General features: G+C 34.1%; 48 protein-coding genes and 1 tRNA gene (1 of these 49 cut by a window edge). 27 read left to right on the top strand and 22 right to left on the bottom strand.

Annotated features, from left to right (window positions below):
* Positions 1–476 precede the first annotated feature (476 nt).
* Positions 477–2009, top strand: a complete 1533-nt coding sequence (locus IRZ99_RS14105; protein ID WP_194657877.1) for a hypothetical protein — start codon at positions 477–479, stop codon at positions 2007–2009.
* 186 nt (positions 2010–2195) lie between these two features.
* On the opposite strand, the gene IRZ99_RS14110 is transcribed toward IRZ99_RS14105, so the two are convergent.
* From IRZ99_RS14110 to IRZ99_RS14120, 3 genes are all read right to left on the bottom strand, one after another.
* The gene (locus tag IRZ99_RS14110) at positions 2196–2540 is read right to left on the bottom strand and encodes a cupin domain-containing protein (protein WP_194657878.1); all 345 of its coding nucleotides are present in this window, start codon (positions 2538–2540) and stop codon (positions 2196–2198) included.
* 6 nt (positions 2541–2546) lie between these two features.
* Positions 2547–2984 carry a DoxX family protein gene (locus IRZ99_RS14115; protein WP_194657879.1) on the bottom strand — a complete coding sequence of 146 codons (438 nt, stop codon included), beginning with the start codon at positions 2982–2984 and terminating at the stop codon, positions 2547–2549.
* Positions 2985–3070: 86 nt separating this feature from the next.
* Positions 3071–3865, bottom strand: coding sequence for an AraC family transcriptional regulator (locus IRZ99_RS14120; protein WP_194657880.1), 795 nt, complete (start codon positions 3863–3865; stop codon positions 3071–3073).
* Positions 3866–4336: 471 nt separating this feature from the next.
* Here IRZ99_RS14120 and IRZ99_RS14125 point away from each other — a divergent pair, with 471 nt between their 5' ends.
* Positions 4337–4885, top strand: coding sequence for a type 1 glutamine amidotransferase domain-containing protein (locus IRZ99_RS14125; protein ID WP_194657881.1), 549 nt, complete (start codon positions 4337–4339; stop codon positions 4883–4885).
* Between the two features lie 168 nt (positions 4886–5053).
* Here the strand turns inward: IRZ99_RS14125 and IRZ99_RS14130 are convergent, their stop codons facing one another.
* The 3 genes from IRZ99_RS14130 to IRZ99_RS14140 all read right to left on the bottom strand — a co-directional run bounded on the left by IRZ99_RS14130 (position 5054) and on the right by IRZ99_RS14140 (position 6548).
* The gene (locus IRZ99_RS14130) at positions 5054–5416 is read right to left on the bottom strand and encodes a hypothetical protein (RefSeq protein WP_194657882.1); all 363 of its coding nucleotides are present in this window, start codon (positions 5414–5416) and stop codon (positions 5054–5056) included.
* Positions 5417–5446: 30 nt separating this feature from the next.
* The gene (locus tag IRZ99_RS14135; protein WP_194657883.1) at positions 5447–5935 is read right to left on the bottom strand and encodes a hypothetical protein; all 489 of its coding nucleotides are present in this window, start codon (positions 5933–5935) and stop codon (positions 5447–5449) included.
* A gap of 190 nt (positions 5936–6125) precedes the next feature.
* The gene (locus IRZ99_RS14140) at positions 6126–6548 is read right to left on the bottom strand and encodes a hypothetical protein (protein ID WP_194657884.1); all 423 of its coding nucleotides are present in this window, start codon (positions 6546–6548) and stop codon (positions 6126–6128) included.
* Positions 6549–6972: 424 nt separating this feature from the next.
* Here IRZ99_RS14140 and IRZ99_RS14145 point away from each other — a divergent pair, with 424 nt between their 5' ends.
* Entirely contained in the window at positions 6973–7206 is a 234-nt protein-coding gene (locus IRZ99_RS14145; protein WP_194657885.1) for a hypothetical protein, read from the top strand.
* Positions 7207–7566: 360 nt separating this feature from the next.
* Here IRZ99_RS14145 and IRZ99_RS14150 read toward each other — a convergent pair.
* Together IRZ99_RS14150 and IRZ99_RS14155 are read right to left on the bottom strand one after the other, a co-directional pair.
* Positions 7567–7653 (bottom strand) — tRNA-Ile (locus IRZ99_RS14150).
* Positions 7654–7772: 119 nt separating this feature from the next.
* Positions 7773–8030: a hypothetical protein gene (locus IRZ99_RS14155; RefSeq protein ID WP_194657886.1), complete on the bottom strand. Its 258-nt coding sequence runs from the start codon at positions 8028–8030 to the stop codon at positions 7773–7775.
* 274 nt (positions 8031–8304) lie between these two features.
* On the opposite strand from IRZ99_RS14155, the gene IRZ99_RS14160 reads away from it, so the two are divergent.
* The 4 genes from IRZ99_RS14160 (at position 8305) to IRZ99_RS14175 (ending at position 11601) form a co-directional block, all read left to right on the top strand.
* Positions 8305–9225 (top strand): hypothetical protein, encoded by a 921-nt coding sequence (locus tag IRZ99_RS14160; protein WP_194657887.1) that lies wholly within the window; start codon positions 8305–8307, stop codon positions 9223–9225.
* Between the two features lie 11 nt (positions 9226–9236).
* Entirely contained in the window at positions 9237–9563 is a 327-nt protein-coding gene (locus tag IRZ99_RS14165) for a hypothetical protein (RefSeq protein ID WP_194657888.1), read from the top strand.
* Positions 9550–10434, top strand: coding sequence for a hypothetical protein (locus tag IRZ99_RS14170; protein WP_194657889.1), 885 nt, complete (start codon positions 9550–9552; stop codon positions 10432–10434). The genes IRZ99_RS14165 and IRZ99_RS14170 overlap by 14 nt, the downstream gene beginning before the upstream one ends.
* Positions 10435–11037: 603 nt before the next feature.
* Positions 11038–11601 (top strand): hypothetical protein, encoded by a 564-nt coding sequence (locus IRZ99_RS14175; RefSeq protein ID WP_194657890.1) that lies wholly within the window; start codon positions 11038–11040, stop codon positions 11599–11601.
* Between the two features lie 521 nt (positions 11602–12122).
* On the opposite strand, the gene IRZ99_RS14180 is transcribed toward IRZ99_RS14175, so the two are convergent.
* Genes IRZ99_RS14180 through IRZ99_RS14190 form a run of 3 tightly spaced genes read right to left on the bottom strand, consistent with a single transcriptional unit; the run spans position 12123 to position 17883 of the window.
* The gene (locus IRZ99_RS14180; RefSeq protein ID WP_194657891.1) at positions 12123–13211 is read right to left on the bottom strand and encodes an efflux RND transporter periplasmic adaptor subunit; all 1089 of its coding nucleotides are present in this window, start codon (positions 13209–13211) and stop codon (positions 12123–12125) included.
* Positions 13201–16485, bottom strand: a complete 3285-nt coding sequence (locus IRZ99_RS14185; RefSeq protein ID WP_194657892.1) for an efflux RND transporter permease subunit — start codon at positions 16483–16485, stop codon at positions 13201–13203. Before IRZ99_RS14185 ends, IRZ99_RS14180 begins: the two co-directional genes overlap by 11 nt.
* Positions 16486–16497: 12 nt before the next feature.
* Positions 16498–17883, bottom strand: a complete 1386-nt coding sequence (locus IRZ99_RS14190; RefSeq protein WP_194657893.1) for a TolC family protein — start codon at positions 17881–17883, stop codon at positions 16498–16500.
* Positions 17884–18046: 163 nt separating this feature from the next.
* Here IRZ99_RS14190 and IRZ99_RS14195 point away from each other — a divergent pair, with 163 nt between their 5' ends.
* The 3 genes from IRZ99_RS14195 (at position 18047) to IRZ99_RS14205 (ending at position 20621) form a co-directional block, all read left to right on the top strand.
* Complete coding sequence (locus IRZ99_RS14195; RefSeq protein WP_194657894.1) at positions 18047–19084, top strand: sensor histidine kinase; 1038 nt, start codon at positions 18047–18049, stop codon at positions 19082–19084.
* Positions 19084–19782, top strand: coding sequence for a LytTR family DNA-binding domain-containing protein (locus tag IRZ99_RS14200; protein WP_194657895.1), 699 nt, complete (start codon positions 19084–19086; stop codon positions 19780–19782). The genes IRZ99_RS14195 and IRZ99_RS14200 overlap by 1 nt, the downstream gene beginning before the upstream one ends.
* Before the next feature lie 365 nt (positions 19783–20147).
* Positions 20148–20621, top strand: a complete 474-nt coding sequence (locus tag IRZ99_RS14205) for a hypothetical protein (RefSeq protein ID WP_194657896.1) — start codon at positions 20148–20150, stop codon at positions 20619–20621.
* Positions 20622–20758: 137 nt separating this feature from the next.
* On the opposite strand, the gene IRZ99_RS14210 is transcribed toward IRZ99_RS14205, so the two are convergent.
* From IRZ99_RS14210 to IRZ99_RS14255, 10 genes are all read right to left on the bottom strand, one after another.
* Entirely contained in the window at positions 20759–21523 is a 765-nt protein-coding gene (locus tag IRZ99_RS14210; RefSeq protein WP_194657897.1) for an SDR family NAD(P)-dependent oxidoreductase, read from the bottom strand.
* Positions 21524–21737: 214 nt separating this feature from the next.
* The gene (locus IRZ99_RS14215; RefSeq protein WP_194657898.1) at positions 21738–22463 is read right to left on the bottom strand and encodes an SDR family oxidoreductase; all 726 of its coding nucleotides are present in this window, start codon (positions 22461–22463) and stop codon (positions 21738–21740) included.
* Positions 22464–22799: 336 nt separating this feature from the next.
* Positions 22800–23723 (bottom strand): AraC family transcriptional regulator, encoded by a 924-nt coding sequence (locus IRZ99_RS14220; protein WP_194657899.1) that lies wholly within the window; start codon positions 23721–23723, stop codon positions 22800–22802.
* A gap of 128 nt (positions 23724–23851) precedes the next feature.
* Positions 23852–24415 (bottom strand): 2'-5' RNA ligase family protein, encoded by a 564-nt coding sequence (locus tag IRZ99_RS14225; RefSeq protein ID WP_194657900.1) that lies wholly within the window; start codon positions 24413–24415, stop codon positions 23852–23854.
* A 16-nt stretch (positions 24416–24431) separates the two neighbouring features.
* Positions 24432–26579: a CocE/NonD family hydrolase gene (locus IRZ99_RS14230; RefSeq protein WP_194657901.1), complete on the bottom strand. Its 2148-nt coding sequence runs from the start codon at positions 26577–26579 to the stop codon at positions 24432–24434.
* Positions 26580–26998: 419 nt separating this feature from the next.
* Positions 26999–28366, bottom strand: coding sequence for an alginate export family protein (locus IRZ99_RS14235; protein ID WP_194657902.1), 1368 nt, complete (start codon positions 28364–28366; stop codon positions 26999–27001).
* A gap of 5 nt (positions 28367–28371) precedes the next feature.
* Entirely contained in the window at positions 28372–30156 is a 1785-nt protein-coding gene (locus tag IRZ99_RS14240; protein ID WP_194657903.1) for an amidohydrolase, read from the bottom strand.
* 90 nt (positions 30157–30246) lie between these two features.
* Complete coding sequence (locus tag IRZ99_RS14245) at positions 30247–30936, bottom strand: hydrolase (protein ID WP_194657904.1); 690 nt, start codon at positions 30934–30936, stop codon at positions 30247–30249.
* 219 nt (positions 30937–31155) lie between these two features.
* A complete protein-coding gene (locus tag IRZ99_RS14250; protein ID WP_072973695.1) occupies positions 31156–31470 on the bottom strand; it encodes a hypothetical protein in 315 nt (104 codons plus the stop codon).
* Positions 31471–32467: 997 nt separating this feature from the next.
* On the bottom strand, positions 32468–33406 hold the full coding sequence (locus tag IRZ99_RS14255; RefSeq protein WP_228519091.1) for an alpha/beta hydrolase: 939 nt from the start codon (positions 33404–33406) through the stop codon (positions 32468–32470).
* Positions 33407–33845: 439 nt separating this feature from the next.
* Here IRZ99_RS14255 and IRZ99_RS14260 point away from each other — a divergent pair, with 439 nt between their 5' ends.
* The 9 genes from IRZ99_RS14260 to IRZ99_RS14300 all read left to right on the top strand — a co-directional run bounded on the left by IRZ99_RS14260 (position 33846) and on the right by IRZ99_RS14300 (position 45187).
* Positions 33846–35441 carry an MFS transporter gene (locus IRZ99_RS14260; RefSeq protein WP_194657906.1) on the top strand — a complete coding sequence of 532 codons (1596 nt, stop codon included), beginning with the start codon at positions 33846–33848 and terminating at the stop codon, positions 35439–35441.
* Between the two features lie 45 nt (positions 35442–35486).
* On the top strand, positions 35487–36803 hold the full coding sequence (locus IRZ99_RS14265) for an MFS transporter (RefSeq protein WP_194657907.1): 1317 nt from the start codon (positions 35487–35489) through the stop codon (positions 36801–36803).
* Positions 36804–36891: 88 nt separating this feature from the next.
* Positions 36892–37728, top strand: a complete 837-nt coding sequence (gene kduI, locus IRZ99_RS14270) for a 5-dehydro-4-deoxy-D-glucuronate isomerase (RefSeq protein ID WP_194657908.1) — start codon at positions 36892–36894, stop codon at positions 37726–37728.
* A gap of 5 nt (positions 37729–37733) precedes the next feature.
* A complete protein-coding gene (locus IRZ99_RS14275; protein ID WP_194657909.1) occupies positions 37734–38525 on the top strand; it encodes a gluconate 5-dehydrogenase in 792 nt (263 codons plus the stop codon).
* Positions 38526–38543: 18 nt separating this feature from the next.
* On the top strand, positions 38544–39950 hold the full coding sequence (gene uxaC / locus IRZ99_RS14280; protein WP_194657910.1) for a glucuronate isomerase: 1407 nt from the start codon (positions 38544–38546) through the stop codon (positions 39948–39950).
* Between the two features lie 168 nt (positions 39951–40118).
* On the top strand, positions 40119–41141 hold the full coding sequence (locus tag IRZ99_RS14285) for a sugar kinase (protein ID WP_194657911.1): 1023 nt from the start codon (positions 40119–40121) through the stop codon (positions 41139–41141).
* Between the two features lie 11 nt (positions 41142–41152).
* Positions 41153–41821, top strand: coding sequence for a bifunctional 4-hydroxy-2-oxoglutarate aldolase/2-dehydro-3-deoxy-phosphogluconate aldolase (locus IRZ99_RS14290; RefSeq protein ID WP_194657912.1), 669 nt, complete (start codon positions 41153–41155; stop codon positions 41819–41821).
* 221 nt (positions 41822–42042) lie between these two features.
* A complete protein-coding gene (locus IRZ99_RS14295; RefSeq protein WP_194657913.1) occupies positions 42043–43485 on the top strand; it encodes a tagaturonate reductase in 1443 nt (480 codons plus the stop codon).
* Positions 43486–43573: 88 nt separating this feature from the next.
* On the top strand, positions 43574–45187 hold the full coding sequence (locus IRZ99_RS14300) for a UxaA family hydrolase (RefSeq protein ID WP_072973704.1): 1614 nt from the start codon (positions 43574–43576) through the stop codon (positions 45185–45187).
* A 201-nt stretch (positions 45188–45388) separates the two neighbouring features.
* Here the strand turns inward: IRZ99_RS14300 and IRZ99_RS14305 are convergent, their stop codons facing one another.
* Positions 45389–46417, bottom strand: coding sequence for a LacI family DNA-binding transcriptional regulator (locus tag IRZ99_RS14305; RefSeq protein WP_194657914.1), 1029 nt, complete (start codon positions 46415–46417; stop codon positions 45389–45391).
* 287 nt (positions 46418–46704) lie between these two features.
* Here IRZ99_RS14305 and IRZ99_RS14310 point away from each other — a divergent pair, with 287 nt between their 5' ends.
* The 8 genes from IRZ99_RS14310 to IRZ99_RS14345 form a co-directional block, all read left to right on the top strand.
* Positions 46705–48144, top strand: a complete 1440-nt coding sequence (locus IRZ99_RS14310; protein ID WP_194657915.1) for a glycoside hydrolase family 28 protein — start codon at positions 46705–46707, stop codon at positions 48142–48144.
* Positions 48145–48181: 37 nt separating this feature from the next.
* Positions 48182–51295, top strand: a complete 3114-nt coding sequence (locus IRZ99_RS14315) for a TonB-dependent receptor (protein ID WP_194657916.1) — start codon at positions 48182–48184, stop codon at positions 51293–51295.
* Between the two features lie 11 nt (positions 51296–51306).
* Positions 51307–52950: a RagB/SusD family nutrient uptake outer membrane protein gene (locus IRZ99_RS14320; RefSeq protein WP_194657917.1), complete on the top strand. Its 1644-nt coding sequence runs from the start codon at positions 51307–51309 to the stop codon at positions 52948–52950.
* Between the two features lie 95 nt (positions 52951–53045).
* A complete protein-coding gene (locus IRZ99_RS14325; protein ID WP_194657918.1) occupies positions 53046–53981 on the top strand; it encodes an alpha/beta hydrolase in 936 nt (311 codons plus the stop codon).
* 12 nt (positions 53982–53993) lie between these two features.
* Positions 53994–54959: a DUF4861 family protein gene (locus IRZ99_RS14330; RefSeq protein WP_194657919.1), complete on the top strand. Its 966-nt coding sequence runs from the start codon at positions 53994–53996 to the stop codon at positions 54957–54959.
* A 112-nt stretch (positions 54960–55071) separates the two neighbouring features.
* Positions 55072–56292, top strand: coding sequence for a glycoside hydrolase family 105 protein (locus IRZ99_RS14335; RefSeq protein ID WP_194657920.1), 1221 nt, complete (start codon positions 55072–55074; stop codon positions 56290–56292).
* 22 nt (positions 56293–56314) lie between these two features.
* Positions 56315–57538, top strand: a complete 1224-nt coding sequence (locus IRZ99_RS14340) for a glycoside hydrolase family 105 protein (protein WP_194657921.1) — start codon at positions 56315–56317, stop codon at positions 57536–57538.
* Between the two features lie 43 nt (positions 57539–57581).
* Positions 57582–57671, top strand: partial view of a glycoside hydrolase 43 family protein gene (locus tag IRZ99_RS14345; protein ID WP_194657922.1) — the start only. The gene runs 1509 nt beyond the window's last position; the window shows 90 of its 1599 coding nt (coding positions 1–90); its start codon is at positions 57582–57584; its stop codon lies off the right edge, out of view.

Raw genomic sequence — 57671 nt, forward strand, 5'->3', positions numbered from 1 at the left:
AGGCCATTTAAGTATTGGTGTGGAGGCTGGAACCATAGATCTTATAAGTTTTTTTTAGAGCGTAGTAAAGATTATTTCACAGAGTTGCGCGGAGTTGGTGCACAATCTTGTCATCCTAAGGAACGAAGGATCACACAAGGAACTCCACAAAGATTGGGGAATTTCTGTGCGGAGCTTCTAGTGTGATCCTTCGTTCCTTAGGATGACAAAAAAATGAGAAAAATACAAAGCTTATATTTCTAAAATTTTAATCTTACCCCAAAACTTAAATTTTCTTATATGACTTATATGGTAATTTAAGTTTTAAAGCGAAAGCCGGGCAAGGAGTATTTGTTGTAAAATACTCCTTTAGGTGTATTTTTTAAGCATGGGATTAAGGTTAGTTTTGTTTATTCAATAATATACTTGCAAGCATATTTGAGTAAATAAGTGGACAATTAAATGTTCATAATAAACTAAATCTAAAAATCTGAAAAATGAAAAAAAATCTACTTGTCAGCTTTATTGCCATATTGATACTGTTTTTAGGCTCCTGTTCTAACGATGGTGCGCCTGAAGAAGAGCCTATTCCTATTGAAGTAGTACCACCAAACGATAATAACCTAACTGAAATATTGGTTATTCCGAATGGAACTTTAGTCAAATCACCCGATATTCCTGCATCTTCACCAAGTGAGGAAGCACCTGTAATCAGTAATATAGATACAAATCTTTCTTATTCTTCCGGAAGTAAGATCATTTTAGCAGGAGATTTTTATTCGCCTTCAAAAGCAAATCTAAAAGGTGCATATGTACAGGTAAAAGATTCTAACAGTTATTATGATGTAAGTATTGATTCAGATGTTAATAATGGATTAATTTCCCTGCCTATTGGTTTGCCTTCTGTAGTTGAGGTAGACAATTTAATTTTAGTATTGAAGTTCTATGACAAAAGTGGAAAAATAAGCGCTATTACAGAAATTAACATAACAATTACGAAACCAGACAATTGCGATACAACAAAAGTGTCTGGGGGTCACGGAATAACAAGTAACATATTTACATTACCAGAAACATCCGGTCAGGTAAAAATAAGCTACGAAACGTATACCGTAAAAGATAAAATCGATGTTTTCCAAAATGGTATCTGGATAGGAGGAACAGGTTCTTATACGGAAAGAACTACATTAAGAAGAGCTTTAAATTGCTCGGCCGCTACGGAAGAATTGGGTTATGTAGGTGAAAAAGGTGAATTTCTTTTTGATTATAATCCAAGTTTAGGAAAAGAAATTGAAGTCGTTGTGTCAGGTTGTGAAATGGGTGGAACGAAATGGGAGTATGAATTTTCTTGTCCGGGAGATTTTACGCCTGAAGTTAAATTTCCAATAGTTACAACATCTGCTGCCAGTTTAATTACGCCTAATTCTGCCACAACAGGAGGTATTATAGATCTTAACGGAGGCTCGGCTATTACAGAGCGTGGCTTAGTTTGGGATGTATATTCAAATCCAACGACTAATTTAAGCACAAAAGTAATTGAGGCTAATGGTAATGATACTTTTTCTAGTAATTTAAGCAACTTACTGTCTAATACGACTTATTATGTAAGAGCTTATGCCGTGAACAGCGATGGTACGTTTTATGGAAATGAAATTTCATTTACGACAAGTCCTCCGGTAGTTGTAGGTTTCAGCCTTGATGGTAAATGGTTAAGTTCTGCAGGTGTCGGGATAATTATTTCCGGTAATAGCGCAACTTTATATGCGTTTAGTCCTAACTGGGAAATTGCGAAAAACAAAGGTTATGTCGATGTTGGAAGTGTAAAAATGAAAGACATAACAAAAGTAAATAATACTAAATGGAATTGCAGAGACTTGTATTTAACCTCTACCAATGGCCAAATTGATGGTGTAACCTGGTCTTTCGATGGTACAATTACCATGAGTTTAGATGGTAAATCTATCACGGCCACGTCCACCGGACCAGTTTCTGGCAATGTAGGATCTATTGTTTATGATCGGGTAGATTAATGATAAAATTTCCACCATATAAGTAATTAAGGCGATATTAAGCATTGTGATAAAACTCTCGCAGTCCCGATAGTGATCAGGAGTGAAGACGTAAAGGAATGAAAACAAACTTATATTTCTAAAATTTCAAACTTAACCCAAAGCTTAAATTTTCTTATATTACTTGTATGGTGGAAAATTTTTTTATCACTTCAGAATAACCACTTCCTCAGGAACTTTAAACAACAATACACAACCGTTTTTAGAAAATACCGAATGTGTACTTCCGGGTGGCAGGTACATATAATCTCCTTTTTTAAGTTCGTCTTTTCCAGACCGAACTTCACCTTCGACAACATAAATTTCTTCTCCGGCAGGGTGAATGTGATTTGGGTATGATGCGCCGGCTTCAAATTTTAATAAAAAGGCATTAGGTCTTTTTGAAGTTGTATCAAAAGATAAGGCTTTTGAATAAATTCCATCCGTATTTACACCTTCTTCAATAAGAGGTTTCCAGTCTATTTCACTGCTTCTTGTGATTTGTTTTTCCATTGTAATTCAGTTTTTATTGTTTTTATTTTTCATACTAATTTCATCTAAACTCCATTTGTAATTTTCCATAGTTGCCAAAAGAAAAGCGCCCATAGCAAATACAAATACCGAATAATCAAGCGGATCTTTTACACCAAAAGAATATGTCATAGCAAGCGCAAACAGCAAACTCAAAATTGCAGCGCCAATCGAAGCCAATTGGGTTTGATAACCAATGAGTAGGAGCAAACCAAAAACCGATTCGGCAATGGTGGCGGTGATGGCGATTGTGGGAATACAATTTTTTGGGGCAAAAGAATTTACTTTTTCAGCGTAAACCAAAAAACTTTCCCAGCCCGAAGAATAACTTCCCCAAAATCCTAACCGACTCGAAACGGCGGAAATAAATCCAGCTGCTAATGCGATGCGCAAAAGAAAAGCCGCATAATCCTGATATCTTTTCATACACTAATTTGTTAGTAATTATTGAGATACAAAGATGTCGCAAGTACAATTGCTAAAGAATAGAGAATTCCGGAAAAAGCATGTAATTACGAATTAACCGCTCTCTCTTTGAATAATTTTGGAGAAATCTCCGTGTGTTTTTTGAAGAAATTAGAAAAATAAAAAGGATCATTAAAACCCAAAGCATACGCGACTTCTTTCACCGAAAGTTTTTCATAAGTAAAAAGTCTTTTGGCTTCAGAAATAACCAATCCGAAGATGACATTTTGAGCCGTTTTGTTGGTGTGGAGTTTCGAAAGTTCGTTTAGTTTGGATTCGGTAGTACCAATTAAAGCTGCGATTTCGTTTACCGACAAATTTTTTTCGAAATTCTGCAAAGTGGTTTCCAGAAAATGCAGAAAAAGCGCATCCGGTTTGTAGATTTCGTCGCCGCGATTAATTTTGGTGCGATTAATTTCAATCAAAATCAATTCGATTCGGCTGTGAATGGAAATCAAATATTGATATGGCGTTTCGGCTACTTCTTTGCTGATTTCCTCTAATTCCCTAACAATAATTTCAGGATGATCCACCGTAATCATTTCGTTCATTGCAAAATGGCAAAACAAACCGTTGTGGAAAATCAATTCCATGTCATTATCATCTTTACAAAAGAAAGCGTAGGTAAATTCCAAAACAAATCCGGTGGCATTCTGGATGTTTTTGAAATAATGAATTTGTCCGGAAGTAACCGTAATAACGGAGTTTTCGGTCAATACAAATTCATTTTCATCGACAGAAATAGTCGTTGTACCCGAAGTACAAAAAACTAAAACGTATTTCAATACACGTCTCGGATTTTCTAAATCTGCCGCCTGATCAAATGTTTTTATTGAAACCATATTGAGAATAATTGTATATCAAAAATAAGAATTATTTCGCACAGTAGCCCCAATCTTGTCATCCTGATCCCGAGGCTTCGGGAGAAGGATCACACTAGAAGCTCGACAAAGATTGCGAATCAGGATGCTTTTAAGTATAGTATGTCATTCCGACGAAGGAGACTCGAGCGATAGCGACTGGCGAAGCAAATCCCCGCAAGTCTCTATAAAGATTTGCGATTTTGATTAGCATTTTTGGAAGCTGTTAGGTTATGAATTTTATACAATTATTTCCCCGGTTTTCATCCTATAAAATAGTGGACTAAATTCACACCAATCTTATATAATTCCAATTAAATTTTTAATAATGATCTGAATTACAATTAATTAACTTTTAATAAAGAAAGGTTTAACATCGTCTGTTTTCGCTGGCTGTCTGAAATAACTAATTTTAACTAAATCAAAATTAATAACGATTAAATATTTAAAATTATGAAAAAGAATATAGCCATATTAGCAACAAACGGTTTTGAAGAATCAGAATTATTATCGCCTAAAGCCTATCTGGAAGAGCAAGGCTGGAATGCAGATATCATTAGTTTGAAATCAGGAACAATCAAATCCTGGAAAGACGGAAATTGGAGCAAGGAATATAATGTTGATGTAGTATTAGATCAGGCCAATGAAGCAGATTATGATGCTTTGGTTCTTCCGGGAGGCGTTATAAACCCTGATTTATTGAGAAGAGAAGAAGCTGCAGTAAATTTTGTACGTTCCTTTTTTGAAAGTAAAAAACCAGTAGCGGCTATTTGTCATGGCCCTCAAATTCTGGTAGATGCTGATGTTTTAGAAGGTCGAAAAGTAACTTCGTTCTTCTCTATTAAAAACGATTTGATAAATGCCGGAGCACAATGGGAAGACTCAGAAGTAGTCGTAGACAATGGATTGGTGACCAGCCGAAACCCGAATGATTTGCCCGCTTTTAATAAAAAAATGGTGGAAGAAATTAAAGAAGGAAAACACGAGCGTCAGACAGTGTAAAAAGATGTTTTATGTTACAAAAAATGCAGGATCAATTTTGGTCTTGCATTTTTTTTCTTTGGTAGTTGAATTAATAATCAATCGTTAATTCTACATATAAGTTTTTATTTATCGTATAAGATATTAGAAATTGTAGATCTGGTTATCTATATTACTTTACTATCTAAATTACCCTTGCCACACGCTTACCTCAGAAACAATTCCATTATTGAACATTAAAATTAGTGAGCCCGTATTTATTCCAGTATGAGTGTAACCCAGATAATATCTAAAAGTATTTTTTGTTGAAAAACTTTCATCCGGTTTTCCTAACAAAATAATGATTTCACTTTTAGACATTCCAATTAAGTTATTATTGTTTCGCAAACTATTCATCATATCCCAGCGTAATGACCAATTATCTTCTAATTCTAAATCAGCAGTTTTCCATTTTTCAGAATCGAATTTTTCACCAGATATTTTTCCGCGTAGCCCAAAACCGCAAACAATTATTATAATTACAATTAGAATGATTTGATTTATTTTCTTCATGTTTTTTGTTTGTTTTTTCCGTTAGCTGTTTTATCTCAATAACGAATTAGTTCTGTTATTAAAAACACTAATAAAATCATCTAATTTTCTTGAATCTGTACAAGTAAAACAAAAGTTTAATATGGTTACGTTGTTATCTTTGATTTTCTCCGTATAAATGTTTTTATCCGGACAACCATCATAACCTCCAACTTTTCTAATTAAAATAGGTTTTCCCTCCAAATAGAAGGCTAAAGCAATTTGATCAATTTGCTCGTTCAGCCATTTTATCTCTATCGCATTCAACTTTATTTGTTCTTTAAAACCGTAGATAATTTCTAATCCACCAATTGAATTTAGATTTATGGTGGAGTTGAAGTAGTTATTTTTGGGTTTAGTAGCTTCATTAATTGCAAAGCCTTTTGGTGTTCTATTGAGTAGATTGTTATAAACAGTGTCAATCTTAATACCTGTTGTATCTTCCTGAGCACTGATGTGCAAACATGTTAAGAGAAATATTAGTATAAGATAGGTCTTCATAAAGTGTCGTATAACGTTATCCTGTTGGTATGAGTTTCTCACTGGTCTATTTCAAAGAAAACACTATTTCAGTAAACTTTGATTAGATTTTTTAATTAGAGCTATTTCCTGCTGTCCTTCCAATCTTTTGTGTCCGCCGTGGCGGACACAAAAGGATTCCGACACTTCGGGGAGCGGGGGCGGGATATTACTAATTTTCTAACAATAAAAAGCCTAACAAAATTCCTTTTGGCTCCTTTTCGTCAAAATATTTAATTGCTAAATCTATTTCGCTTTTTGAGAACAATTTTTGAATGTCACTTTTTGGTATTATTAATTCTTCGTTATTTTCAATGTTATATTCTGAGATTAAATTTTTTCCATTAAAGAATTGTATTTTTTGCTTTCCATACGATTGAGTATCTCGAAAAAAAATAATTCTCAAATCTTTAAAATTATCCATTTTCTTTATAATGCCAGTTGGTTTATAACAATCAAATTGATTGCTACGAAACAATAATTCAGAACCGTTATAAATCTGCCAGTTCGTAATGGTATCAGTTTTGGTTTCTGCAAAACAAATTTTGGAAGAAATAAAAAAACAGAATAGTATTAAAATTTTTATACATTTCATTTGTACAGGATTTTTATTTAAAGTCAGCTAGTGTTTCACTGTCTCACACAATCAAAGAAAACACTTTTTCAGTAAACTTTGATTAGATTTTTTGTAATTTCAATTTTAATTAGGAGCTAATCCCGCTATACGCTACAATCTTTTGTGTCCGCCGCGGCGGACACAAAAGGATTTCCACTTCTATCGGGGCTAGGGGAGTTGGTTTCATAAGAGGATTTATTCTATTAGGGTAAATAATATTGTAAGAAAAAGAATATATTTTAATGGTTTTTCTTATATTTGCTGCTCTTAAATCTTCACATTAAGAACTAAATGAAATTACCTTTGTATTATGTGTGCGGTATCGGAAACGACCGTAAACGCTGTCGTAGGTGTTAGGAACACTAACATGCAAGGGTTTTATTATTCCTAATTTAAAGATATTATGAGTACAAACACACTTTCGAAAGAAGCCGAAACCAGGCTGATGAATTTTTTCAACAAAACAATAGAGCCAGAAACTATGGCTAAGACATTACGACAAGTAAATTACATACTCGCTTTAGGCATTATGAGAGAACATGAAACGCTTCAAAACGAAATTGGCAATTTAGAAAACGGCTATTATTGGCTCAATGAATTAGCCGAAATTTTAAATCCTTATTTGGATAAGGAATAGAATTTTCTTTAGAATTTGAATAAAATAAAAAACCTCGATTTTAAAATCGAGGTCTTTTTGTTTTAGGTTTTGTTTGTTGTGTTCACGATAGGAATGCTCGCGCTAGCGCGAACTGGATCTTTCATTCACTGCATTTTGGAAAATGTATTCTCCCTAGTCCACTATCAAAGAAAAGTTCGCTATGGAAAGATTTAATAGATTAGAAGAAATAGATCGTATTAAGATCTTTTTGAAACTCCGGAATTTATAAAGAAACGAATAAACAAAACTGGCCTTTTCCTTATGCAGAAGTTTATATAAATCGTGAGATCAGTAGTTAATATCCCGAAATGGAAGCGGCTCATATACGAGCCGCTTTTGCGGAGAGTACAGGATTCGAACCTGCGGAAGATATAAAACCCCCTCCTGATTATCAATCAGGTGCCTTAAGCCACTCGAGCCAACTCCAAAAAAACAACAAGTTCCTTTCTTGGAAGTGGTATGGTACAAAGGTACGCTAATGTTAAAATTAAATCAATATATCATTATAGAAAGAATTTATATTGATATAATCTTAGTAAATAATTTTAAATTTCATAAGCATTATGCCAAGCTATAAATTCATCGAGGCTAGTAATGTTTCCAAGATTTGGTTTTCTTTTTGAGGAGCCTTGTCCCTTTTTTATTCCATAATCTACACTAAGAACACCATCGTCAGTTAAATTAACAAGATACTCTCTCTCTCCTGCCTCACCGAATCGAAAATCTTCTGAAATAGATCTACCTAGGTTTCGGTCTTGTTTCTTATTATATCCCAGCTTTATTAAATCTTGTTTAGTTATCATATTTTTTTTTAATGTTATTGTGTAACAAAAATATAGAAAAATAAATGTATGGAAATCCGTAAACGAAAATAAAAACAACTATATACCTTTATCGTTGAAAATAATGATCATTAAATATCAAAATAAGTTAGTAAGTACGATCTTGAAATGGATTTAAAACACAGAGAAATTGATCGAAAATATAAAAGTAAAATTTATGTTTTGCACTTAGCATTGGTTATTTTTAGCAGTATTTACTTATTTTTATTATGTTTGTTTCAACTAAAACTAACCAATGACTATAACAGAATTAATACAAAGTACAATTGATTCATCCAAAGAACGCTTAAAGACGCCTATTGTTGGATCTTTCATCTGTTCTTTTATCATTTTTAATTGGAGACCAATAGTAATACTAATATTTTCGGATGAAAAAATTGAAAATAGATTAAAAGGTGTTGATTTTTACTTTAACACATGGTACTGGACAGTACTAGCAATAACAGTTCCTATTCTAATGGTTGGTGTATACACTTTTTTAATTCCAATGCTGATGGTGTGGGTTGACGAAAAGCTTGAACCGACAAAAGAAAAAAGAATTAAGCGGGTATATAAATCAAAGCAATTTGTTATAAAAGAAAAAATCACTCTCGCAATAGTTGAACTAGATTTAAAAAACGCGGAGTCTGGTAATAGAGAAAAACAAGACTTCATCGATAGGATAAAATTTTTGGAAGATTCAAAAGAACAACTAGAGGAATCGAAAAGACAAATGGAAATTGCTAATAAAAATTCAATTGATCAACTAAACGCAAAATTAAAAGAAGCAAATATAAATAATGAAAATCTAGTGTCTAATATTCAGGAATATAAATATATTGATCCTGAAAAAATTCGAGAAAGCTTAGGAATTGGAAAAGAATTTCATAAATATTCAAATGAAACAATCCTAAAAGCAATGTCAGAAGGAATCTTCGCAAATTGGCAGTTAGATCAACTTTTCTCAATATCTGATTTAAACAAGACTGAAAATAATATAATCGACTCAACTTGGATTGATGACGCATTCTTAAAAGATTTAATAGAGCTACAAATTCTTAGCAAAAACGATAAAGGGATTTATCAAATTTCAGACCACGGAGAAGATTTTATCGAGTATGTAAAAAAGAAAAATTCAAAATATTATCAGAATTTTAGATTTAAACACAACCTCTAAAAATAATAACTATGCAAATTGAAATAATTACTCCAAATGCAACGCAACTAAGAGAACAAATTTTTAAAGCTGTTAAAAATGGTAGTTTAGAAACTTGGAAGATTGCACAATCAGAAGATGATAAATATTTATTGACACCAGTTGGCGCACAATTTTATAATAACATTCTTCTCAGATTTGAGGTATTACCTTTTAGTAAAAATCTAACAATACATCCAACACACTGGAGAACACAAGAACAATCTTCGGATGCATTGATCGCTATTGTACTAGGAATGATTACTGCCGCTCTATTAACGCATTTTAGCACAGACTTTACAAGACTTGAAACAAAATGAAAATAATAAGAAACAACAATTTATAAATGATGAAAACAAATACATGACTGTAGCAGATCTAATAAAAAGCATAATTGATACTTCAAAGGAGCGAATCAAAACGCCGATTACAGGTGCCTTCGTTTTCTCTTTTATCATTTATAATTGGCGACCAATATCTATTTTGTTTTCAGACTTAAAGATTCAAGAAAGAATTGAACTTATAGATGGTTATCTTGATGTATGGTCACTAGTATATCCAATATTGATGGCTCTTGTAATTACAATTATAGTTCCTTTTTTCATGTGGGGTATTGATTCGATTCTAATTTATGCAAAGAAAAAAAGGCTTGAAAAGAATTATGAAAATAGAACTAATGTTCTTGCGGAAAAAATTAAAATTGCTACCAAAGTTTTAGAGTTAAAAAATGCCGAATCGGGTAATAAGGAGAAACAAGATCTTTTAGATCAGATAAATTATTTGGAGTCCTCACAAAATCAATTGAAAACATTACACAAAAATGAAATTGATCAAATCAATTTGTCTTTACAACAAGCGAATGATTCATTGCATATGTCAGTACGAGAGAATGAACAAAATTTAAAAGTGCTCAATGATTTAAGAGCAACAGTTGTTATAGCAAATGGTAGAAAGAAAGAACTAGAGGATAAAGGTCGCCAGTTGTATAAAGAGATGGCTCCAAGACAACGTCAAAATTTTGAAGCTGTCATCAATCAAAAAGGTGAAGTGGATACGTTAGTTTTGGATGCCGAAGACACAAAAGAATTAGCTGATCTACTTTTAATTGAAGGTGATATTACTAAAACTAAGTGGATCCTTACCGATTTAGGACAAGAAGTATACATTTATATGCTCTTTAAGAAATATTAAATATTGAAATATTCTCCTGCTGGGCCGAACTTGTGGCTCGTGTCATTTAATATCAATTAATTCGATACCAACTTGATGTCAATATTTCAATCTAAAATATCCATTTATAAATCTAAACAATCACTTTACTTATACCTGATTTCATTCTTATAAAAACTAATCCCTAGCCCCGATGGGAGGGAAAATCCTTTTGTGCCGGGGTTCGGCACAAAAGATTGGAAGGAACAGCGGGAAATAGCTTCTAATTAAAATTCCAAGCTTTAAAATTCCAAATTCCAACTTTTTATTGGAAACTGCCAATCTTTGTCGAGCTACTTGCGGGGATTTGCTTCGCCAGTCGCTATCGCTCGAGTCTCCTTCGTCGAAATGACAAAAATGAGAAAACTTTGCACGCTTAATTCCAAAGCTTGGAACAAAATACTTTGCGACTTTGCGACTCTGAGAGATTAATTCACAACCTTAAAATGAAAATTTCTTTTGAATCGACCCAATCCTACATTACAGAATTTAGTTTTTATAAGAATATTGTTTTTTATTAAATATTTTCTTTCTTTGCGAGCACGAACGAGACAATAGTTTTTAATCTAATAAATACCTAATTCTATGAGACATTTTTGTATACTATTTTTCATTTTTCTTTCAGCATTTAAATCAATTGCTCAAAAAGTTAATATTCAAATTATTACGAAGAATAATGATACAATAAAAGACTATAAAATTGATGCTAATTATTCATTTGAAAATACGATGGTTCTCGACTTAGAAAATAAATTGAAAGTTTACGATACGAATGATAAAAAGAAGGAATTTCTCCCAAACGAGCTTAAATCGTTTAATTTTATGAATGCCGATAAACATGTTGAATTTATTAGTATTGAAGATAAAGTATTTGGATTATTGATGTACTCAAATAAGCTTAAATTGCTGAAAGTAATAAAACCAGGTTATACCAAAGTGAATTTTTATGTAGTTATAAGACCCAACAATGGTAAAATATCATACATGGAAGCAATGGGGTTGAGTAGACTTATTTCGAAAAAAGTTATTACTCGTGAGATTTCCGATTGTCCAGTCATACTTGAAAAAGTAGAAAATAAGACTTTAAAAATTAATGGTGAAGAAGGAGTAATTGAATTAGTAAAAACTTACGAATCGGATTGTTTTTGAATGTAATCGAATTTTCTTTTTATTTAAAACAGCCAATCTTTGTAGAGCTTCTAGTGTGATTTCGCATGACTCGAAATGACATAAAATGAGAAAAATTTGCACGCTTAATTCACAGTTTGAAGTGAAAAACTTTGCGACTTTGCTCCCGATAGCTATCGGGATTGCGCGAATATTTCTGCGGCATTAAATAAAAAACTTAGCCAATCTTTGTAGAGCTACTTGCAGGGATTTTTCCTTCGCCGAAATGACAAACTGTACGTGTACATTCAGAATACTAGGTATCGAAAGACAAAAAAATAAAAACCTTTGCGAACCTCCGCGCTATCTTAGCGAATCTCTGTGAAACTTCCAAAACCTTCCAAAACCTCCCAACCTTACGAAAACAAAAAGAGGGCGGTACCGATAGCACCGCCCTCTTAGGCAAATTTTAATTTACATTTTAAAACCAAATCTAATTTTAAAATGCCGCAATGAATTGCGTACAGTTTTTGGTAATCACTAAACAGAAAGCAAAACGCAGGTTATTCGTTTATGATATCGCCTTCCTTAGTTTCTTCGCTGGCAATTTTTACCAGTTTGTCTTTGCGATTTAAGTCGCCAAATATTTCGATTTTATCGTCTATTTCTCTTCCTCTTTTTACATTGACTCTTGTGGCTTTGTGATCGATTACTTTTATTACAAAAGTACCTTCAGCAGAACTCACCAAAGCCGTTTTCGGAATTACGAACGTGCTGTCTTTCGCGTTAAGCGGTAACAAAACTTCGGCTACCATTCCGGGTAATAAATCTTTTTTAGTGTTGTGAACATCCATTTCTACACGTTCTGAACGCAGTTTTAAATCTAAAGCACCAGACATTCTGGTGATTTTTGCTGTAAAAGGTTCAGGTAATGATTTTACGTTAAAAGTCATTTCGTCGCCGGTGTGTAAATATCCGGTGTACAATTCCGGAACAGAAACCGCCAAACGCAATTTATCCTGTTGCTGAATCGTCAGTAAAGGCAAGTCTGAACCTTTTCCTGCCGGACCAACAAATGTTCCTAAATTCACGTTTCTTGCTGCTACAACACCATCAAACGGAGCACGAATCTCCAAATAACCTCTCATAATCGAAACTTCTTTGTGTCCTGCAACCGCAGCCTGATATTGTGCGTAATCAGAATTTTTCTTTCCGCTGGCCATTTCTAAATCATTTTTAGAAATTGTTCCTTCTACTTTGCTGGTTTCGTACAAACGGTTGTAGGTACTTTTGCTGGTCGCGTAAATAGCTTCCATCGATTTCAGTCTTGATTCGGCTGCAGCCAGTTGCGAACTGATTTCAGGTGCTTCTAAAACGATCAAAAGTTGTCCTTTTTTTACTTTTGTACCAATATCAACTTTAAGTAATTTCACGAAACTGCTCACTTTAGCATACAAATCTACTTGTTGAAAACCGGTTAATTCGGCTGGTAAACGCAATTCGGTTGTTAGTTTTTCTTTTTCTAACAGAAACGTTTCTGTTTTAGGTTCCAATTCTGCAACAGGCGCTTCTTCTTTCTTAGAATTACAGCTAGTTAGAAGAAATACGGCTACAAAAAATAATGCGGTCGATTGTATAATTTTATTTTTCATTTTTTTGATTTAATGATGAGATATAATGGATGCTTTCTTCGTCTTCAGGATCTAAAGAAACCGATTGTGTCGTTGTATGTTCTTGTGCCCACGCAAAAATTAACGGTAAAATTAATAAAACTGCAAACGTTGAGAACATTAATCCGCCAATAACCGCTCTTCCTAACGGAGAAACTTGATCGCCACCTTCGCCGTGACCAATTGCCATTGGCAACATTCCGGCAATCATCGCTACCGAAGTCATGATAATCGGACGAAGACGCAACGCCGCAGCTTCACGAGCCGACTCTAAAGCGTTTCCGTTTATTTTGCGCAATTGCTCGGCATTGGTAACCAATAAAACGGCATTCGCGATCGAAACTCCAACCGACATAATGATTCCCATATACGATTGTAAGTTTAGGGTTGAACCTGTAATGGTCAGCATTAATAACGCTCCTAAAACCACCGCCGGAACGGTTGTTAAAATAACCAGCGAAACCTTGAACGACTGGAAATTAGCGGCTAACATTAAGAAGATTACAAAAATGGCAACCAATAATCCTACTTGTAAACTACTTAATGTTTCTTCCAATACTTTACTTAAACCGATAGGAGAAATGAACAAACCACGTGGCAGTTCTCCTAATGAGCTTATTGTTGCAGCTACATCCTTACTAGCCGTCCCCAAATCGGTCTGGTAGATGTTTGCTGTAACGGTAATGTATGGCATAGCCCCTAAATTGTCATTTTCACCGCTTACAAAGCCGGGTGTAATTTTGGCAACGTCACTTAAAACAGGACGAAGCGAGTTTTTCAATACCGGAATTTCTCCAATATCTGTTTTACTTTTCATTTGGTTTAACGGAACCTGAACCTGAACGTTGTACGACAATCCGGCTCTTTCGTCGACCCATGTATTTTTCTCTGTATATCTGGAAGATGAGGTCGAAGCCACAAGCGATCTCGAAATATCATTCATATCAACTCCTAATTCGGCAGCACGGGTTCTGTCAATATCAATATTCATCGCTGGATAATGAATTGGCTGACCAATTTGCACGTCTCTGAAATAGGCTATTTTCTGAAGTTTTTCTACAATTTTGTTGGCGTACAACTCATTTCGTTTTTTGTCTTTTCCGGCAATACGAACTTCAATTGGAGTAGGAGAGCCCTGGCTCAAAACTTTGTCCGTTAATTCGATTGGCTCAAATGATAGTTTCACATCTGGTAATACTTTTTTGATTCGGGCTCTGAAATCGTCTTTGAACTCATCCATATCCGTGTGATATTCTTTCAAACTCACCTGAAATACCGCTTCGTGCGAACCGGCCATGAACAAATAAATTGGGTTAATCGAGAACAACGACGGGTGCTGACCTACGTATACAGAAGATATTCCGATATGTTCTTTACCAACCATTTTTTGCAATTCTTTCAAAACGATAACTGCTTTTTCTTCGGTACGTTCTAAACGGGTTCCGTCGGGAGCACGCATTCTTAGCTGAAACTGACTTGAATTTACTTTAGGGAAAACATCTTTTCCGATAAATGTAATAAAGGTAACAGCTAAAATTGTTGCAGAAACAAGATAGATCAAAGCAGCTGCTTTTTTGAATGGAAACAAGCGATCTAAAGTTCTCATGAATCGGATTCTGAAGCGCTCGAAAGCGCCTATTTTTCCGTTTCCATCTGTATCAGTTCTTTCAACGTAATCTTTTTTCTGAGTGATCAATTGTTTCTCAGATTCAGGAGTTAATCCACATTTATTAAATTCCGCTTCATCATCTGTAATATTCGGATCGTGTTCGTGTTTGGCATGGTCTTTCATCAACCAGTTCGCCATTACGGGAACAAAGGTTTGTGAAAGTAAAAATGAAATTACCATTGAGAATCCAATTGCCAATGCCAACGGCAGGAACAACGCTCCGGGAATACCAACCATCGTAAATGCTGGCGCAAATACGGCCAAAATACAAAGTAAGATCAATAATTTAGGCAACGCAATTTCCTGACAGGCGTCCCAGATAGCGAGTGCCTTGGGTTTTCCCATGTCGAGATGCTGGTGAATATTTTCAATGGTTACGGTACTTTCATCCACCAAAATTCCAATTGCCAAAGCCAATCCGCTTAAAGACATTAAATTGATGGTTTGCCCGAATAATTTCAGGAATAAAACTCCGGAAATAATCGAAATTGGAATGGTTAAGATTACGATCAAAGCCGCACGTCTGTCTCCAAGGAAAAGTAAAACCATTAATCCGGTTAAAACCGCACCAATAATTCCTTCTGTAATTAAACTTTTAACCGAGTTGATTACATAAACCGACTGGTCAAATTCGTATGATAATTTTACATCTTCCGGAAGTGTACTTTGGATTTTAGGCAATTCAGACTTTAATTTCTGAACCACATCCCAGGTCGAAGCGTCTCCGGCTTTTGCAATACTGATGTAAACCGAACGTTTTCCGTTTACCAATGCATAACCTGCTGTAATATCGGCACCATCTTTTACAGTTGCCACATCGCCTAACTTTAAGTTTTGAACGCTTCCTTTAAACAACGGAATGTTTTCAAAATCTTTAACTTCTTTAATTGTATTATTTGTTGGTGTAATATAATTGATATCGCCCATTCTAACGTTTCCGGATGGAGCCGTCTGGTTGTTGATACGAATTGCTTCAACAATTTGATCCGGCGTCATATTGTGCGAACGCAACAAATCCGGATCTACGTTAACCTCGATTGTTCTTGGGCTTCCGCCGAAAGGTGCCGGCGATAATAAACCGGGAATTGAAGTAAACGAAGCACGAACATAAACGTTGGCTAAATCCTGTAATTCATTGTTTGATCTGATTTTACTGCTCAAAACCAATTGCCCAATTGGCAACGAAGAAGCATCAAAACGAATAATAAACGGAGGCTGTGTGCCCGGAGGAAAAGCCGCCTGGATTCTGTTGGAAAGTGAACTCAGCTCGGCAGCTGCCTGAGCCATATTCGTGTTTTCATAATAGGTTAATTTCATAATCATTAACCCCTGAATATTTTTGGTTTCAACCGATTTTACACCGTTTGCAAAGGGTAAAATGTTGACATAAGTCTTAGCGAAATAAGCCTCCATTTGGTCTGGTGTGTAACCTCCAAAAGGGTGCGCAATATAAATTACCGGCAAATTCATTTTTGGTAAAATATCTACCTTAATGTCCTTGATGGCACCAATTCCGAAGAAAAATAAACCAGCCACCATAACTAATATGGAGATGGGTTTGCGGAGTGCAAAACGTATTAAATTCATTAGGATCTATAATTAAAATTCATTTATAAATAAGTCAAAATTGCCTGATGCGGCTACTTTTAGCAAATACGATTGCCACACATTGTTGTTGACGATATCACGGTCAATTTCGGCACGGTTTAACGTAAACATCGTTTGTGTCAAATCCGTTAAATCGGTTAAGCCGTTTTTGTATAAAGTCGATTTTTGCAGATACGCTTTTTGAGCTGCGTTGACCTGAATAGGAGCTTCGGCAAAATTCTCGAGCGTGATTTTTATTTTATCTTCTGCAAAACTCATTTGCGATTTTAATTCTCTGTCCGCCTGATTGTATTCTTCTTTCAAAGCCTGAGAAACGAATTTTTGAGCGCTTACTTGTCTGCTCATTCTGAATGGAGTAGTCAAGTTCCAGCTAATCCCAACTCCAACCAAATAATTAGAACGATCCGGATTTACACCATCCCAGTAATTTCTGGTGAAAGCCGTCTGGTCCTGAACATAATTCGTATCAAAACCAGAAGCACGGGTTTGTAAAACGCCAAATGCACTCATCGTGGGATAATAAAAACGCTTGTATAGTTTCGTTTGCTGATCGCTGTAATCGATTCTTGTTTTGTAATATTGAAGTAACGGATGAAGACTATCAGTTGTTTTTTCGGCTGTCAAAATCGCTTTCGGAATCTGATTCACAAACAAAGTATCTGTTTTGAAATCCTGTGGCGCAACGCCCATTAAATCAACCAGTTTATTGTTTTGTTCCTTAACGAAATTACGAGCCAGATTCAAAGCAATTTTAGCTTTTGAAACTTCGGCTGTAGCCAATGTAGAATCGACTCCCGCCAATAATCCGTTTTTAACACGCGCAACAGCTGTCTTCTTGAAAACTTCTGCGCGGCTTAAATTCTTTTGCTGAGAGATCAGTAATCTTTGGCTTGCCAGTAAATTCAAATAAGCAGCAGAAATTTTGATTTCCTGTTGAAACATTTCCTGTTGCAAATCGCGTTCTTTGGCCTGAACATCGACTTTAGCCAAATTGATTTTTTCTTTTGCTTTTCCGAAAGTGAAAAAGTCCCAGTTCATATTGACTAAGTAAAGAGCTCCAAAAGCAGAGTTCCAATTTTGATTAGGTAAAGCGGGACCTGAAGAAGCGGCGGCCAAACCATTTAATCCGTAAAGAGCACCATTTTGCCCATTGATGGTTCCGTAATCTTGTTGAGCAGATAAGTTCAGATTCGGTAAGTAATCGCGTTTGGATTGTTTCAGCGTCTCGCGCGAGGCATTGGTGTAATTGCTTTTTGCCCGGATAGAACCGTAGTTTTCAAGACCTGTTTTTACTGCTTCTTTTAAAGACAAGGTTTGTGAATAACCAATTGAGGCAAAAATCAAGAAAAATAATAAAGTAATTTTTTTGAAATACATAAAACTCAAAGTGTGAAATTATGTCCCAAAATTATTTCTCTTATGCGGATATAAGCGTTCTTAAATGATGTAATGCGATTAAAAATGACCAATTGAATTTGTCATTTATTGGGAATAATAATTAAATATTTGTGGTTAATTTGTAAACTATTTGAAAATTAAAATGAATAAAAAGTTTGATAACATCTTGGATAACAAATGGTGGCAGGAAATTGCCGTCGTCGCGTTTTCCTTTACCATATATACTTTAAAAAACGACTGGATGTTATTTAGTTCACTTACATCAGTCTTAATGGGCATATTTTTCTATTGCATATTATACATGCACGCCCAGTTCAATCGTTTTTTTTTGCTGCCGATATTATTCAAAACCCGTCGTCCTTTAACTTATATTTTTTTAACGCTTTTTGGAGTGTTCGTGTTTTCGGTCATTTTGTATGAGATCACAATGCTTGATATGTTCAGCAATTGCCGCTTGTATCAGAACTCGCATCAAAGAAGTTATGTGTACCAATTGGCGAGTGTTTTAGGGACTTTGGTTTGTATTTTGAGTCCGATTATTGTTTTTAAATTCTACAGAATTCACAGAAAACAAACCGATGAAACGTTGTTGTTCAACCAAATGCAATTGAATTCTTTAAAAGGACAATTGAACCCGCATTTTTTATTCAATACTTTCAATACACTTTACGGAATCAGTTTAGAATTTCCGGAAAGAACACCGGATTTGATTATGAAAGTGTCGCAATTAATGCGTTATCAGCTGGAAAGCAATAACAAACAATGCGTATCTTTAGAAGAGGAACTGCAATTTATAAACAGTTACGTACAGCTTGAAAAAGAAAGAGTAGGGTACCGTTGCGAGATTACATACGATTGTAAAATTGACAATGAAAATGCTTATAAAGTGTCGCCAATGTTGTTGATTGCTTTTATAGAAAATGCCTTTAAACACGGAACCTGCGCTATTGAAAAATGTTTTGTGAGAATCATTGTTACAGTAGAAAACGGTTTGTTGCATTTGCATGTGGTGAACTCCATTCCGACGAAAAAGACCGATGTAGTTTCGACTAAAATTGGTTTAAAAAATACGATTGAACGTTTGAATTTAATTTATGGGAAAGACTATAAATTAGATATTCAGGATGATAAAAATACCTATATCGTTGATTTGAAATTGCAACTCAAAAAGTTTCTTTAATGAAAGACCCAAAGAAATGTATAATTGTGGATGATGAGCGGGCAGCGCATTATGTGCTGGCGAACTACATCAAACAAAACCCGCAATTAGAATTGGTTTTTCAGGGCTATAATGGAATTGAGGCGATGGATTATTTGCGTGAAAATCACGTTGATTTAATGTTTTTGGATATTAATATGCCGGAGATTTCAGGTATGGAATTATTGAAGATTATTCCAACGCATCCTAAAACTATTTTAACCACAGCCTATTCTGAATTTGCTTTGGAAAGTTATGATTACGGTGTAATTGATTATTTGCTGAAACCCATTTATTTTCCGAGATTCCTGAAAGCAGTTGACCGATTTTTTTCAACAGAAAATGCAAAAGCCAAGGAAGAGGAAGTAGCTGTAAATTCGATCAGCGTAAAAGTGGATGGTTATTTTATGAATATAGAATTGGACCAGCTTTTATTCGCACAGAGTTTTGGAAATTATGTGAAACTGCACACGATCAAAAGAACGTATCTGGCCTCCATAACCACAAGCGAATTAGAAAAATGCCTTCCGGAAAAAAGCTTTATGCGCATTCATAAATCGTATATCGTGGCTTTGGATAAAATTGATGCAACGGAAAAAGATTTTGTAATTATTAAAAACGAAAAACTCCCAATTGGGATTACATATAAAAGGGAATTGTCTGATCGAATTAAAAAGTAGTGAAATGCCAGCTGTTAGATGCAAGAAGCAAGAGACAAGATTTTAGATGCAAGAAGCAAGATGCAAGATGGATGACGTAAAATGTAAGATTTAAAATTCACAACTCATAATTCACAATTCACAATTCAAAAAAAGATTGCTTACTAATTCAGTTATTTAAGAAAAAGCCTGTAGAAGATTAATTTCTTTGCAGGCTTTTTTGATTGATGTGATGGCCATTTTTTAATGTTTATTTAAAGGTGTATTTATGCTTTTTTAAAATAAAGTTTTGTCTGAAAAATATCTTTAAAATCTATTTTTTCTTGCCTAAAAAGTAGTACTTTTAATACGCTAAATTGAGCGTGATTAATTTAAAAGTTGAAATCATGAAAAATGTACTTATTGCTGTTTTCTTTTTATGCAGCGGTTTTTTGATGGCGCAGGAAGGAACTAATATGAAAGAGAAAATAACGCCACCGGAGAAAGTTTTATTTACTTTTCAGAAAGAATATCCGAATAAAGTACCTGTTTGGGCAATGGAATATGTTGGAGATGATAATGATGAAGTTCGTTACGAAGCGAAATTCAAAACCGATACCAATCAGGAAGCGCTTGCCGTTTACGACAATTTAGGTGTTTTAAAAGCATATGAATTGCAAATTCCTTTAAGTCAATTGCCGCCAAAAGCACAAGCTTACTTAAAGAAAAATTATGCACCAAATGCTATTCGCGAAATTGCCGTTGTGGTAGATTATAAAAGCAAAACGACTTATGAAGTAGGAGTCGAGAAAACTGGAAAATTTTATGATGTTGTTTTCGATAAAAATGGAGGTTTTGATGTTACCATCGAGAAGAATTAAAATACGTTTGCTTACTAATTCAATTATATTTTAAAAGACAAACCTGATAGAGATTAAAAAATCTATCGGGTTTTGTTTTTTATAACTATAACGAAACCTAACAGGTTTTTAAAACCTGTTAGGTTTGCCACTGAAAATTACAACATCATTCCCCCAGAAACCTCAATACGCTGTGCGTTTACCCAACGTGCCTCTTCGGTACATAAAAAAGCGACAACACCGCCAATATCGTCTGGTAAACCAACTCTTCCTAATGCGGTTACTGAAGCAATTTGTTGGTTCATTTGCTCATTGTCACGAACAACTCCTCCGCCAAAATCAGTTTCGATGGCACCTGGAGCTACAACATTGGCTCTGATTTTTCTTTCACCTAATTCTTTTGCCTGATATTTGGTTAAAGTTTCGATAGCGCCTTTCATTGAAGCATAAGCCGCATAACCCGGGAAAGAGAATCTTGCCAATCCTGTAGAAATATTTACGATTCCACCTCCGTCATTCATTACGTTCAATGCTTTCTGCGTTAAGAAAAATGGACCTTTAAACTGAATATTTGTCAATTGATCAAATTCGGCTTCTGTTGTTCCAATAAATGAATTATGAATTCCGATTCCGGCGTTGTTTACTAGAAAATCGAATTTATCAGTTTTAAAAGTGCTTTTCAATACTTCAGAAACACTTCCGAAGAAAGAATCAAAAGTACCTGAATCTGCAACATTTAATTGAAGCGAAGCTGCCTTTTGACCTAAGTTTTCGATTTCTTTTACCACTGAATCAGCTTCTTCTTTTTTGCTGTTGTAGGTAATGATGACATCAATTCCTTTTTTTGCAATTGCAATTGCCATGTTTTTTCCTAAACCTCTGCTGCCGCCTGTTACTAAAGCGATTTTTGTATTTATTGCCATTTTGTTTTAGATTTTAGATTGTTGATTTTAGAATATAGAATATAGAATATAGAATATAGATTGTTGATGATTTAAAATATTGCCACAGATTAAAGGATTAAATGGATTTAAAAAATCTGGTCAATCTGTCTGATCTGCGGGAGGTAATTATCTATGTTTCTATGTGTTTAAAAATATAGCCATAGATTTTTAATTTTTAATTCTCAATTTTTAGTTAATTCCCGTGTAACGCCTCAAATGATGCTTTTAATTCCGGAATACTTGCATTTAGTCTAGTTTCACTGGTGCCGAAAGTCAGTTCGTTTTTTCCGTTTTTTAATTGTTCGAAAATCGAAACAATAAAATCAGCCACGCTTGGATGTGCATTATGAAGTCCAACTCCACCCAAATCGGTATTCAATGCTGGCGGAATAATTTCAATCACTTCAATATTTTTTGCTTTTAAAATATGACGAAGCGAAAGTGTAAACGAACGGAAAAAAGCTTTTGTAGCCGAATAAACCGGAACTTTTGCAAATGGCGAAAAAGCCAATCCTGAAGTTACATTCATTACAGTTGTAAGCGATTTTAACTGAATAAATAAAGAAGTTAAATGAAGTGGAGCTTCGATATTAGTGCTAATCTCTGTTTTCATGCTTTCATAAAAATCAGCATCGGTAACAGAAACCCATTTTTGAATTCCGGCATTGTTGATTAGTACATTTAAATCCGGGTAATTTTGGGCAATCCATTCGTAAAGTGCGATGCGCTCTTTTTCATCTGATAAGTCACATACTTTTGTAATTACGGTTGGAAATTTTGCTTTAACTTCATTTAAAACAGATTCTCTTCTTCCGCAGATAATTACAGTATTATTTTCATGAATAAAACGCTCGGTCAGGCCAAGTCCAATTCCGCTTGCGCCGCCTGTTATTAAAATTTTGTTGTTTGCTAAGTTCATCTTTTTGATCTTTTAAATTGATAAGACAAAGGTAGGAGCAAAGCAGAGCTGGGGAATTGTAAATTTCAAATAGAAGTTTGCAAAATTCAAATCAGGGAAGGTTTAAATTTCAATTTAAAAATTCCAAATTCCAAAAGCAAAGTTAAGTCATTGCGAGGAACGAAGCAATCTCACTTGCTATATCAGCTATAAAGTTTGCCGGCGTGTAATTGAACGCTGATGACGCGGGTTCGCTTTGCGAAGACGCAGATTGTCGCGGATTTTTTTAGGAACTAATGCATACTAATCTAAAATTCCCAATTTTCAAAACCTGAAACTTGAAACTTGAAACAAAAATCAACTTCTAAAAGCTAAAGGCGTGAACGAAGTTTGTTTTTTAAAGAAGTTAGAAAAATGTGCCAGTTCTTCAAAACCTAAAGAAAAAGCGATTTCAGAAATGTTCCAATCCGTTTGTTTTAAAAGGATTTTGGCTTCGTTTATTAGACGTGTGCTGATTAATTCGGTTGTGGTTTTTCCAGTATTTTCTTTTAAAACCTTATTTAAATGATTGACGTGAACCGATAATCTTTCAGCGAAATCCTTTGCAGTTCTAAGTTCTAATCGTTGATGTGGCGATTCAATTGGAAATTGTCTTTCTAATAATTCTGCAAATAAAGAAGAAACTCTTGCTGCCGAATTATGTTTAGAATAAAGTGCGGTTATAGGCTGTAATTTTTGCCCAAAGTGAATTAACTCTGCCACATAATTCCGAATCAAATCATATTTATAGATATAATCAGAGTTGATTTCTTTTTGTATTTTATTGAAAATCAATTCTACTTCGGTTACTTCTTCATCAGTCAATTGAAAAATCGGATAACCGTCAGAGGCAAATATTGGAAGATCGTCCAAATCGATTCCGCTTTTGTTTTTGGATAAAAATTCACTTGTAAAAACACAAAACTGACCCGATTGATTGGTGTCTTGCGGTAAATAATTATATGGAATTTTTGGCGTTGCAAATAAAAGTCCCTGCTTTTCGATGTCGATTATCTTATCAGCGTATTCCGCGCGATTCTTTCCTCTAATTAAACTGATTTTATAATAAGCCCTTCTGTCATAAGGCATACCTGGCTTGTCTTTGAGTCTTTCATAAAGTTCTTTGATGTCAAATACATTAAAATGACCAATTTCTTTTTTGATGTCGTTGGGTAATAATGAACTTGGTTCGACTGAAGAACCTTCGCTAATATCCTGGTAAAATGAATCTAAGGATTTCATAGGTGTGAATTGTAAAATTCAAATATACGAAAAATAGATTTTAGTTTCAGGTTTCAGGTTTTTCTTGTTTCAGGTTGCTTTACTTTGTCGTTATTAAACCGCAATCCCGATAGCTATCGGGATTGCGGTTAGAAAAGGCTACCCTGAATTAATTCCGGCTGAGGATTATTACCAAAAGGGAACGTTTCTAAGACAAAATATTGTTTTTTGAGCGGATCAAATTCTCTTAAGATAATGGCATCACATAAAAATTCCATATTAATTTTAGTGAATAAATCACGAGCAATTTGGATGTTTTCGGGTGTTAGGTTTCTTCCTATTGAAATATGCGGATCGTCGCTTCTGTCTTTACTGGGAATAAGAAGTGCTTCCTGAATTTTTTTCATCATAGGCTTTAAATTTATTTTAGAGTCTTCACTTGGAGATATGAAGAAAGCCCGACTTTCCTCATAAGCATCAAAATGATCTAAATAAATTTGAACAGGTGTTAAAGTATCAGCAATTTTAGAAAGCTTTTGTCTATATTTTTCAAGCTGATTTTCATCTGCTTTAAACCCGCCAATTGTAATATGCGCAACAGAATTGCAGCTGCCGTACCATTCAATTATATTGAATAATTCTAGTTTTAGTTTTTTGATTATCTCAATTCCATCTTCTGAAGGATGAAAAACAACTGAATATTTCTTTTCCATTATATAAAAAACGACTTTATAATTTCAGGATCGGGAGCGTAATTGTGCTGTTACTATACCATTTTATTTCTAATGGATCTTTAGCATCGGTCATGTCTTCAAAACTTACATCTTTACCTGAACCGTAATTCACTTCCCAATTTGGATTTTTATTAACGCCCAAAACGATAACAATTGAACTTCCTTTTTGTAATTCTTTCGAAGTTATAAAAGTGTGATTAATATCGATAGTCTCTATTTTGTTTGGTACTAATAGTTGTCTTTTTGTTCTGTCTTTTGCTAAACTGGCTCTTTGTATGTTGTTGCTTAAAGCAAAATATTGGCCTTTCGCCGTTTTTTCATAAAGTTGTAACTCAACATCAATGTCTTTTTTATTACTGCTTATTTTTAAGGAAGCTTTTAATGAGCCACTTATAATTACAGGTTCGGAAACCGGATCACTTTCAAAAACTAATAAGTGTTTTTCAGGCTTAAAAATAGAATCACTAACATTAGGAAATCCATTTACGTAATTGTCGTTGTAAATATTAATTTCTGAACGATCTTTAAAGTCAACAATCTGATTAATAGAGGTTGTTTTTTTGGGAACTATTTTTTGCAAAGAATATTTAGTGTCTTTGCCGCTAAGATAAAAAGTAAGATTCTGATTGTGCATTTTATCTAACGACGGAACGCTTTTCCATTCGTTTTTACCCATGATTTCAAAGTTTACTTTATCTTTTAAAATATCCGGACGTTTTGCACCTTTTAGGATATAATCAAACCACTGGAAAATAATAGCATTAATTGGAATATTTGCTGCTTCATCTATCACATAGCCTCCTAATTCTTTTTTTGGATATCCTTGCGAACCTCCATGATCATAAGGTCCAATTATTAAATAATAATTGTTCGTTTTATTGTATTTCTGATATTGATTGTAATAGTACATAGCGCCAAGCTGATCGTCATCATAATATCCTGTAGTGCTTAAAATAGGAATATTGATGTTGGCAAAAGCTTCTTTTTGAGGAGTCATATTTTGCCAGTAAGCATCATATGTTGGATGATCTAACCATCTATGAAACAACGGAGAAGGATTACCTTCGACTTGATCTAACGTTCTAAAACTGCTGCCATTTTTATAATATTGAGAAAAAACTTCATCCCATTTTTTATTGTTTTGAAAATCACCGAGATCGGTTAATTTATTATTGGCAACGAGGTGAATCCATCTTAAAGCGTAACTCATAAAAATACCATTTTGCATAGGAAAGTCAACTCCTGCACCAACAGATACTAAAGGAACAATTGTTTTTAAGGCTGGATGCACTTTTTTCATAGCACTCCATTGTGCGAATCCCAGATAACTTCCGCCATATAATCCAATTTTTCCATTGCACCAGGGTTGTTTGCTAACCCACTCCAGAATGTAATAAGCATCATCGCCGTCGTGTTCGTAAGGCTCAATAGGATCATTACTTAAATTTTTACCTCTTGTATTAGCAATAAAACCTACATAGCCCATATTGGCTATCTCTTTGCATTGACTTAGCTCATTTCCAGCATAGATGTTATATTTCATTACCACTGGTTGTGGCTCGGATATATTTCTATATCTGACCATAGTACCAGAAATTGTGCTTTTGTTTGGTAATGTAATAATGATGTTTTTATCGATTATATAAGTGTCTGCTTCTATTTTTTGAATTATTTTACTTGCAATAGAAAGCGTTTTGCTGTAAATAAAATAACGTGAATAATGACGGCATAATACTGCTGCATCTTCTATGCTAATACTATCACTTTTTTGAGCGGATTGTAGCTGTGATTCAAAATTGGTTTTCATTTCGTCCAATTTTATTTCGTAATAACTCTCTGCCCAAGTTTTTCCATCCTTATCAAAGCTGTTGTATAACTTGTAAAATTCAGCCGTGTAAGTATTTTCAAAATCTGAATTTGATTTAGGTGCTTTTGAAATGGTTCTGGCATACGTTTTATAAATAAATCCCATAGGTCTATTTACGATGCTGTCACCTAGTATTTCTTGTGAGTAGGTAACAAAATTTTGCTCCATATCTTTGTAATCTCCAGCAACAAATTGTATTCTGGCATAGCTGTCTAAAAATGTTCCTTTGCCTGTGTTTTTATAGATCGGTAATATTTTTTTTGCCAGGAGAGGCATATTTTTACTAATACTAATACTATCGCTGAATTGAGTTTTATCGAAATATATTTTTTGTGAAGTTGCTATTTGAAAGGAGAAACAAATCAGTAGTATTAGGATATTTTTCGTCATGCCTGGAAATTATTTTTGAGGTTTTGGTTTAAATTTGTCTTCTCAAAAATAGTTTAAATTTCTTATAAAACGGGTAAAGGTTTTAATTGTATTTAAAATTTAAATTGTGCCGTCAACGCTGCATAAAAATAATCTTTACGTCTAGGATGGATTGGAATCCATCCCTACAAAATATATAGAATCTACGATTCTTTAACATCAGAATTTAAACTGCGCCGTCAACGCTGCATAAAAATAATCTTTCGCCTATAGGATGGATTGAAATCCATCCCTACAAAATATATAGAATCTACGATTCTTTAACATCAGAATTTAAACTGAGCAGTCAAAGCTGCATAAAAATAATCTTTTCCAGTTCCAACCTCTTTTAAAAAGGAACCAGCATTAAACCAACCCGATTCTAATGTAAAACCCAGGAAATCATTCGCAGTATAATCCAAATTAGTAATCAATTGAGAACCTATAAAACGCTCTGTAGTATCTTTTCCAGAATATAAAAGCTGCATATTAGGTGCATATAAACCATCACTTAAAGTCTCCCTCCAAAATATATCATAATCAAAACCGAGGCTGAATTTTTGGCTTAATTCCAAACTGATGGAAGGGTGGATGTCAATTAAATTCGAAGGGCCAATTAATGCAACCAATCCAAAATAAGCACCTCTTGGATATAACGGATTGAAAGTTTGCAAATGATTGTCATCTGAATGTTTATCTCCGGAAATAATCTCTGTTTTCAAACCAATTTCAGGTTTGAATTTTATTTCTGAAAAAGTATAACAGGCAAAAGAAGAGATCGTCCAGGCGGAGATGGATTGCTGATCTATGTTTCCGAATTGATATAATCCTTCTAAATCATATTTCCAGTTTCCTTTATTTTTCCAAATTCGGGTTCCGATAGACTGACGGTTTTCTTCTCCGATGGCATTATCAAAAACGGCTCTTTTTTTCCATAATCCCAAATAATAGAAATCAATGTTCTGGATAAATGGCACTTTATGGATTACCGTATAACTTCCCCAGAATTGTGCATTTTCATTAAAACCGTCATTAAAAGTTCCGGTTTTATTGGCGACTGGATGCGTGTAAAATGCATCGGTTTGCCAATTGTTTTTGTTATAAAATAATTTGACCGCATCAAAAGCAAGACGACTGTTTGGGCCTTCGCGAACGGCAATTAAACGCTGAGAGCCATATGACATTTCCTGTCTTCCTGAACGCAAGGTCAATCGTTCGTTTTCATTGTGAATAAAATCAATATCGAGAAAAGCCTGATGGATATCTAATTCATTTTCATCAACAGGACTTGGATCAATTTTACTGTTCGCTAAACTACTTTGTAGCTCCACAAAAGTTCTGAAAGCGCCTAAATGAACATCAGCATGAAGCAGGTATCTGGAAAGTAAATAGCCATCGCCTTCATCGGATTCATCACCCCATTTGTCGTTTACGGTGTAAGTATATTGCAGTCTTGCTTCACCGCCAATAGTAGCGTAATATTTACTGTTTTGGCCAAGCGGAATGTATTTGATTTTTTCGTACCAATTTCTGGTAGAATCTTTCAGATAAGTCAAATCATCGTCATATCGCAGCTTTTGGAATGCCATTTTCTGCTGTGCATTTGCGGAATAAAAGAATCCCAAAAGCAGCAATAATCGGAATATAATTTTCATGTGATTTAATTTTTTTGATAACCTCCAAAATAATTTACCGGACTCCATTCTGGAATTGCTTTAGGAATCGGATTCGCAAATGTTCTAAAGTCATTATCAGCATAAACTACTTTACCGTTTACGACAGTCAGTTTTGATTCTATGTTTAAGATTTTCTCTTCAGAAGTATTGAAATAATCATCCGAAAGGATTACAAAATCGGCCAAATTATTGGCTTTAAGCATACCACGATCTTTTTCTAAATTGATCAATTGTGCACTTCCGTAAGTGAATAATTTTAAAGCTGCGGTTCTGTCCTGAATATTTTCATCCAGCATATATTTTGTACCGCCTAAAGTTTTTCCTGTTGTCAGCCAATATAAACCTACCCACGGATTGTAGCTGGCAACACGGGTTCCGTCGGTCCCCATTCCGACTTTAATTCCCATTTCGAGTATCTTTTTAAGCGGAACCGTGTTTGCTGCAGCCGTTTTTCCATATCTTTTTATAAAACTTTCACCTTGATACGCCATTCTATGCTGAATCGCCAAACCTCCGTTTAAAGCTTTGATTCTTTTTAAATTTTCAACGGAAACCGTTTCTCCGTGATCAAAAAACCATAAGAGTCCGTTTAAAGGGGTTTCTTTATTAATGTCTTCAATTACATTTAAAAATCGGGTAATGCTTTCGTTATAAGTGGCGTGAATTCTAAACGGCCATCTGTTTTTGACCAATAATGATAAAACGGATTTTAATTGTCCTTCCATTGCCGGACTTAATTCTGGTCTTGGTTTATCGAAATTTTCAAAATCTCCGGCACTCATTACCAGGTTTTCTCCGGCGCCTTGTGCATGATATTCTACTTTATCGTCGTCATGGTCATCGCAACCTTCGCCAATTTCAACAGTGCTGACCCATTTGGTATAATCGTTTAATTCGCTTCCAGCTTTTTGAGCAAATAAATAATAAGGCATTCTTACTGTTAGATCACTTTCTTTGCATAAACCATTTGTTACACCATAATCGTCAGGAAAATTTTGGAATCCGCCTCCGGCATCGATAATTGCTGTTACACCAAGACGATTCATTTCGGACATAAATTGTTTGGTTGAATTTATTTTTTCGTCAGAAGTTAATTCCGGAAGTTTAGAAAGGGTAGAGTATAAGATGAAGGCATTTGGTTCTGCCACTAATAATCCGGTTGGATTTCCGGCAGCATCTTTTTCAACCAGTCCACCATTTGGATTTGGTGTATTGGCATCAATTTTTAGGGCTTCCAAACCTGCTTTATTCAAATAAGCATGTCCGTATAAATGCAAAACAAAAGTAGGAACGTCGCCTGTGGCTTCATTTATTTCTTCTAATGTCGGCAACCTTTTTTCTTCAAACTGATAAGCATTCCAACCTCCAACAACACGAACCCATTGTCCTTTTGGTGTTCTTTGAGCCTGTTCTTTTAGCATTGCCAGAGCTCTTTTAAGGGAACGAACGCCGTCCCAGCGTAATTCGGTATTAAAAAATCTTCCTCCTCGAATAATGTGCATGTGAGAATCAAATATCCCTGGAATAATTACTTTTCCTTTTGCATCAATTATCGTGGTTTTTTTGTTTTTTAATTTTAAGATTTCATTGTTTTTTCCTGTTTTCAGGATTTTTCCATCGGCAACAGCCATAGCTTCCACAATAGTATTTTTATCATCTAATGTATGAATAACGGCATGATGAACGATAAGTGTGGCACTTTTGCCTTGAGCGAAAATAGGCAGGTAAAGAATTATAAGTAATGCTGATAGTAAGGCATTTGGTTTCATAATAGTGGTTTTATATTTAAGTTTTGGAGAAAAAAGGCTGTAACTTAAAACAGCCTTTTTTAGGTAACCAACCAAGAACAATTCTATGAATTAATGTTTAAGCATTTCGTGTGCATATTGAACACCAACACCGTAAGCTCCACCATATTTTTTAACTAAATCGGTAACGGCTACATAAGTTTCCTGACGTGCCCAGTCACGTTGTAATTCTAATAAATATTGTAATGAAGTGATTGGGTGAGCGCCAGCCTGAACCATACGGGTTACGGCCATTTCGTGTGCTTCTTTAGAAACGTCACCGCTTGCATCTGTAATTACGTAAACATCATAACCTTCGTTAATTGCAGATAGAGCAGGTCCAACAATACAAACGCTTGTCCATAAACCGCCAAAAACGATTTTCTTTTTACCTGCTGCAATAATCGCTTTGCGTGCTGGAGCATCTTCCCAAGTATTCATTGTGGTACGGTCAATATAATTAGACGTTTTTTGTGGGTAGAATTCCTCAATTTCTCTGAAAACAGGTCCGCTGAATGATTTTTCTGCAACAGTTGTTACGACAGTTGGAACTTTGAATATTTTTGATGCTCCGGCTACAAGAGCGGTATTGTTTCTAAGCTGATCGATTGGAATGTTGCTTACTGCAAAGGCCATTTGGCTTTCGTAATCTATTAAAACTAAAGTATGATTTGTTGGGTCTAATAACGCTGGACTTGGTTTTTGAGCGAATCCAATAAATGCTACTAATACTAAAACTGCTGTAAGGATTAATTTTTTCATGGTAATGTAATTTTGTGTGTTAATAAAAGGTTTTTTAAATTTATATTCATTTCGATTTTCGGTTTATCGCGTTCAAAAGCAGTGCCTTGTTTGTAAGGCGTTGATTTGTAACGAATTTTTAAAAAAAGGCAATAATGATTTTAACGATATATCGTCAATGGTTAGGCGATCTTCGTAAATGTTTCAATAAAAAAGTATTGGTGTGAAAAATTTGGGTACCTAAATTTTTCCTTTAAGATGTAATCTGTGTTGTATTTCTGATTTTAATAAACCGCTTCCTCCGCCAAAATGCTCAATTACTTCGACATCGGGCTGTTGTTTTAAACAAAAAGAAGTAAACTCTTTTTCGACATGATCTTCGATTCCGGAACTCAGCAGAACAATGTCTATTTTGTTGTTTAGAAAATATTCCTGAGCAGCATTTTCATCGCTGAAACCTACTGCATTCCAGTCTTCGTAAGCATTGACCAAGCGAAGTAAAATCTCCAGTATTGGTTCGTTTTTTCCGAGTATTAAGAATTCAAATATTTTCATTTTTTTCATTTTAAAGGTTCTAAGATACTAAGGTTCTGAGGCACTAGGTTTTCTTTTCATCTGTTGATAAAGTGTCTAATTTACTTTACAAATTTATTTCATAAATTCCTGTTTCAACTTAATCTAGGACAAGAAAAAAACTTATTGTCTTAGTGACTTAGTTTAGCAACTTTAAGAACTAATTTCCTTCACAAATGTATTTCTTAATTCCTAAATTGAACTTAATCTAGAATAAGAAAGGTTCTAACTTTCTAAGGCTCTGAGCAACTAAGTTTTTCTTTTCAGTTGTTAATAGAACTTCTAGTTTACTTTACAAATGTATTTCATAATTTTCAAGTTGAACTTAATCTAGAATATGAAAGGTTCTAAGATTCTAAGCTTTTATCTTAGCTTTAAACAGCGTTTCAAATTTATTTTACAAATTTATCATGTAAAATCTCTTTTTAACTTAATCTACAATAAGAAAGATTTTGAGGTTGTAAGTTCTTAAGTTTTTTTTATAATAAAATTTCTAAATCTTAGCATCTCAGTTCCTTAGCATCTTAGAAACTCTCAATACAGTAATTACGTAACTTAAACGAACACAGTAAATTGAAAAAACAGAAAATGTTAAAAGTGAAAAAAAAGCGCAAAAATGAGGAAAACCGTAAGTTTTTCTTGAAAGTTGCTTGTAGTTTTGCGCTGTAGAAGATCAGAAAGTTATGCTATTTTGCCTTTTTTAATAGTATAAGGATCTTCTTAAAACTGTTTTTGGAGAAACATTTTTTTAAATGAAAATTTGACGATTTACTTTACGTGAATTCATTGTGTAAATTTGCAAGACATACAATAAAGTCAAAATTTTTATAGGGTTTTTAGATTTGGTTACACGTTAGCCAGATTTAAAAACCCTTTTTAATTTTAAATTTTGAGAACGTATATATACATATTCAGATTCGTTTCCCGCGGTTGAGACTCTGCGCTATGTCTAAAAAGAATAATTACAAAAGAATCAAGATTACAATCCATGAGCTTTAAGCCATTCTTCACAATCTCTGGTCCAGAATTTACTGGTACCTTCTACGCCAAGACCAAAACCGTGACCTCCTTTTTCATATAAATGTAATTCCGATGTAACTCCGTTTTTTTTAAGTGCTAAATAATAATTGACACTATTTTCAGATAATACAACAGTGTCATCTGTCGCATGAATGATAAAAGCGGGTGGAGTTTGAGCGGTTACCTTTTTTTCATTCGAAAAGAAATCGATTAAATCCTGCGACGGATTATTGCCTAATAAATTCGTTTGCGATCCTTTGTGTGTTATATCATTTTGCATCGAAATAACAGGGTAAATTAGAAGTGAAAAATCAGGACGAGCGCTTATTTTTGATGAAGTCTCATATACTCTTTCATCATAATGAGTAGATAGCGTCGATGCTAAATGTCCGCCTGCAGAAAATCCCATAATACCAATTTTATTCGGATCAATATTCCATTTGGCAGCGTTTAAACGTACAATACGCATAGCTTCCTGTGCGTCCTGTAACGGACCTACAGTTTTGTTTGTCATGATTAAATCGCTTGGTAATCTGTATTTTAAAACAAAAGCTACAATTCCTTGTTTATTTAGCCATTCTGCAACCTTAGTTCCTTCTTTATCAAAGGCTAAATGAGAATATCCACCGCCAGGAAGAATAATTACGGCCGTTTGATTTTGCTTAACTTCTTTTGTGAAAAAAATACTTAAAGTAGGTATTGAAACCTGACTTGTACTTTCCATTTTTCCATCTTTTAAGCTTTCTTTTTCCTGATAATCAGGAGCCTTAATTTCTTGTGGAATCGTTTTCCAGAGCGGAATTACTTGGTTTTGAGCTTGTAATTGATTTGCGATTCCGAAGAATAAAATCATACTTAAAAAAGATTTTACGGTTATGAGTTGTTTTGAATTTTTCAATTTTTGATGCATTTAGTTTTTAATTAATTTATAAGGAAGATATTCAAATTTATATTTTTTTATTGAATCCTCAACCTGGATCAATAAACATGTGTCTTTTTTTATGGATAAAAATACGTTTGTAAATGAGTTTAAAAAGATTGATTTCAGGACAATTGGTACCTGTAAAACGGACAAATTTCGCATATCCTTATTTAACATATATATTGTTTAATGTGTAATTTTGAGTTCTTTTTTTTACGTGTAATGTTAATTTATAGCACTAAAATAATTTTTTGTATAATTTATTTGTATTATTAAGATTTAAAAGTATATTTGTGCAATCGATTACATTATTTGTTTTTTATTGCACTAAGGGATTGATTTTGAAGTTACGACTTAAAAATATATCGATTGACCAAAAACACCACAAATTATAAATTAGAATAAAACCATAACCATGAATCAAACAAATGAAATTTCTATTAGCCAAACGAGTAAATCAACTGGAAGATATCGTTGGAGTATATGTGGACTTTTGTTTTTTGCTACTACCATTAACTATTTAGACAGGCAGGTTCTTTCTTTGACATGGAATGATTTTATAGCTCCTGAATTTCATTGGACAAATAACGATTATGGAAATATAACGGCTTTGTTCTCGATTTTTTACGCAGTATCCTTACTTTTTGCCGGAAGATTTGTGGATTGGTTAGATACGAAAAAAGGATTTTTATGGGCCATTGGAATATGGTCTGTTGGTGCTTGTTTGCATGCCTTTTGTGGAATTGCAACATCTGGAATTATTACTGGAAACTGGTTTGTAGGGTTTGAAGGTGCAAAAGAGGTTATTCGGACTGTTAACGATACCGGAATGGTGATTAATGTCAGTGTGAGTTTGTTCATTTTTGCCCGTTTTGTTTTGGCGGTAGGTGAGGCTGGGAATTTTCCTGCGGCGATCAAAACTACTGCTGAATATTTTCCTAAAAAAGACAGGGCTTTCTCTACTAGTATCTTTAATGCAGGTGCAACAGTTGGTGCATTGGCAGCTCCAATTTCTATTCCGTTTATTGCCAAATCTTTTGGATGGGAAATGGCATTTATAATCATTGGTGCCTTAGGTTTTGTATGGATGGGATTTTGGATGTTTATGTATGATAAACCAGAAAGACACCCAAAAGTAAGTCCGGAAGAATTGGCTTATATTCAACAGGATGATATTGCAGACAGTAAAATAGTAGGATATATTCCTGATACAAGTACAAAAGTTTCTTTTGTAGATTGTTTTAAATACAAACAAACATGGGCTTTTGCTTTTGGAAAATTCATGACTGATGGTGTGTGGTGGTTCTTTTTATTCTGGACACCGGCTTATTTAAGTTCTGTTTACGGAATGGATTCTACAGAAGCGGCTTTGCCATTGTTTGTTTTATACATAATTACTTTACTTTCTATTATCGGGGGCTGGTTGCCAACTTACTTTGTAGAAAAGAAAGGAATGAACCCATATGAAGGAAGAATGAGAGCGATGTTGATTTTTGCATTTTTTCCATTATTAGCATTAGTAGCACAACCTTTAGGATATATTAGTTACTGGGTACCAGTAATTATCATTGGTATAGCAGGAGCGGCACATCAATCGTGGTCGGCTAATATTTTTACAACGGTTGGAGATATGTTTCCTAAAAAAGCCATTGCAACCATTACAGGAATTGGAGGTTTAGCAGGAGGTTTAGGGTCAACTTTAATTAATAAAGGATCAGGAGTTTTATTTGATTTTACACAAAGAAACTGGAGTTTAATAAATGGGCAATCTTTATTGGAAAAATACCCTCAATTTTTGAATGCGGAAACGGAAAAAATATTTTTAAAAGAAAGAGGTGTTGCTCATTTAGGAGACTTTTTAAAATCATTATCAGAATCGGGAGATACTGTTGTTAATGGTATTAATTCAGGATATATGATTATTTTCTCAATCTGCGCAGTTTGTTATTTAATTGGGTGGGTTGTGATGAAAACTTTGGTTCCTAAATACAGACCAATTACGGATTTATAATAAAGTCCAATCCAAGCTAACTAACCAACCAAACCAAGTCAAATTATGAATCAGGCTAATGCAGCAATCGGAAAGTACCGGTGGACAATATGCGGTTTAGTATTTTTTGCCACAACAGTAAATTATCTGGATCGAAATGTAATAAGTTACCTTCGGCCTTTTATGGCAGAGGCTTTTAATTGGACACCAGAGCAGGAAGTTATTGATTATTCTAATATTGAATTGGCTTTCAAAATTGCCTATGCACTAGGAATGCTGGTTGCTGGAGGTATTATTGATAAATTGGGAACTAAAATTGGTTATGCTATTGCAACCGGTTTGTGGAGTCTGGCCGCAATTGGTCATGCATTGGCAACAGGAACACCGGGTTTTTTAATAGCTCGTGTATTTTTAGGAATTACAGAAGCAGGAAATTTTCCTGCTGCTATAAAAGCTACGGCCGAATGGTTTCCACAAAAAGAAAGAGCGTTAGCAACTGGTATCTTTAATTCAGGAAGTAATATTGGAGCTATTATAGTACCATTATCTGTACCTTTTATTGCGGAAAATTATGGCTGGCAATGGGCTTTCATCTTAACAGGAATTGTTGGTTTTGTCTGGCTTGCCTTATGGTTTGTTTTATATGAAGTGCCAGAGAAACAAAAACGTTTATCGCAGGCTGAATTAGAGTATATCAATTCAGATAAAATAGTAACAACTGAAGTTGAAGATACTGAAAAAGTTTCGTGGTTTAAGTTGCTTACTTTCCGTCAGACATGGGCTTTTGCCATCGGAAAATTACTTACGGATCCCGTTTGGTGGTTTTATTTATTCTGGTTGCCTGATTTCTTAATGAAACAATACAAACTTTCGGCTACAGAAATTATCTGGCCTTGTGCTTTGGTATATGTCATTGGAAGTGTTGGAAGTATAGGCGGAGGATGGTTGCCATTAAAATTGATTGAGAAAAACTGGCCGGCTTATAAAGCCCGTAAAACTAGTATGTTGATTTATGCTTTTGCGGTTTTACCGGTATTATTTTCTCAATACTTAGGATCAATAAACATGTGGTGGGCCATTTTGGTAATTGGTTTTGCAGTTTCGGCGCATCAGGCCTGGAGTGCCAATATTTTCACAACGGTTTCTGATATGTTTCCAAAAAAGACAACTGCCTCAGTAACAGGAATTGGAGGGATGTTCGGAGCGCTTGGAGGAATTTTACTAACTTTAGTGGTTCAAAAAAACATGTTTGTTTATTATACTAAAATAGGCAAAATTGAAACAGGGTACTTTATCATGTTTTGCATCTGTGGAGGCTCCTATTTATTGGCTTGGCTTATTATGCATATTTTAGTTCCCCGAATGAAAAAAGTAGAAGTGTAAAATCAAAACAAGTAAATTTTCATTTGGATTATGATATTTAAAGATAAAAATATAATTTTGTGCAATCGATTACATTAAATTAAAAATTATGACAAAATACAGTTCGAGATACGCGTCAAGCCCTGAAGCAGTAAAACAATATGACACACAACAGCTAAGAAATGAATTCTTAATCGATGACTTAATGCAGGAGAATGAAATCGTATTGACATATTCTCATTATGATCGATACATTGCAGGTTCTGCTGTTCCGGTAAAAAATCTTACTCTCGAAACTATTGATCCTCTTAAAGCGGGTTATTTCTTAGAAAGAAGAGAGATGGGAATTATCAATGTTGGTGGAAGTGGTTCTGTTGTTGTTGAAGGAACATCTTATGAGTTGGGTTTTAAAGATGCTTTGTATATCGGAAGCGGAAATAAAGAAGTAATTTTTAAAAGTGATGACAGCAAAAATCCGGCTAAATTTTACATAAACTCTGCACCAGCTCATACACATTATCCGACAGTAAAAGTAAGTTTAGAGCAAGCTAATAAATTACAGTTAGGTACAATGGAAACCGCAAATCACCGTACGGTAAATCAAATGATTATTGGTAGTGTGGTTACAACTTGCCAATTACAAATGGGAATGACAGAATTGCGACCAGGAAGTGTTTGGAATACAATGCCGGCACACGTACACGATCGTAGAATGGAAGTTTATTTCTACTTAGATATACCAGAAAATCAAGCTGTTTGTCATTTTATGGGACAACCACAGGAAACAAGACATATCTGGATGAACAATCATCAGGCAGTAATTTCTCCGCCATGGTCTATACACTCTGGTTCAGGAACTAGTAATTATACTTTTATCTGGGGAATGGCCGGTGAAAATTTAGATTATGGAGATATGGATGTTTGCAAAATAACAGATTTAAGATAAGAATCATGACAAACTTATTTGATATAAAAGGAAAAGTTGCTTTGATCACAGGAAGTACACACGGACTGGGAATGGCAATGGCAAAAGGATTAGGTGAAGCAGGAGCTACAATTGTGGTGAACGGAAACTCTTCTCAGGAAAAAATTGATGCTGCAGTAAAGGAACTTAAAAGTGAAGGAATAAATGCAGTAGGTTATAAATTTAATGTAACCGATGAGCAGGAAGTTAAAACTGCTGTTGCAAAAATAGAAAGTGAAGTAGGACCAATTGCTATCCTGATTAATAATGCGGGAATCATCAAAAGAATTCCATTGATCGATATGGAAGTTGCCGATTTTAAAGAAGTGATTGATATTGATTTGGTTTCTCCATTTATCGTTTCTAAGCATGTTGCCAAAGGAATGATCGAAAGAAGACAAGGAAAAATAATCAACATTTGCTCAATGATGAGCGAATTGGGACGTAAGACAGTTGGTGCTTATGCTGCTGCTAAAGGCGGGTTGAAAATGCTGACTAAAAACATGGCAACAGAATGGGCAAAATATAATGTTCAAATCAACGGAATTGGACCTGGTTATTTTGCTACTGAACAAACAAAACCAATCAGAGTTGATGGGCATCCATTTAATGATTTTATCATTAGTAGAACTCCGGCTGCAAAATGGGGAGATCCAAGCGATTTAGCAGGAGCTGCTATCTTTTTGTCTTCTAAGGCAAGTGATTTTGTCAATGGTCATATTTTATATGTTGATGGCGGAATTTTGGCAACTATCGGTAAACCATCAAATGAAGAATAATTCTCAATTATAAAAGAAATGAGTTCAAATAAGACATTCATAAACGACAATTTTTTACTTGAAAATAAATACGCTGAAGAGTTATATCACAATTACTCAAAAAATCAGCCAATTATAGATTACCACAATCACCTAAATCCACAGTTTATTGCTGAAGATAAAATTTTTGACAATATCACGCAGGTTTGGATTAACGGTGATCACTACAAATGGCGCGCAATGCGTACATTGGGAATCAACGAACAATTTGTAACCGGAAATGGTTCAGATAAAGATAAGTTCTTAAACTGGGGAAAAACGGTTCCGTATACAATGCGTAATCCTTTATATCACTGGACGCACTTAGAATTGGCACGTTATTTTGATATCTATGATTTATTGAATGAGAAATCAGCTGAGAAAATATATATCGAAACTTCTGAGAAAATAAAATCAGAAGCGTACAGCACGCAAAACTTGCTTAAAAAAGTAAATGCTGAATTAGTTTGTACTACAGAAGATCCAATTGATACTTTAGAGTTTCACCAGAAACTGACTAAAAATCCAATTGGTACAAAAATGAGTACGGCTTTCAGACCAGATAAAGCAATCTTAATTTCTAATGATGGCTATAACGCATATCTGGATACATTGGGGGATGTGTCGGGAATTGCAATTAATACTTACGCTGATTTGCGTGATGCTTTGAGAAAAAGAATTGAATTCTTTAATCAAAACGGATGCAAGTTAAGTGATCACGGTTTGGATCAAATTTATTTTGAAGAGTTTACAGAAGCTGAAGTGGCTTCTATCTTCAAAAAGAAAAGAGAGAACAGAATCATAACTCCTGAAGAGGCATTGAAATTCCAAAGTGCAATCTTATTGTTCCTTTCAGAAACATACCATGAATTTGGTTGGGTGCAGCAATTTCACTTAGGAGCATTAAGAAACAACAATGCCCGTATGCATAGAATTTTAGGTCCTGATACAGGTTGGGATTCTATTGGTGATTATCCGCAGGCACAAAAACTATCCTCTTTCTTAAATGCATTAGATAGCAAAGATAAATTGACAAAAACAATTATTTATAACCTGAATCCGGCTGATAATGAAGTTATGGCTACGATGATAGGAAATTTTAATGACGGAAGCGTTAGAGGAAAAGTACAATTTGGTTCAGGATGGTGGTTTTTAGATCAGAAAGACGGAATGACAAAACAATTAAATGCCCTTTCAAATATGGGATTAATTAGCTGTTTTGTGGGAATGCTGACAGATTCAAGAAGCTTCTTGTCTTTTCCAAGACATGAATATTTCAGACGTATTCTTTGTAATCTTTTAGGAGATGAAATTCAAAGAGGAGAACTTCCTGCTGATATGGAATGGATTGGAAAATTGGTTTCTGATATTTCGTATAACAATGCAAAGGAATATTTCAAGTTTTAATTGAGAAGATAGAATATAGAGAATAGAATATAGAGAATAGAATAAAGAAGCAAGAGGAAAGAGTTTATACTATACGGTGTTATAGGTTTGATTAATTTCAAAACTTTATTTTCTTAATGGCTGTAATGGTAAAAAGAAGACCTTTTACTGGTAAAACAATAAAACAATATGAGTAAAATAGTTGCATTCGGTGAAATTATGTTACGTCTTTCTACAGAGCGACACCTTCGTTTTGCACAATCTACAGCATTTGGAGCTACTTATGGAGGTGGTGAGTTTAATGTTTGTGTGTCTTTGGCAAATTATGGCTTAAATGCAGAGTTTGTAACAAGATTGCCTGAAAACGAAATTGGGGGATCTGCGTTGAAAGAGATAAGAAAAATGAACGTAGAATCTAAAAACATCATTTTTGGAGGAGAACGTTTAGGAATCTATTTTCTTGAAACAGGAGCCGGAACCAGAGGAAGTAATGTAGTATACGATCGCGCGCACAGCTCAATGGCAACTATTGAAAGAGGACTTATTGACTGGGAAAAAGTATTAGAAGGTGCTACGTGGTTTCACTGGAGTGGAATTACACCTGCGATTTCTCAAAGTGCTGCCGAGGCTTGTTTAGAAGCTATTAAAGTGGCGCACAAAAAGGGAATTACGATTTCCTGCGACTTAAATTACAGATCGAAATTATGGCAATATGGTAAAACGCCAAGCGAGGTAATGCCGGAAATGCTGCAATATAGCAACGTTATTTTAGGTGATATTGATACTGCTTATTTTATGTTGGGAATTCCAAAAGTGAATCCAAATTATCAGGATGAAAAATCGCTTCCTGTTTTGTACACGAAGCTGTTTGATTTGATTCCGAATTTAAAAACAGTTGCAACAACTTTACGTTATTCTGTAAGTGCTTCGCATCAAAGAATTGGAGGGGTTTTGTTTAACGGAAAAGCAATTTATCATGCAGCCGTTAAAGAAGTAACGCCCGTGGTTGACAGAGTTGGAAGTGGAGATGCCTTTATGGGAGGATTAATTTACGGATTATCACAATACGAAAATGATAATCAAAAAGTACTAGATTTTGCAGTGGCAGCTTGTTGTTTAAAACATACCATTGCAGGAGATTATAATTTGGTGACCTTAAAAGAAGTTGAAAATATGCTTGGTGGTGATTCAGCAGGATTAGTATCAAGATAAAAAATAAAAAAATGGCAAAATATTCAAGAATTGAAGTAGCACAGCAAATGAAAGATAATGGAATGGTTCCGTTGTTTTTTCATTCAGATATCGAAGTGAGCAAGAAAGTTTTAAAAGCCTGTTATGATGGAGGTTCTCGATTAATGGAGTTTACCAGCAGAGGGGATTTTGCTAATGAAGTTTTTGGAGCTTTGAACAAATATGCATTGGCTGAATTGCCGGGGATGATGTTAGGTGTTGGTTCGATTACGGACGCCGCTTCGGCTTCTTTATATATGAGTTTAGGTGCTAATTTTATTGTGACACCGGTTTTTAGGGAAGATATTGCAATTGCCTGTAATCGTCGTAAAGTATTATGGTCGCCAGGTTGCGGAACACTTACCGAGATTGCAAGAGCTGAAGAATTAGGCTGCGAAATAGTCAAATTATTTCCTGCTGATATTTACGGACCAGAGTTCATAAAAGCAATAAAAGGACCATGTCCGTGGACGAATATTATGCCAACTGGAGGTGTTTATCCAACAGTAGAAAGTTTGTCTTCATGGTTGAATGCAGGCGCAACTTGTGTGGGTCTTGGTTCACAATTAATTTCGAAAGATATATTAGATAAAAATGATTTTGAAGGCTTGAAAAATAAAGTAAGTCAGGTTTTGGATATCATCAAAAATATTAGAAAATAAATAAGGAGTAATCATACCGATTCCTTATTTAGATTGCAGTTTTTTTTAGATTTTAACGTTTTGTAATTGAGCATTACGCTTGCTAAATACAACTTGTCACTCCTCACAGCAAATTGTATTTTACTCTTACAAGTGTAATGTTTCTTTTACAATTAAAAAGCACTTCTTATAAAGCAATAAGGTATTTATCGTGGTTATTTATAACACTTTAATGAATTAAAATGAAACAGTTAAACAGAAAAAATACAGGATTAGAAAAATTACAGCCAATTAAAGTAGTTCAGTTTGGAGAAGGGAATTTCTTGAGAGCTTTTGTTGATTACGCTTTTCACAAACTAAATAAAGATGTTGATTTTAATGCCGGTATTGCAATGGTTCAACCTTTGAAAGACGGAATGGTACACCTGATTAATGATCAGGATGGTCTTTATACTTTGTTCATGAACGGTATTAAAAAAGGTGAAAAAATACAAGATATTGAGTTAATTACGAACATTGTAAAAGCTATAAATCCATATACTGAATTTGCAGATTATTTAGCTTTAGCCAAAGAAGAAGAACTTCAGTTTATTGTTTCAAATACTACTGAAGCTGGAATTGAATTCATTGAAAGTGATACTTCGGATATGCAACCGCCAGTTTCATTTCCTGCAAAGCTGACTGTTTTATTATATGAAAGATTCAAACATTTCAATGGAGATGCTTCTAAAGCAGTAACAATCATTCCTTGTGAATTGATTGATTACAACTCAGAGACGCTGAAAAAATATATTTTACAATATGTTGATTTATGGAAATTAGAGGATGCATTTAAAACTTGGGTATCAGATGCATGTACGTATCACAGTACTTTGGTTGATCGAATTGTTCCTGGATATCCAAGAGCTGAAATTGAAGAATACAACAACAAATTAGATTATCAGGATAATTTAATTGTTGCTGCTGAACCTTTCTTCCTTTGGGCTATTGAAGGTGGTGATGATTTAAAAGCAAAATTACCTTTTGATAAAACAGATTTGAATGTAAAAATCGTTGACGATATACGCCCTTTTAAAATGATTAAAGTTCGCATTCTAAATGGTGCACACACAGCAATGGTTCCTTTTTCACTTTTGTACGGTAACAAATTAGTAATGGAAACTGTTAACGGAGATTTTACGGGAAAATTCGTAAACAGCGTTATTAGTGAAATTAGTGAAACGCTTGATATGGACAAAAATGAAATTACGGCCTATTCTGAGGAAGTAATGGACCGATTTAAAAATCCGTTTATCAAACATGCACTTGCTGATATTGCATTAAATTCTATCTCAAAATTCAAAGTGAGAGTTTTACCTAGTTTATTAGGATATTATAATACGAACAAAAAATTGCCTGTTAATTTGACTTTTTCATTAGCGAGTTTAATTCAATTCTACAAAGGAACCTGGAATAACGAAACTTTACCTGTAAAAGATTCTCCAGAGATAGTTGAAGCATTTAAAGATGCGTGGCAACTAGGATCTGTAGATTTAGTTGTAGCTAAAGTATTAGCTAATACTGATTTCTGGGGTGAAGATTTAACTAAAGTAGAAGGTTTATCAGAAGCTTTAGTATTGGCCTTAAATGAAATTGAAGAAAACGGAATAGAACAAGGATTTGCGAATTTCAGCAAACAATATTAATTGGAATACTTTCTAATATTCTAATTTCTAAGTTTTTGGGACACATCGTAGCAACTTAGCATCTTAGAAACTTAAAAAAAAAACGATCATGCAAAAAAAATTAATAAAAGTAAACTCAGCAGATAACGTAATTGTTGCTTTAACCGATTTGGTACAAAACGAACAAATTATATTTGAAGGAACTACCGTCTCACCAACAACTGATGTTAAAGCAAAACATAAAATCGCAGAGAAAGATTTTACAATTGGTAATGATATTATAATGTATGGCGTTTTGGTAGGAAAAGCTGCTAAACCTATAAAAAAAGGAGAAGTAATTACTACCGAAAATGTAAAACATCAAAGTGAAAAAGTTTTTGGTAAAAACGGAAATTTAGGTTGGACTCCACCAAATGTAGATCGTTGGAAAGATAAAACTTTTAACGGATACCACCGTACTGATGGACAAGTTGGGACCAAAAACGTTTGGTTATTTTTTCCATTGGTTTTTTGTGAAAACAAAAATATCGAAAAACTTAAAGATATTTTCGAAAACGAATTAATGCCCAAAAAAGAAGTTTCTTATAAAAATTTGTTACGCTCTTTAATTGAAGAAAAAAGCATAGAAGAAGTTTCTGATAAAAATTTAAATGAAAATCTTTTAGATAATATCGAAGTAAAATTCATCAATCATCAAGGTGGTTGTGGTGGGATTCGACAAGATTCTGAATTGTTGGCAAAACTGCTTGCAGGATATGTGAATAACCCAAATGTTGCAGGTGCTACTGTTTTAAGTTTGGGTTGCCAAAATTTGCAAGTAGATATTTTAAAGAAGGCATTGAATGAAATGAGTCCGAATAGTGATAAAGAAATTTTGATCTATGAACAACAACAAATTGGAACTACTGATCAAATGTTTCAAATGGTGATTAAAGATTCTTATGAAGCCATTAAAAGAGCAAACAAAATTGAACGCAAACCTGCTCCTCTTTCAAAGCTAAGTATTGGTTTAGAATGTGGAGGGTCCGACGGATTTTCAGGAATTTCTGCTAATCCAGCATTAGGAATTGTTTCAGATATTTTTGCAGCTTTGGGAGGGAAAACAATTTTGGCAGAGTTTCCAGAATTATGTGGTGTTGAGCAAGAATTGATGAACCGATGTGTGGACGAAGAAAAAGCAGATAAGTTTTTAACTTTAATGAAAGCTTTTGAAAAATCAGTTGTAGATGCAGGTTCAGGGTTTGATATGAACCCATCTCCAGGAAACATCAAAGACGGATTAATTACAGATGCCATGAAATCTGCTGGCGCAGCTAAAAAAGGAGGAACTTCACCTATTGTAGATGTTTTAGACTACGGCGAATATATTTCAAAACCAGGTTTAAATCTTCTAAATACGCCAGGAAATGACGCCGAATGTACCACAGGATTGGTTGGAGCGGGAGCAACAGTTGTTTTATTTACAACAGGTTTAGGAAATCCGATGGGAAATCCGATTGCACCCGTTGTGAAAATTTCTTCGAACACGGCATTAATTAATAGAATGTCTGATATTATCGATGTAAATGCTGGAACTGTGATTACTGGTGAAAAAACAATTACCGAAGTTGGAGCAGAAATCGTAGATTACATTATAGAATTGGCTAGCGGAAACGTGGAAACAAAAGCAGACCAGTTGAAACAAGATGTATTTATTCCTTGGAAAAGAGGAGTTTCTTTATAGGTTTTTTTACCGTTCAAGTGATATAAGGTCATATTATTCAATATTAAAAGGCAGCTCATTTAAGGGCTGCGTTTTCGTATATTTCAAAGTGAAGTTTAATTTGCTTATATGAACTTATTATAGTGAACTATTTATATGCGGCATTATAAATTGTGCGCAAAGTAAGATGAACTTATATAACTTATATGGTGGAAAAAAAAATTACGATGTTGTTCTGGACGAAGACTTACGAATGTGTAATTCCGGAGCAAGTACTACCTTTTTTTCAATTTTAATAGTATCTGTTTTGTCTACTTGTTCAAGAAAAACGCGTGCTGACATTTTTCCCATTTCAAGTGGAGACTGGTCTACAGATGTAATCGATAATTCCATGAATTTGGTAAAAGGCTCATTACTAAATCCTGCTACACAAAATTCATTAGGAATACTGATATTTCTTTCTTTCAATTCCTGAATAGCCCCAAGAGCGGCAAAATCACTCGAAGAGAATATCGCATCTGGCGGAGTTTCCAGTTCTAGTAACGTGTCAACTGCATTTTTTCCGGCTTCTACACTACTTTTTACAGGAACAACATATTCTTCTTTAAATATCATCCCGTTATCTAACAATGCTTGTTTGTAACCCAAAAACCTGTTTTTGAAAATTTCAAGAGATTGATCTCCTGATAAATGAGCAATACATCTGCAGCCTTCACTTATTAAGTGTTTTGTAGCAATATAACCACCTTTAAAGTCATTGATAGTTACAGAGCTTACACCGTCAATATGTTTGCTACGGTCAAAAAAGATAAGTGGAACATTTTTCTCTAAAACATTACGAAAAGCGGCGTCATTCTCAGTGCTTACAGCCGTTACAGACATTAGGATTCCGTCAACCTGAGCATCTATTAAGGTGTATAGATTTTCACTTTCTCTTTTCAGATCTTCATGAGTTTGACATATAATAACCTGATATCCATGAGGATGTAGTTCTTCTTCTATGCCCCGGATTACCGAAGCGAAAAAGTTACTGTCAATACGAGGAACAATAACACCTATATTATTACTTCGGCCACTTTTTAATGCTAAAGCAAGTTTGTTTTGCTTATAGTTCATCGATGCAGCGGTTTTAATTACCAAGTCACGTGTGCTTTCTTTTATTTTAGGATTATTGTTCAATGCCCTCGAAACAGTAGCAGCAGTGATATTTAATTTTTTGGCAATATCATAAATGGTTATTTTCTCGCTCATTCAAAAATATTTTTTGATTTATTTTAGACAAAAGTACATTTTTTTTATATAATCTAGCGCATTATGTTATCGATTACCATAATATAAGAGCTATATCGTTTTCAATTTCACAATGATAATAAATTATGTCTTTTTTTACACAAAGTGTAAATAAAATTAGTAATAAAAATTAAATATATAAATTTTTTCCAAATTAATTTGGTGCATTCAATGTATTTTTCTACTTTCGTGTAATCGATTACATAATTGTTGCTTTTTATTCGGAAAATGATAATAAATATAACTAAATGATTACAGCTAAGCCTTTACTATTGAAAACAAGCGTGCTTTTTAGCACTGTTATTGTATTGGTTTTATCTTGTGGAAAGCAGATTTCTGCTGTTTCTGAGACTGATCCGTGGAAAAAAAAGGATTTGATCATAAAAAGTATGCCTAAAACACACTTTTTGGATAAAGATTATAATGTAACTGACTTTGGTGCTGTATCTGACGGAAAAACAATTAATACTGCCGCTTTTGGAAAGGCTATTAAAGCATGTTCAGAAAATGGAGGTGGAAAAGTAATTGTTCCAAACGGAAAATTTCTTACCGGCGCTATTCATTTAGAAAGCAATGTGAATTTACATTTAGAAGATAAAGCAGAGATTCTTTTTAGTATAAACCCAAAAGATTATCCTATAGTTCATACTTCATGGGAAGGAACTGAATTGATGAATTATTCTCCTCTTATATTTGCTAAAAATAAAACTAATGTTGCTATAACCGGAAAAGGAACTCTTAATGGACAGGCTAACAATACAAACTGGTGGGTTTGGTCAGGAGGTAAAAATTATGGCTGGCAAAAAGGTATTCCTTCACAAAATGATCCAAACAACAGAGAGGTTTTAGTTGATATGGCAGAAAAAGGTGTGCCGGTTTCAGAAAGGGTTTTTGGAGATGGACGTTATTTACGACCAAGCTTTGTTGAGTTCTTTGAATGTAATACGGTTTTAATTAAGGATATAACCATAATAAATGCTCCGTTTTGGATTCTCCATCCTTTAAAATCAAACAATATTATTATTGATGGTGTAACCGTAAATAGTCACGGACCAAATAATGACGGCTGCGATCCTGAATATTCTCAGAACATAATAATTAAAAACTGCACTTTTAATACAGGTGATGATTGTATCGCTATTAAATCTGGTAGAGATGCAGACGGTAGAAGAGTGGCAATACCGAGTAAAAATATTATCGTACAAAATTGTAAAATGATTGATGGACACGGCGGTGTTGTTATTGGCAGCGAAATTTCTGCAGGAGTAAACAACGTTTTTGTTGAAGACTGTGTAATGGATAGTCCGAATCTGGACAGAGCAATTCGAATTAAAACAAATTCAAAAAGAGGTGGAGTTATTGAGGATGTTTTTGTCCGAAATATTGAAGTAGGCACAGTAAAGGAATGTGTTTTAAAATTAAACATGTTTTATAATGTATACGGATCGCAAACCGGAAATTTTATACCGGTTATCAGAAATATTAATCTTGAAAATATAAATGTAAAAAACGGAGGAAAGTATAGCGTTTGGGCTGAAGGTTATGAAGTATCTCCAGTGGAAAATATCACACTTAAAAATGTGGTAATTCACAAAGTAGATTCCATTTATAAATTGAAGAATGTGAAAAATATCAATTTTATTAACACTTATATCAATCACAAAAAAGTAGAACCAATTAAAAATTAAAAGAAAAAACTATCACTTAACCACAATTAACCAAACTATGAAAATTAGAACATTATCAAAGAAAAAAATAAAATACAATCTTGTGTTTTTGTTTTTCCTGAATTTGCTTTGTAGTAATGCAATAAATGCTCAGTCGAGTGTTGTAGAGGGAAAAATTACTGATGCCGCCGGATTATCGTTGCCGGGTGTGAACATTCTCGAGAAGGGAACAAAAAATGGAACTTCAACAGATTTTGAGGGAAGTTTCAAATTAAATGTAACAAGTACTAAAGCTATTTTAGTTATTTCCTATTTAGGTTTCCAGACACAAGAGGTTAGTGTTGCAGGAAAATCTAAAGTAAATGTTAGTCTTGCTGAACAATCTAATTCTCTAACTGAGGTTGTTGTAGTGGGATATGGTACTGCTAAAAAATCTGATGTTACAGGAGCAATTAACACTATCAAACCTGAGACAATTACAGAGAGAAATGTTTCTAGTCCTCTTGAGGCTATTCAGGGTAGTACGCCAGGGGTACAAATTTCATCTAATTCAGGACGTTCAGGAGATGGTTATAAAATGGTTATCCGTGGTAATAACTCATTAGGCGGATCAAGTCCGTTATATGTTGTAGATGGGGTACCGACGGACAATATTGACTTTTTAAATCCTCAGGATATCGCTCGTATGGATATATTAAAAGATGCTTCATCAGCTGCTATTTACGGATCAAGAGGGTCTAATGGAGTTGTTATTGTAACTACTAAAAGTGGAACAACTGCTAAATCAGGTTTCAATATATCTTTTGAGTCTTCTTACGGAAGTAAAGTCCCTACACGTTTACCTAAAATGATGAATGCTGAAGAGTGGTGGAAATTTCACCGTACTGCATATATGACGGCTAATCCCGCAACCCAAACAGAAGATCAACTTTTGGCAGCTTCATCTGTTAGAAGTCCTTTGATGGTTGAAAGAGCAAATAACGGATACAACTTTGATTGGTACGATGCTGTTTTACAAACAGGAATGACATCAAATAATTATCTAAATTTATCAGGTAGAGCTGAAAATGGATTATCTTATAACCTTGCTCTTGGTTTTCAACAAGATCAGGGATTGATAGATAAGGACTCAAATGACAAATATAGTTTCAAGTTGGGTGTGAACCATAAAATCAATAACAAGTTCTCAACTGGAGCAAATCTTACAGTTGCAAGGGTAGAAACAGAATTAGGTAGTGATTTGGCCATGCAGGAGGCTTTTCGTTTAAGTCCATTATTATCTCCATGGGCTGTAGATGAAGATGGTAAAGATATAGTAGGACAACTATTTTTCTTACCAGGAAAATTAACGTTACCCAACAGTACCGCTTTCGTAATTGATAAAACGAGTACAGTAAATCCATTGGTGGAAATTGCAAATTCTGTTCAAAATAGAAATAAATGGCAAACCATTGGAAATGTTTACTTTCAATACCAACCTATTGATTGGTTATCTTTCAAGACTACTTTTGCAGCAGGTTTTGAAAACGAAGAAATTGGTAAATCATTCGGTGCAGAATCAAATGCAGGTGTTGGATTAAATGGGAAAAGATCAGCATCATTAAACCAAAGTGAAAATTTTAATTATACATGGGATAATCAAGTAGATATTAAAAAAACATTTAATGAAGTACACGAATTTAGTGCATTATTACTGCAAAGTTTATTTTCTAATGTTGATAAAACAGCATTTGCATCGGCAAATGGTATGCCTTTCGATACAGGATATTATGATTTAGGAGCAGGTGTACAAACAAGTTATAATATGGACTCTTATTACGAAAAAAGAACATTAAGTTCTTATGCAGTACGTTTAAATTATGCTTATAAAAACAAATACTTGTTAACAGCTACAAATCGTTGGGATGGTGCTTCAGTGCTTGCGGAAGGTGTAAAATGGCAAAGCTTTCCATCGGTAGCATTGGGTTGGAAAATTAGTAAAGAGGCCTTTTTACAAAACAACAATGTGGTTTCGGACCTTAAATTGAGAGCTAGCTTAGGATATACAGGTAATAACAATGTACAGCCTTATTCTACGCAACAATTATTAGATCAACAAACTTTTTATGCTAATGGTAGTAATTTAGTTACAGGTTGGGAATCTAAGAATTTAGCCAATACAGGTTTAACCTGGGAGAAAACACGCGAGTTAAACTTCGGTCTTGATTTCGGATTTTTCTCTAATCGTATTTCAGGTACTGTTGATGTATACGATCGTTTATCTGATGAGTTAATATACAATAGAGCATTACCTTTTGAATATGGTATACCTAGTGGTACTACAATTTCTAATGTTGGATCAATAAGTAATAAGGGAGTTGAAATACTTTTGACTACAAAAAATATTCAAACACAAAAAGTGAAGTGGGAAACTACATTTACTTTCACTAAAAATGAAAATAAACTGGAGTCTATTAACGGTCAGGACCAAGTAGATGATATAGGTAATAATTTATTTATTGGTAAACCATTGAACTCAAATTACAATTATATATATGATGGTGTTTGGCAAGAAAGTCAGGCTGCAGAAGCTGCAACATATAAAATGTTGCCAGGTCAGGCTAAATTAAAAGATTTAAATAATGATGGCAAATTTGATAATTTAGACCGTACTACAATTGGAAATCCAAATCCAGAATGGCAAGGAAGTGTATATTCAAAACTAACTGTTGGTGATTTCGACTTTAATTTCTCTGTTCTTTGTAGTGAAGGCCAAACAGTATTGAGTACTTTTCATCAAAACTTTGCAAACGTAAGTGACCGTGGTCGTCAAAAAATGGCTATGGACTATTTTATCCCAACAAACGGTGGGGGTATTGAATCAAATGCATCAAATGCATATCCTCGTCCAGGACCTGTAGCAACTGGAGCAGGAGCTTTTTGGGGAAGTAATTTTGCCTATTATCAAGATGTTTCTTATGTGAAAATCAAAAATATTTCTGTAGGTTATACATTTTCTTCAGATTTAAGTAAAAAGTTGAATATTACTAGTTTGCGAATTTATGCTAACGTATTAGATCCATTTGTATTCACGGATTATGAAGGATATGATCCAGAGTGGGCAGCATCTTCATTAGGAGTTAACCGTCCTGCTTCTATAACAACACAATTGGGATTAAGTCTTAAATTTTAATTAAAGAAAAAATGAAAAAAACAATAATATTATTAGGACTTATCGTTACTATTTTTAGTTCTTGTAACGATTTTATTGAAGAAGATATACGTTCAAATGCCTCTGCAGATGAGACCTACAAAACAGCTGCCGGATTTCAGTTTTTAGTAAACAGTACATACGCAAGATTAAAAACGGTTTATGGTGGAGAACCTTGGTTATTTTGTGCAGGTACAGATATGTATGCAGAAGGAAGAACCCCTGAGCCAGCTGGTTTAAGTCAATATACTCAATTGATTCCAACATCAAATAATGTAGATTATTTATATAAGGAATGTTATAAAGCTATTCAATCTGTAAATAAAACTGTTTATTACTCTACAATTACAGAACAAACTTCCAAGATACCTGTATTAGTAGGTGAAGCTAAATTTATTAGAGCAATGTCTTATTTTTTACTAGTACAAACTTATGGAGGGGTGCCTATTGTTGATAAAAATTTTACAGCAGATAATGAATCTTTTACTAGAAATACAGCAGAGGAAGTTTACACTTTTATAATTAAGGATTTAGATGAATCTTTAGCAGCAGTTGGAACTGATCCATATGCTGCTTCAGGTAAAGTGAATAAAAGAGCTGTTCAGGATTTGTTAGCTAAAGTTTATTTAACACGAGGTTATGAATCCTTTGGTACTGCTGCAGATTTTACTAAAGCAGCAACATATGCTGATGCAGCTATTGCGGGCCAAACACTAACAGTTGCATGGAGCCAGCTATTTTTACCAGCTAACGATTTAAATGCTGAAGTTGTTTTTTCAGTACAATTTGATAAAAATTCAACTAGTACTTCTCCAGCAACTTTAGGAAATAATCAGTTTTACTATTTCAGTTCATATTTAGGTGGTAGCGAAACAAAAGGTGGTGCTCCATTAAGAAGTTATAACTTATGTCCAACCGGATATGCATTAGGGTTATACGAAAAAGGAGATCAGCGTTGGGCTGCAACTTTTATGAATGAAGTATATGAAAATTATTATGATTTCTTTAGAGTAGCTGATAAAACGACTTTAAAGTTAAAGCATTTCTATGAGCCAAAATGGTTTACGGCACAAGATAAAGCTGATTATTTAGCTTCAAAAGAGGGTAAATTAGCAACTGGATTTATTTACCATCCTTGGGGTGAATATTCAGCAGAATATACTTTAACTAAAAATATAGATTACCAAACCATTCCTGTTAAAAAGTTTGATGACCCAGATCCATTAACACCTGCAAGTACTGGACCAGCAAGTACACGTGATTTTATTGTGTCAAGGTTAGGAGAAACCTATTTAATTGCTGCAGAGGCTTATTTAAAAGCAGGCCAGCCGGCAACCGGTTTAGCTCGTTTAAATGAGGTAAGAAGAAGAGCTGGTGTAGCTAATGCAACTGCTGCTCAGTTTAATATTGATTATGTATTAGACGAAAGAGGAAGAGAATTGTTAGGCGAATATAAAAGATGGTTTGATTTGAAACGTACTGGTACTCTTATAGCAAGAGCCTCTCAATACAATTATACTATCAAAGCTGCCAATTTTAATGGTAACGATGGAGAAAATAAAATTTTAAGACCAATTCCTCAATCAGCACTTGATTTAAATCCAAATAAGGATTTTCCTCAGAATCCTGGTTATTAGTAATTTGATATTTTTTTGAGAAATTGCTTTTTGAAGAAGTTAAGAAGGAGTTTGGAAAAGTACCAGACTCCTTACTTAACTAATTTCATTTTAAGATGAAAAAGATATTTTTTATAGTACTGCTGATCTCTGCTGCTACTTTTGCTCAAAGCAATTATAGTGTAGATACTTCCTATACTATAAAAAGTACTTATAATAAATTAATCAAAAAATACCCCTTTATAACCGTCTCGCAAAGTCAGAGTAATATTGCAGTTACTGAAATTAAAGAGGTCATTTATCAAAAGCATAAAGACAGGATGTTGCATTTGGATGCTTTTTTCTTTAATAAGGAACAAAACAATCCCATAGTAATCATGATTCATGGTGGTGGCTGGAGATCAGGGAATAAGGATCAAATGCAGGACATGGCCAGAGAGATTGCTTCAAAAGGTTATTCTTGTTTTGCAATTGAATACAGATTGTCATTAGAAGCAAAATATCCGGAAGGAATTTATGATGTAAAAAATGCCATAAAATTTATAAAAGATAACGCTATAAAATTTAATGTAGATCCAGACAAAATTGCCGTTTTAGGTTGCTCATCAGGAGGACAAATGGCAGCTTTGATTGGTACAACAAATGAAATTTTAGATTTTGAAGATAAATCGTTTAAGAGTAAATCTTCTTCAAAAGTGCAAGCCATTATTGATGTTGATGGAGTTTTAGCATTTAAACATCCGGAATCTTCAGAGGGAGAAATGGCTTCTATTTGGCTAGGAGGCACTTACAATGAAAATCCTGTAAATTGGAAGAACGCATCGGCTTTAAATCATACCAACAAGGATTCGCCTCCAATACTTTTTATAAACAGCAGTTTTCCCAGATTTCATGCAGGGAGAGATGATATGATAGCTATTTTAAATCAATATAAAATTTATAATGAAGTTAAAACAATTGAGAATTCACCTCATTCTTTTTGGTTTTTTGAACCTTGGTTTAGTGAAACAATTGTCTACACCACACAATTTTTAGATAAAATTTTTAAATAATTTGCATACAAGATGAAGACAAAAATCACAATAACAAGCTTACTTTTATTAAGTTCAATACTAGTAAGCGCTCAAAAATATGATATAAAAAAAGCAAAAACATACGCTGAGATATCTTCTAAAACAGATGGAAAATGGGAAGGAAGAAAATATATTGGCGGAACAACTTTTAAAAATGTTGACAGACTAAAATTGGCTCCTGAACATACAGATCATTCTTTTGATATTCGTTATGAAGGACCAGGTTGGGAAAGTAACAGAATTGGATATCGTTTGTATTTAGACTGGAGAAATGCGATTGATATTTTTGGAAAAAAGACATCGGAAATGATTTTGCCAAAAGTAGGACAAGATAATTTTGATTCGTATCATGAAATGAGTGATTGGGGAGCTGATATCTTAAAAGCGGGAAAAGCAATTGGTATTGGTTCTATTGATCGTTATTTAAACAACGAAAAATTACACTTTCGTGAAGTAGATTCAACTATTGCAACAGTAGTAAATAAAACGACAGAATCTGGTGTAAAAGTAAATTATTACGGCTGGAAGACAGCATCGGATAAAATTGACTTTACTTCAGAATTAACTATTAAACCAGATCAACTGTATACACAGCATACGATCAAGGCTTCAAAAGAAATTAAGGGAATTTGCACCGGAATTGCAAAGCAAAAAAATACGGAGTTATTTAAAAAAGAAAGCAAAAATAAAAAGTGGGCTTATATCGCTACTTACGGTGAACAGTCATTAGTTCCTGATAAATTGGGAATGGCTATTTTTTATCAAACGGGAACAATTGAAAATAATGTTGAAACCGATTTAGATTACCTTTTAGTCTTTAAACCAACTACAAAAGCAAATACATTTTATCTTGTAGGTGCTTGGGAACAAGAGGTAAATGGAATAAAATCTAAGGAAGAATTCATTAAATATTTAGATGAGAAATTAGAAATTCTAAATAAAAAAGGAAAAATGTAATTGAGGTGAAAGGATAAAAAGGAATGGAATTATAGATAGGGGGAAGAGAGCTAAGGCAACACTTTTAGTTAAGCACAATAGAATTAAATAAGGACGAGTAAACACATTTACAATGATAGATAATAGAAATATAAATTATGCCGCTTCAATTGTCTTGGGGTTTATGATGTTATTTTTTTGTTGTAAAATAATAGCTCAGGGGTCATTAAAGAATGAAATGGTAATCGATAAAGATTTGAAGTGGTCAGAGAGAATGGCGCTTTCAATAATAAAACGCGACCCAAAAGCCTGGCAGATAGATAATAATGAAAAGCCAAAATGGGATTATAAATTGGGTTTAGCTATGACTTCATTTGAAAAACTTTTTCATAAAACAAACAATCCTGTTTATGGAGATTACATTAAAGAATATGGTGAAACGGTAATAAATCCTTCAGGAGAGATTCTGAATTACAAATTAGAAGATTATAATATAGATAATATCAATGCCGGAAAAATGCTTTTTGATCTTTATAAAAGAACAAAAGACAATCGATATCTAATTGCAATGCAAACTTTAAGAAAGCAGTTAGAAACGCATCCAAGAACAAAATCTGGTGGATTTTGGCATAAAAAAATCTATCCCTATCAAATGTGGCTTGACGGTTTGTACATGGGAACACCATTTTATGCACATTACACTTTAGATTTTGATGATGGAAAAGAATTTAATGATATCGCAAAACAATTTGAAGAGATCCATTTGCATACTATTGATAAAAAAACAGGTTTATTATTTCACGCCTGGGATGAGAGCAAACAAATGCCATGGACCAATAAAGAAACGGGAACTTCACCTAATTTTTGGTCGCGTTCTATTGGCTGGTATATGATGGCTCTTGTTGATGTATTGGATTATATGCCAGAAGATCATCCTAAAAGAAAAGAACTAATTCAATTTCTGAATGAAATTTCAATAGCCGTTGCAAAATATCAAGACCCGACAGGACTATGGTATCAGGTTACGGATGCAGGCTCAAAAGATGGTAATTATCTGGAAGCATCTGGTTCAGAAATGTTTGTTTATGCGTTTGCAAAAGGAGCAAATAAAGGATACTTACCAAAAAAATATAAAGATCTCGCGGCAAAAGGTTTTGAAGGTATTATAAAGAAGTTAATCACTGTCGATCCTGATGGCGAAATACATATTACACAAGTCTGTGCAAGTGCAGGATTAGGCGGTACTCCGTATCGTAATGGCTCTTTTGAGTATTATATTAAAGAAAAAATAAAGGTCGATAATTCTCATGGATTAGGCCCTTTCATTTTAGCAGCATTAGAATTAGAAAAGTAGTAGAATTTAAATATATTTAAAAATGAAGAATTGTAGAAAACAAGGTTATTTTGTATCGGCTTTGCTATTTTGTGTTATGGTTTTTACAAGTTGTAAAGTGATTTCACAAGAACCTGCAAATAAGGGCATCGTTATTTCTAAAGATTTAAAATGGTCTGATAAAATGGCTTTAACCTTGATGAAACGCCATCCTGAAAGTTATATGATAGATGATTCTAAAACTCCAAAATGGGATTACGTACATGCTTTAGTTTTACATTCATTCGAAGAATTATACAAGAAAAATCCAGATCCGAGATATAAGGCTTATATCAGAAGTTATGTAGATAATTTTGTTCAGGCAGATGGAACTATTAAAACCTACGAATTCGAAAAATACAATATTGATTTGGTTGTGCCTGGGCGTTTGCTTTTTGATGTTTATGCCGAATCAAAAGAAGATAAATATTTGAAAGCAATGCAATTAGTTCGTAAGCAATTGGCAGAGCAGCCTAGAACGGTAAGTGGAGGATTTTGGCACAAACAAATCTATCCAAACCAAATGTGGCTTGATGGTTTGTATATGGGTGAACCATTTTATGCACAATACACAGCTACTTTTGAAGGAGGAAAAAGTTTTGACGATGTAGCAAAACAATTTGAGTTAATTCAGTTACACGCGACAGATCCAAAAACTGGATTATTGTATCATGGTTGGGATGAAAGCAAGCAAATGCCATGGGCAAATAAAGAAACCGGGAATTCGCCAAATTTTTGGTCAAGAGCTTTAGGATGGTACATTATGGCTTTGGTTGATGTACTGGATTATATGCCAAAAGATCATCCAAAACAAAAAGAATTGGTAAAGTATTTAAACAATGTTTCTGCTGCTTTAGCAAAATACCAGGATAAATCAGGTTTGTGGTATCAGGTTACGGATAAAGGTGGTGAAAAAGGAAATTATTTAGAAGCATCGGGATCTTCAATGTTTGCATATGCTTTTGCAAAAGGAGCTAATAAAGGCTATTTACCTGCAAAATATAAAAAACTTGCTAATAAAGCTTTTGATGGTTTGACTAAAGTTTTAATCAAAAAGGTAGATGAAGACGGTGGTATCACATTGACAAATTGTTGTCAGGTTGCGGGTTTAGGTGGCAATCCATATAGAGATGGTTCATATGAATACTATGTAAACGAAAGAAGAAAAGATAATGATCCTAAGGCAACAGGTCCTTTTATTTTGGCTGCTTTAGAATTGAATAGATAATTTTTAGGAAACTAAATGTTGAGTTATTTCTAATTATCAAAGTATGAAAAATATAAAAATCATTTTCCTGGTATTATCAGCCTTTTCCATGCAGCAAAATTTTGCACAGGTTTGGGTACCTGATAATGGAGAT

The sequence above is a fragment of the Flavobacterium sp. LC2016-12 genome (genome assembly GCF_015351595.1).
Lineage (GTDB): Bacteria > Bacteroidota > Bacteroidia > Flavobacteriales > Flavobacteriaceae > Flavobacterium.

Bases quoted from the DNA above. Each gene is read 5' to 3' on its own strand.
- IRZ99_RS14105 (WP_194657877.1), top strand. From the start codon at position 477: ATGAAAAAAAATCTACTTGTCAGCTTTATTGCCATATTGATACTGTTT.
- IRZ99_RS14110 (WP_194657878.1), bottom strand. From the start codon at position 2,540: ATGGAAAAACAAATCACAAGAAGCAGTGAAATAGACTGGAAACCTCTT.
- IRZ99_RS14115 (WP_194657879.1), bottom strand. From the start codon at position 2,984: ATGAAAAGATATCAGGATTATGCGGCTTTTCTTTTGCGCATCGCATTA.
- IRZ99_RS14120 (WP_194657880.1), bottom strand. From the start codon at position 3,865: ATGGTTTCAATAAAAACATTTGATCAGGCGGCAGATTTAGAAAATCCG.
- IRZ99_RS14125 (WP_194657881.1), top strand. From the start codon at position 4,337: ATGAAAAAGAATATAGCCATATTAGCAACAAACGGTTTTGAAGAATCA.
- IRZ99_RS14130 (WP_194657882.1), bottom strand. From the start codon at position 5,416: ATGAAGAAAATAAATCAAATCATTCTAATTGTAATTATAATAATTGTT.
- IRZ99_RS14135 (WP_194657883.1), bottom strand. From the start codon at position 5,935: ATGAAGACCTATCTTATACTAATATTTCTCTTAACATGTTTGCACATC.
- IRZ99_RS14140 (WP_194657884.1), bottom strand. From the start codon at position 6,548: ATGAAATGTATAAAAATTTTAATACTATTCTGTTTTTTTATTTCTTCC.
- IRZ99_RS14145 (WP_194657885.1), top strand. From the start codon at position 6,973: ATGAGTACAAACACACTTTCGAAAGAAGCCGAAACCAGGCTGATGAAT.
- IRZ99_RS14155 (WP_194657886.1), bottom strand. From the start codon at position 8,030: ATGATAACTAAACAAGATTTAATAAAGCTGGGATATAATAAGAAACAA.
- IRZ99_RS14160 (WP_194657887.1), top strand. From the start codon at position 8,305: ATGACTATAACAGAATTAATACAAAGTACAATTGATTCATCCAAAGAA.
- IRZ99_RS14165 (WP_194657888.1), top strand. From the start codon at position 9,237: ATGCAAATTGAAATAATTACTCCAAATGCAACGCAACTAAGAGAACAA.
- IRZ99_RS14175 (WP_194657890.1), top strand. From the start codon at position 11,038: ATGAGACATTTTTGTATACTATTTTTCATTTTTCTTTCAGCATTTAAA.
- IRZ99_RS14180 (WP_194657891.1), bottom strand. From the start codon at position 13,211: ATGAAAAATAAAATTATACAATCGACCGCATTATTTTTTGTAGCCGTA.
- IRZ99_RS14185 (WP_194657892.1), bottom strand. From the start codon at position 16,485: ATGAATTTAATACGTTTTGCACTCCGCAAACCCATCTCCATATTAGTT.
- IRZ99_RS14190 (WP_194657893.1), bottom strand. From the start codon at position 17,883: ATGTATTTCAAAAAAATTACTTTATTATTTTTCTTGATTTTTGCCTCA.
- IRZ99_RS14195 (WP_194657894.1), top strand. From the start codon at position 18,047: ATGAATAAAAAGTTTGATAACATCTTGGATAACAAATGGTGGCAGGAA.
- IRZ99_RS14200 (WP_194657895.1), top strand. From the start codon at position 19,084: ATGAAAGACCCAAAGAAATGTATAATTGTGGATGATGAGCGGGCAGCG.
- IRZ99_RS14205 (WP_194657896.1), top strand. From the start codon at position 20,148: ATGAAAAATGTACTTATTGCTGTTTTCTTTTTATGCAGCGGTTTTTTG.
- IRZ99_RS14210 (WP_194657897.1), bottom strand. From the start codon at position 21,523: ATGGCAATAAATACAAAAATCGCTTTAGTAACAGGCGGCAGCAGAGGT.
- IRZ99_RS14215 (WP_194657898.1), bottom strand. From the start codon at position 22,463: ATGAACTTAGCAAACAACAAAATTTTAATAACAGGCGGCGCAAGCGGA.
- IRZ99_RS14220 (WP_194657899.1), bottom strand. From the start codon at position 23,723: ATGAAATCCTTAGATTCATTTTACCAGGATATTAGCGAAGGTTCTTCA.
- IRZ99_RS14225 (WP_194657900.1), bottom strand. From the start codon at position 24,415: ATGGAAAAGAAATATTCAGTTGTTTTTCATCCTTCAGAAGATGGAATT.
- IRZ99_RS14230 (WP_194657901.1), bottom strand. From the start codon at position 26,579: ATGCCTCTCCTGGCAAAAAAAATATTACCGATCTATAAAAACACAGGC.
- IRZ99_RS14235 (WP_194657902.1), bottom strand. From the start codon at position 28,366: ATGAAAATTATATTCCGATTATTGCTGCTTTTGGGATTCTTTTATTCC.
- IRZ99_RS14240 (WP_194657903.1), bottom strand. From the start codon at position 30,156: ATGAAACCAAATGCCTTACTATCAGCATTACTTATAATTCTTTACCTG.
- IRZ99_RS14245 (WP_194657904.1), bottom strand. From the start codon at position 30,936: ATGAAAAAATTAATCCTTACAGCAGTTTTAGTATTAGTAGCATTTATT.
- IRZ99_RS14250 (WP_072973695.1), bottom strand. From the start codon at position 31,470: ATGAAAATATTTGAATTCTTAATACTCGGAAAAAACGAACCAATACTG.
- IRZ99_RS14260 (WP_194657906.1), top strand. From the start codon at position 33,846: ATGAATCAAACAAATGAAATTTCTATTAGCCAAACGAGTAAATCAACT.
- IRZ99_RS14265 (WP_194657907.1), top strand. From the start codon at position 35,487: ATGAATCAGGCTAATGCAGCAATCGGAAAGTACCGGTGGACAATATGC.
- kduI (WP_194657908.1), top strand. From the start codon at position 36,892: ATGACAAAATACAGTTCGAGATACGCGTCAAGCCCTGAAGCAGTAAAA.
- IRZ99_RS14275 (WP_194657909.1), top strand. From the start codon at position 37,734: ATGACAAACTTATTTGATATAAAAGGAAAAGTTGCTTTGATCACAGGA.
- uxaC (WP_194657910.1), top strand. From the start codon at position 38,544: ATGAGTTCAAATAAGACATTCATAAACGACAATTTTTTACTTGAAAAT.
- IRZ99_RS14285 (WP_194657911.1), top strand. From the start codon at position 40,119: ATGAGTAAAATAGTTGCATTCGGTGAAATTATGTTACGTCTTTCTACA.
- IRZ99_RS14290 (WP_194657912.1), top strand. From the start codon at position 41,153: ATGGCAAAATATTCAAGAATTGAAGTAGCACAGCAAATGAAAGATAAT.
- IRZ99_RS14295 (WP_194657913.1), top strand. From the start codon at position 42,043: ATGAAACAGTTAAACAGAAAAAATACAGGATTAGAAAAATTACAGCCA.
- IRZ99_RS14300 (WP_072973704.1), top strand. From the start codon at position 43,574: ATGCAAAAAAAATTAATAAAAGTAAACTCAGCAGATAACGTAATTGTT.
- IRZ99_RS14305 (WP_194657914.1), bottom strand. From the start codon at position 46,417: ATGAGCGAGAAAATAACCATTTATGATATTGCCAAAAAATTAAATATC.
- IRZ99_RS14310 (WP_194657915.1), top strand. From the start codon at position 46,705: ATGATTACAGCTAAGCCTTTACTATTGAAAACAAGCGTGCTTTTTAGC.
- IRZ99_RS14315 (WP_194657916.1), top strand. From the start codon at position 48,182: ATGAAAATTAGAACATTATCAAAGAAAAAAATAAAATACAATCTTGTG.
- IRZ99_RS14320 (WP_194657917.1), top strand. From the start codon at position 51,307: ATGAAAAAAACAATAATATTATTAGGACTTATCGTTACTATTTTTAGT.
- IRZ99_RS14325 (WP_194657918.1), top strand. From the start codon at position 53,046: ATGAAAAAGATATTTTTTATAGTACTGCTGATCTCTGCTGCTACTTTT.
- IRZ99_RS14330 (WP_194657919.1), top strand. From the start codon at position 53,994: ATGAAGACAAAAATCACAATAACAAGCTTACTTTTATTAAGTTCAATA.
- IRZ99_RS14335 (WP_194657920.1), top strand. From the start codon at position 55,072: ATGATAGATAATAGAAATATAAATTATGCCGCTTCAATTGTCTTGGGG.
- IRZ99_RS14340 (WP_194657921.1), top strand. From the start codon at position 56,315: ATGAAGAATTGTAGAAAACAAGGTTATTTTGTATCGGCTTTGCTATTT.